The 57,671-nt window shown below is 71.0% G+C and carries 51 protein-coding genes (1 of these 51 running past the window's edge); 13 read left to right on the forward strand and 38 right to left on the reverse strand.

What is annotated here, in order from left to right; all coding sequences use genetic code 11:
- Window positions 1-139 precede the first annotated feature (139 nt).
- From DEI86_RS06185 to DEI86_RS06225, 9 genes are all read right to left on the reverse strand, one after another.
- The gene (locus tag DEI86_RS06185) at window positions 140-817 is read right to left on the reverse strand and encodes an amino acid ABC transporter ATP-binding protein (protein WP_258368615.1); all 678 of its coding nucleotides are present in this window, start codon (window positions 815-817) and stop codon (window positions 140-142) included.
- 155 nt (window positions 818-972) lie between these two features.
- A complete protein-coding gene (locus DEI86_RS06190; protein ID WP_111049206.1) occupies window positions 973-1,839 on the reverse strand; it encodes an amino acid ABC transporter permease in 867 nt (288 codons plus the stop codon).
- 14 nt (window positions 1,840-1,853) lie between these two features.
- On the reverse strand, window positions 1,854-2,687 hold the full coding sequence (locus tag DEI86_RS06195; RefSeq protein WP_111049064.1) for an ABC transporter substrate-binding protein: 834 nt from the start codon (window positions 2,685-2,687) through the stop codon (window positions 1,854-1,856).
- 100 nt (window positions 2,688-2,787) lie between these two features.
- Window positions 2,788-3,429, reverse strand: a complete 642-nt coding sequence (locus tag DEI86_RS06200; protein ID WP_111049065.1) for a hypothetical protein — start codon at window positions 3,427-3,429, stop codon at window positions 2,788-2,790.
- 145 nt (window positions 3,430-3,574) lie between these two features.
- Window positions 3,575-4,072 (reverse strand): cupin domain-containing protein, encoded by a 498-nt coding sequence (locus DEI86_RS06205; RefSeq protein WP_258368599.1) that lies wholly within the window; start codon window positions 4,070-4,072, stop codon window positions 3,575-3,577.
- Entirely contained in the window at window positions 4,069-5,427 is a 1,359-nt protein-coding gene (locus tag DEI86_RS06210) for an amidohydrolase family protein (RefSeq protein WP_309146553.1), read from the reverse strand. Before DEI86_RS06210 ends, DEI86_RS06205 begins: the two co-directional genes overlap by 4 nt.
- On the reverse strand, window positions 5,424-7,127 hold the full coding sequence (locus DEI86_RS06215; protein ID WP_111049208.1) for an adenosylhomocysteinase: 1,704 nt from the start codon (window positions 7,125-7,127) through the stop codon (window positions 5,424-5,426). The genes DEI86_RS06210 and DEI86_RS06215 overlap by 4 nt, the downstream gene beginning before the upstream one ends.
- Window positions 7,128-7,167: 40 nt before the next feature.
- On the reverse strand, window positions 7,168-8,241 hold the full coding sequence (locus DEI86_RS06220) for a PrsW family intramembrane metalloprotease (protein WP_111049066.1): 1,074 nt from the start codon (window positions 8,239-8,241) through the stop codon (window positions 7,168-7,170).
- 34 nt (window positions 8,242-8,275) lie between these two features.
- A complete protein-coding gene (locus DEI86_RS06225; protein WP_111049067.1) occupies window positions 8,276-9,808 on the reverse strand; it encodes a carboxylesterase/lipase family protein in 1,533 nt (510 codons plus the stop codon).
- A 257-nt stretch (window positions 9,809-10,065) separates the two neighbouring features.
- On the opposite strand from DEI86_RS06225, the gene DEI86_RS06230 reads away from it, so the two are divergent.
- Window positions 10,066-11,016, forward strand: coding sequence for a family 16 glycosylhydrolase (locus tag DEI86_RS06230; RefSeq protein ID WP_111049068.1), 951 nt, complete (start codon window positions 10,066-10,068; stop codon window positions 11,014-11,016).
- 31 nt (window positions 11,017-11,047) lie between these two features.
- Here the strand turns inward: DEI86_RS06230 and DEI86_RS06235 are convergent, their stop codons facing one another.
- Window positions 11,048-11,536, reverse strand: a complete 489-nt coding sequence (locus DEI86_RS06235) for a hypothetical protein (protein ID WP_111010455.1) — start codon at window positions 11,534-11,536, stop codon at window positions 11,048-11,050.
- 146 nt (window positions 11,537-11,682) lie between these two features.
- Here DEI86_RS06235 and DEI86_RS06240 point away from each other — a divergent pair, with 146 nt between their 5' ends.
- The gene (locus DEI86_RS06240; RefSeq protein ID WP_111010456.1) at window positions 11,683-13,047 is read left to right on the forward strand and encodes an MFS transporter; all 1,365 of its coding nucleotides are present in this window, start codon (window positions 11,683-11,685) and stop codon (window positions 13,045-13,047) included.
- A gap of 75 nt (window positions 13,048-13,122) precedes the next feature.
- Here DEI86_RS06240 and DEI86_RS06245 read toward each other — a convergent pair whose 3' ends face one another.
- The 4 genes from DEI86_RS06245 to DEI86_RS06260 form a co-directional block, all read right to left on the reverse strand.
- Entirely contained in the window at window positions 13,123-15,084 is a 1,962-nt protein-coding gene (locus tag DEI86_RS06245) for a prolyl oligopeptidase family serine peptidase (protein ID WP_111049069.1), read from the reverse strand.
- A 24-nt stretch (window positions 15,085-15,108) separates the two neighbouring features.
- Window positions 15,109-15,492, reverse strand: a complete 384-nt coding sequence (locus tag DEI86_RS06250; protein ID WP_111013206.1) for a DUF2267 domain-containing protein — start codon at window positions 15,490-15,492, stop codon at window positions 15,109-15,111.
- 191 nt (window positions 15,493-15,683) lie between these two features.
- A complete protein-coding gene (locus DEI86_RS06255) occupies window positions 15,684-16,358 on the reverse strand; it encodes an ABC transporter ATP-binding protein (protein WP_111036711.1) in 675 nt (224 codons plus the stop codon).
- A gap of 161 nt (window positions 16,359-16,519) precedes the next feature.
- On the reverse strand, window positions 16,520-18,067 hold the full coding sequence (locus DEI86_RS06260; protein ID WP_111049070.1) for an ABC transporter permease: 1,548 nt from the start codon (window positions 18,065-18,067) through the stop codon (window positions 16,520-16,522).
- 202 nt (window positions 18,068-18,269) lie between these two features.
- Here DEI86_RS06260 and solA point away from each other — a divergent pair, with 202 nt between their 5' ends.
- A complete protein-coding gene (gene solA, locus DEI86_RS06265) occupies window positions 18,270-19,487 on the forward strand; it encodes an N-methyl-L-tryptophan oxidase (protein WP_111013135.1) in 1,218 nt (405 codons plus the stop codon).
- Between the two features lie 72 nt (window positions 19,488-19,559).
- Here solA and DEI86_RS06270 read toward each other — a convergent pair whose 3' ends face one another.
- From DEI86_RS06270 to DEI86_RS06290, 5 genes are all read right to left on the reverse strand, one after another.
- Window positions 19,560-22,601 carry a glycoside hydrolase family 38 C-terminal domain-containing protein gene (locus tag DEI86_RS06270; RefSeq protein WP_111049071.1) on the reverse strand — a complete coding sequence of 1,014 codons (3,042 nt, stop codon included), beginning with the start codon at window positions 22,599-22,601 and terminating at the stop codon, window positions 19,560-19,562.
- Window positions 22,602-22,623: 22 nt separating this feature from the next.
- Complete coding sequence (locus DEI86_RS06275) at window positions 22,624-24,000, reverse strand: glycosyl hydrolase (protein WP_111049072.1); 1,377 nt, start codon at window positions 23,998-24,000, stop codon at window positions 22,624-22,626.
- Window positions 24,000-24,821 (reverse strand): carbohydrate ABC transporter permease, encoded by an 822-nt coding sequence (locus DEI86_RS06280; RefSeq protein ID WP_111049209.1) that lies wholly within the window; start codon window positions 24,819-24,821, stop codon window positions 24,000-24,002. The genes DEI86_RS06275 and DEI86_RS06280 overlap by 1 nt, the downstream gene beginning before the upstream one ends.
- Window positions 24,822-24,979: 158 nt before the next feature.
- On the reverse strand, window positions 24,980-25,858 hold the full coding sequence (locus DEI86_RS06285; RefSeq protein ID WP_111010462.1) for a carbohydrate ABC transporter permease: 879 nt from the start codon (window positions 25,856-25,858) through the stop codon (window positions 24,980-24,982).
- Window positions 25,859-25,886: 28 nt separating this feature from the next.
- Entirely contained in the window at window positions 25,887-27,200 is a 1,314-nt protein-coding gene (locus tag DEI86_RS06290; protein WP_111049073.1) for a sugar ABC transporter substrate-binding protein, read from the reverse strand.
- A 215-nt stretch (window positions 27,201-27,415) separates the two neighbouring features.
- Between DEI86_RS06290 and DEI86_RS06295 the strand changes: the two genes are divergently transcribed.
- Entirely contained in the window at window positions 27,416-28,489 is a 1,074-nt protein-coding gene (locus DEI86_RS06295) for a LacI family DNA-binding transcriptional regulator (protein ID WP_258376472.1), read from the forward strand.
- On the opposite strand, the gene DEI86_RS06300 is transcribed toward DEI86_RS06295, so the two are convergent.
- From DEI86_RS06300 to DEI86_RS06310, 4 genes are all read right to left on the reverse strand, one after another.
- Window positions 28,440-31,601, reverse strand: coding sequence for a GH92 family glycosyl hydrolase (locus DEI86_RS06300; protein WP_258376473.1), 3,162 nt, complete (start codon window positions 31,599-31,601; stop codon window positions 28,440-28,442). The two genes, DEI86_RS06295 and DEI86_RS06300, sit on opposite strands and share 50 nt — an antisense overlap.
- 130 nt (window positions 31,602-31,731) lie before the next feature.
- Entirely contained in the window at window positions 31,732-32,028 is a 297-nt protein-coding gene (locus DEI86_RS06305; RefSeq protein WP_111013131.1) for a DUF4190 domain-containing protein, read from the reverse strand.
- Between the two features lie 514 nt (window positions 32,029-32,542).
- On the reverse strand, window positions 32,543-32,665 hold the full coding sequence (locus DEI86_RS16810; RefSeq protein WP_258368604.1) for a hypothetical protein: 123 nt from the start codon (window positions 32,663-32,665) through the stop codon (window positions 32,543-32,545).
- The gene (locus DEI86_RS06310; RefSeq protein ID WP_111036679.1) at window positions 32,619-33,065 is read right to left on the reverse strand and encodes a hypothetical protein; all 447 of its coding nucleotides are present in this window, start codon (window positions 33,063-33,065) and stop codon (window positions 32,619-32,621) included. Before DEI86_RS06310 ends, DEI86_RS16810 begins: the two co-directional genes overlap by 47 nt.
- Window positions 33,066-33,258: 193 nt before the next feature.
- Here DEI86_RS06310 and DEI86_RS06315 point away from each other — a divergent pair, with 193 nt between their 5' ends.
- From DEI86_RS06315 to DEI86_RS06325, 3 genes are all read left to right on the forward strand, one after another.
- Window positions 33,259-34,524 (forward strand): kynureninase, encoded by a 1,266-nt coding sequence (locus DEI86_RS06315; RefSeq protein ID WP_111049074.1) that lies wholly within the window; start codon window positions 33,259-33,261, stop codon window positions 34,522-34,524.
- Window positions 34,525-34,575: 51 nt separating this feature from the next.
- On the forward strand, window positions 34,576-34,833 hold the full coding sequence (locus tag DEI86_RS06320; protein ID WP_111036677.1) for a hypothetical protein: 258 nt from the start codon (window positions 34,576-34,578) through the stop codon (window positions 34,831-34,833).
- 148 nt (window positions 34,834-34,981) lie between these two features.
- A complete protein-coding gene (locus tag DEI86_RS06325; RefSeq protein ID WP_220037261.1) occupies window positions 34,982-35,122 on the forward strand; it encodes a hypothetical protein in 141 nt (46 codons plus the stop codon).
- Window positions 35,123-35,469: 347 nt separating this feature from the next.
- Here DEI86_RS06325 and nadE read toward each other — a convergent pair whose 3' ends face one another.
- Complete coding sequence (nadE, locus tag DEI86_RS06330) at window positions 35,470-36,306, reverse strand: ammonia-dependent NAD(+) synthetase (RefSeq protein WP_111013127.1); 837 nt, start codon at window positions 36,304-36,306, stop codon at window positions 35,470-35,472.
- Window positions 36,307-36,478: 172 nt separating this feature from the next.
- On the opposite strand from nadE, the gene DEI86_RS16490 reads away from it, so the two are divergent.
- Window positions 36,479-36,628 carry a hypothetical protein gene (locus tag DEI86_RS16490; RefSeq protein WP_181439714.1) on the forward strand — a complete coding sequence of 50 codons (150 nt, stop codon included), beginning with the start codon at window positions 36,479-36,481 and terminating at the stop codon, window positions 36,626-36,628.
- Window positions 36,629-36,955: 327 nt separating this feature from the next.
- On the opposite strand, the gene DEI86_RS06335 is transcribed toward DEI86_RS16490, so the two are convergent.
- From DEI86_RS06335 to DEI86_RS06370, 8 genes are all read right to left on the reverse strand, one after another.
- On the reverse strand, window positions 36,956-38,152 hold the full coding sequence (locus tag DEI86_RS06335; RefSeq protein ID WP_181439715.1) for a glycoside hydrolase family 32 protein: 1,197 nt from the start codon (window positions 38,150-38,152) through the stop codon (window positions 36,956-36,958).
- Window positions 38,153-38,168: 16 nt separating this feature from the next.
- Window positions 38,169-39,269 (reverse strand): glycoside hydrolase family 172 protein, encoded by a 1,101-nt coding sequence (locus DEI86_RS06340; RefSeq protein WP_111049076.1) that lies wholly within the window; start codon window positions 39,267-39,269, stop codon window positions 38,169-38,171.
- 13 nt (window positions 39,270-39,282) lie between these two features.
- Window positions 39,283-40,173: a carbohydrate ABC transporter permease gene (locus DEI86_RS06345; protein ID WP_111010474.1), complete on the reverse strand. Its 891-nt coding sequence runs from the start codon at window positions 40,171-40,173 to the stop codon at window positions 39,283-39,285.
- Window positions 40,173-41,024: a carbohydrate ABC transporter permease gene (locus DEI86_RS06350; protein WP_111010549.1), complete on the reverse strand. Its 852-nt coding sequence runs from the start codon at window positions 41,022-41,024 to the stop codon at window positions 40,173-40,175. The genes DEI86_RS06345 and DEI86_RS06350 overlap by 1 nt, the downstream gene beginning before the upstream one ends.
- A 168-nt stretch (window positions 41,025-41,192) precedes the next feature.
- Window positions 41,193-42,494, reverse strand: coding sequence for an ABC transporter substrate-binding protein (locus DEI86_RS06355; RefSeq protein ID WP_111013122.1), 1,302 nt, complete (start codon window positions 42,492-42,494; stop codon window positions 41,193-41,195).
- A 117-nt stretch (window positions 42,495-42,611) separates the two neighbouring features.
- Window positions 42,612-43,658 carry a LacI family DNA-binding transcriptional regulator gene (locus tag DEI86_RS06360; RefSeq protein ID WP_258370131.1) on the reverse strand — a complete coding sequence of 349 codons (1,047 nt, stop codon included), beginning with the start codon at window positions 43,656-43,658 and terminating at the stop codon, window positions 42,612-42,614.
- A 123-nt stretch (window positions 43,659-43,781) separates the two neighbouring features.
- Window positions 43,782-45,122, reverse strand: a complete 1,341-nt coding sequence (locus tag DEI86_RS06365; RefSeq protein ID WP_111049077.1) for a right-handed parallel beta-helix repeat-containing protein — start codon at window positions 45,120-45,122, stop codon at window positions 43,782-43,784.
- Between the two features lie 67 nt (window positions 45,123-45,189).
- A complete protein-coding gene (locus DEI86_RS06370; protein WP_111049078.1) occupies window positions 45,190-46,422 on the reverse strand; it encodes a glycoside hydrolase family 32 protein in 1,233 nt (410 codons plus the stop codon).
- A gap of 153 nt (window positions 46,423-46,575) precedes the next feature.
- On the opposite strand from DEI86_RS06370, the gene DEI86_RS06375 reads away from it, so the two are divergent.
- The 5 genes from DEI86_RS06375 to DEI86_RS06395 all read left to right on the forward strand — a co-directional run bounded on the left by DEI86_RS06375 (window position 46,576) and on the right by DEI86_RS06395 (window position 51,878).
- Entirely contained in the window at window positions 46,576-47,877 is a 1,302-nt protein-coding gene (locus DEI86_RS06375; protein ID WP_258376474.1) for a sugar ABC transporter substrate-binding protein, read from the forward strand.
- Window positions 47,878-47,931: 54 nt separating this feature from the next.
- Window positions 47,932-48,816: a carbohydrate ABC transporter permease gene (locus DEI86_RS06380; protein WP_111013118.1), complete on the forward strand. Its 885-nt coding sequence runs from the start codon at window positions 47,932-47,934 to the stop codon at window positions 48,814-48,816.
- Complete coding sequence (locus DEI86_RS06385; RefSeq protein WP_111013117.1) at window positions 48,813-49,652, forward strand: carbohydrate ABC transporter permease; 840 nt, start codon at window positions 48,813-48,815, stop codon at window positions 49,650-49,652. Before DEI86_RS06380 ends, DEI86_RS06385 begins: the two co-directional genes overlap by 4 nt.
- 216 nt (window positions 49,653-49,868) lie before the next feature.
- Window positions 49,869-50,903, forward strand: coding sequence for a LacI family DNA-binding transcriptional regulator (locus DEI86_RS06390; protein ID WP_111013116.1), 1,035 nt, complete (start codon window positions 49,869-49,871; stop codon window positions 50,901-50,903).
- Window positions 50,904-50,942: 39 nt separating this feature from the next.
- The gene (locus DEI86_RS06395) at window positions 50,943-51,878 is read left to right on the forward strand and encodes a carbohydrate kinase (protein WP_111049079.1); all 936 of its coding nucleotides are present in this window, start codon (window positions 50,943-50,945) and stop codon (window positions 51,876-51,878) included.
- A gap of 117 nt (window positions 51,879-51,995) precedes the next feature.
- On the opposite strand, the gene DEI86_RS06400 is transcribed toward DEI86_RS06395, so the two are convergent.
- The 6 genes from DEI86_RS06400 to DEI86_RS06425 form a co-directional block, all read right to left on the reverse strand.
- A complete protein-coding gene (locus DEI86_RS06400) occupies window positions 51,996-53,081 on the reverse strand; it encodes a LacI family DNA-binding transcriptional regulator (protein ID WP_111049080.1) in 1,086 nt (361 codons plus the stop codon).
- 17 nt (window positions 53,082-53,098) lie between these two features.
- The gene (locus DEI86_RS06405; protein WP_111010483.1) at window positions 53,099-54,058 is read right to left on the reverse strand and encodes a ribokinase; all 960 of its coding nucleotides are present in this window, start codon (window positions 54,056-54,058) and stop codon (window positions 53,099-53,101) included.
- Window positions 54,055-54,978: a carbohydrate ABC transporter permease gene (locus DEI86_RS06410; protein ID WP_258376475.1), complete on the reverse strand. Its 924-nt coding sequence runs from the start codon at window positions 54,976-54,978 to the stop codon at window positions 54,055-54,057. Before DEI86_RS06410 ends, DEI86_RS06405 begins: the two co-directional genes overlap by 4 nt.
- Window positions 54,975-55,976 (reverse strand): carbohydrate ABC transporter permease, encoded by a 1,002-nt coding sequence (locus tag DEI86_RS06415; RefSeq protein WP_258376476.1) that lies wholly within the window; start codon window positions 55,974-55,976, stop codon window positions 54,975-54,977. Before DEI86_RS06415 ends, DEI86_RS06410 begins: the two co-directional genes overlap by 4 nt.
- A gap of 7 nt (window positions 55,977-55,983) precedes the next feature.
- The gene (locus DEI86_RS06420; RefSeq protein WP_111049081.1) at window positions 55,984-57,327 is read right to left on the reverse strand and encodes an ABC transporter substrate-binding protein; all 1,344 of its coding nucleotides are present in this window, start codon (window positions 57,325-57,327) and stop codon (window positions 55,984-55,986) included.
- 115 nt (window positions 57,328-57,442) lie between these two features.
- Window positions 57,443-57,671, reverse strand: partial view of a nucleoside hydrolase gene (locus tag DEI86_RS06425; RefSeq protein WP_111049082.1) — the end only. It continues 725 nt past the right edge of the window; 229 of the gene's 954 nt are visible here — the last part of the coding sequence; its start codon lies beyond the right edge, outside the window — the gene reads right to left on this strand; the stop codon is at window positions 57,443-57,445.

The following is a 57,671-nucleotide window of genomic DNA, read 5'->3' on the forward strand; positions in this document are numbered from 1 at the left end:
GCCCCGGCCCCGGCCGCCTGACCGCCGCCCCCCACTCCGGCGAGATCGCAGTCGTTGCCGTTTCGAACCCTTCCAGAACGGCAACGACTGCGATCTCGCGGAGGGGTGTGTGAGGGGCTCCGGCGGCTCGCGCACCGGGTCAGCGCTGCACGCGCGCCAGGAACGCCCGGAGCGCAGGGTGCTGCGGATCCCCGAGCACGGCGTCGGGCGACCCCTGCTCGGCGACGGCCCCCTCGTGCAGGAACACCACGCGGTCGGCGACCCGGCGGGCGAACGACATCTCGTGCGTCGTCATGAGGATCGTCGAGCCGCCCTGCTTCAGGTCGCGCACGAGGTCGAGCACCTCGCCGACGAGCTGCGGGTCGAGGGCGCTCGTGACCTCGTCGAGCAGGAGCAGCTCGGGGTCGGTGGCGATCGCGCGCACGATGGCGACCCGCTGCTGCTGTCCGCCCGAGAGCCGGTCCGGGTACGCCCCCGCGAACGCCCCGAGGCCGATGCGGTCGAGCAGCCGGCGCGCGGTCGTCTCGGCCTCGGCGCGCGGGATCCGGTGGACACGGCGGGCTGCGATCGTGACGTTGTCGAGCACGGTCATGTGCGGGAACAGGTTGAACTGCTGGAACACGACACCGATGCGTCCGCGGGTGGCGTCGACGTCGACACGGGGATCGGAGATGTCCTGCCCCTGCAGCAGGATCTGGCCGTCGTCGATCGGCTCGAGCAGGTTCACCGTCCGCAGCAGGGTCGACTTACCGGATCCCGAGGCGCCGATGACCACGACGACGTCGTGCCGGTCGACGGCCAGGTCGATGCCGCGCAGGACCGCCGTGTCCCCGAAGGTCTTGCGGAGGCCGCGGAGCTCGAGGACCGGCGCATCGGTGGCGGACGGGTGCCCGGCCTCCCGACCGGCCGGCGAACCGGACCGACCGGGCCGGGAGGAGCGGCTGGTGTCCGGCGCGCTCGTCGCGTCCGCGGTCACACCGCACCACCGCTCTGCTCACGCCGCTGTTGGCGCAGCGCGAGCGCGTCGGTGAGCCGGATGAGCGGCAGGCTGATGAGCACGAACAGGAGCCCCGCGACGAAGTACGGCGTGAAGTCGTACGACTCGGCCTGCGCGATGTTCGCGGCCCGCACGGCGTCCACCGCGCCGAGGATCGACACGAGCCCGACGTCCTTCTGCATCGACACGAAGTCGTTCATGAGCGCCGGGGTGACCTTCCGCAGCCCCTGCGGCAGGACGACGAGCCGGAGCGTCTGCGCATGCGACAGGCCGAGCGACCGCGCGGCCAGGCGCTGGGACGGGTGCACGGCCTCCATGCCGGCGCGGAGCACCTCGGCGACGTACGACGAGTAGGTCAGGATGATCGCGATGGTTCCCCAGACCTCGGCGGGGAACCGCGGGAAGACACCGAGCCCCGGCACGCCGTAGCCGACCAGGTACAGCACGATGATGAGCGGCAGGCCCCGGAAGAGGTCCGTGTACCCGGTGGCGAGCAGCCGGAGCGGGAAGGCCACGGGGCTCCGGAGCCCTCGGACGACGGCCAGGAGCGTCGCGAACACGGCGACGCCGATCGACGCGAAGAACAGGATCCGGACGTTGAGCCACAGCCCGAGCAGGATGTCGGGGAAGGCCGAGACCGCCGTCTCCGGGTCGAAGAACGACTGCTGCACGGCCGCCCATCCGGGGGTGTTGACGACGCCGACCCAGACGAGCGCGACCACCACGAGCGACGAGACGATGCTCACCGCCACCGAGCGGCGGCCCCGCTGGCGCCGGTACAGCCGCCGCTCGACCTCGATCTCGCTCGGCGCCGCGACGACGGTGGTCGAGGTGGTGGTCACGGACCGCGTCCCGATCAGTGCAGGACGGGCACGTCGACCGCGGTCGACAGCCACTTGGTCGTTATGTGCTGCAGCGTGCCGTCGGCCTTGAGCGCGCGGATCGCCCCGCTCACCTTCGGCGTCAGCGCCGAGCCCTTCGGCAGGACGATGCCGAACTGGTCACCCGTGCCCGACGAGGCGGGGAACTGACCGACGACCTCGCCCTTCTTCAGTTCCGCGGACGCGACGTAGAACGCGGTGGGCAGGTCCGTGACGACGGCGTCGATCTGTCCGCTCTTGAGCGCGAGGACGGCGTCGTCGTTCGAGTTGAACACCTGCGGCTGTCCGAGGGCGTCCTTCGCGACGTCGTAGCTCGTGGTGCCGGTGGCGACGCCGACCTTGAGGCCCTTGAGCGCGCTGATGCTCGTGGCGTCGGCCGCCTTCGACCCCGACGTCGTCACGACCGCCTGCGTGGTCGTGTAGTACGGCGCCGAGAAGTCGACCGCCTGCTTCCGCTTCGCCGTGATGCTGAACTGCTGGATGTTCATGTCCCAGTCCTTGGCACCGGGTGCGATGGCGCTGTCGAAGGTGCTCCGCTTCCACACCACGTCGTCCTTCGCGTAGCCCATCTCCTGCGCGACGGCGTACGCGACGGCCGCCTCGAACCCCTTGCCGGACTGTGGCTTGTTCCCCTCGACCCAGGGCGAGTACGCGGGCTGGCCGGTGGCGATCGTCAGCTTGCCGGCCGTGACGGTCCCGCTGCCGGAGCCGGAGCCGCCGGCGCTGCAGGCCGCGAGGGTGAGCGCGACGACCGCGGCGGCGACCGCCACGAGTGTGCGAGGGGTGCGGGGTCGGCGTCGAGGGGACACGGGCTGCCTCCGGGGCGGTCGCGAGCGGGGTGTGCTGCGGATCGTACGGGGCCGGGAGGCCCGGCGCGAGTTGATGACGCGCCGTTCCGTCCCGCGGTCGTCAGCCGGCGCTCGGCGGATCGGCCTCGGCGTCGTCGTCCGTGACGAACACCACCGTCATGACCTTCCGCCGCCGGTCCGTGATGACCCACGTGAAGTCCCAGGCGACGTCGTCGAACCACCCACTCCAGGCCTGGAACGAGTCGTCGACGCGGAAGTCCTCGTACCGATCCCCCACGAGGGCGTCGCTGAAGGCCCGGCCGATGCGCTTCGCCTCGGCGGCGCGACCCTTGAACGAGGCCGACGACCCGCCCCAGATGAGGGCGCTCGCGATCATGCCGTCGAGTTCCACGGCCGCACGTTCCTCGAACGTGTCGGCGTCGAACCGGACGTCCTGGTCGATGCCGGGGAGCGCGGCCGCCATCGCGGGCGACGTCAGGAGCGCCTCCACGAGGCCGTACTCGTCCACGCGGTTGCGGCAGAGGTACCAGGCGGTCGTCTCGTCGTCACCCGTCACGTCGAACGCGGCCCCGAACACGGAGCCGCGCACGATCACCGATCGGAACGCGGCGAGGACGGCCTCGATCGCGGGATCGGTCGGTTCCCGGAGCCGGAAGGTGAGCCCGGCGCGGGACCGTTCCAGGGTGGCGGCGTCGGGGCGGGCATCCTGCTGGTCGATCTCCAGCCACGAGGTCGTGCTCATCCCACCACTCCACCACGTCACGGGGCCGGCTGCACCCTCCCCGCCGCCGAGATCGCACTCGTTGCCGCTCAGGAGGGTCTCGAAGCGGCAACGAGTGCGATCTCGGCGGATGAAAGGCGGCCGGCAGGCCGACGGCCGGCCGCGGTCAGGTTGCCAGGGTGAAGTCCTCGAACGCGAATCCCGGCGACACCAGGCAGCTGACGAGCACCTCGCCCTCGCCGGGCAGGGTCCGCTGCCACACGCCCCCGCGGACGAACGCCTGCGCGTCGTTCACACGGTCGCGCCCGGCGTCCGGTCCGAGGGTGATCCGCGCGCCGGGCTCCGGGGCGTCACCGCTGCCGCCGAGTTCGAGGACGACGGCATCCGGCCCGTGCCACATCCAGATCTCGTCCGAGGTCACCCGGTGCCACGCCGACGCCTCCCCCGGTGGCAGGAGGAAGTGGATGAGCGTCGCGGCCGGTCGCTCCCCCGCGGGCGTCGTCACCACGGCGGGCGACGTCCACGTGCGGACGTACCAGCCGCCCTCGGGGTGCGGTTCCATGCCGAGGGCGCGGGCGCGGGGCGGGACGTCGAGCCACTCGACGAGGTCACCGGCGACGGTGCGGCGGGCGACCATGCCGGGGCGGGGCGGGGTGTCGTTCACGGGGTCCTCTCGGGGACGTGGGTGGCGGTGAGCACGGTCCCGTCGACGGCGCGGACCACACCGCGGATGACGGTGGCCCTCGCCCGGCCGGCGCCGTCCTCCGCGAGTTCCGCGAGGGCGTCCGCGACGGTCCGGGCGTCGACGTCGAACACCGCGAGGTCGGCCCGTGCGCCGACGGCGAGGTGGCCGATCCGGTCCGGCCCGACGTCGAGGCCCATCGCGTGCGCGCCGCCGAGGGTCGCCGCCGCGAGCAACCGCTCGTGCAGGTCGCGGGCGCCGTACCCCTGGTTCCGCGCGATGCGGTGCAGGGCCGCGACGTCCGCCATGAGGTCGAGGGAGGGCGACGACGACAGCGAGTCCGTGCCGACCGCGATCGCGCTGCCCTCGCGCAGGTAGTCGGCGACGGGCGGCGGGTCGAGTCCGATGACGGCGTTCGACCGCGGGCAGAGGGCGACGGCGGTCCCGCGCGCGCGGAGCAGCGCCCGGTCGGCGGCGGTCATGTACACGCCGTGGGCGATGTGACAGTCCGGCCCGAGCACCCCGAGCCGGTCGACGAACGTCGTGGCGCTCGCGCCGAAGCCGAGTGCGCGGAGCGCCCGGAACGACGGCACGTTCGCCTGGTGCCAGTCGGCGCCCCGGCCGAGTCCGACGACGCCGGCGAGGCCCGGCACGGGTTCGAGGGCGCGGCGTTCCGCCTCGAACGCCGACTCGCCCAGGTGCAGGTGCAACCGGAGTCCCCGCTGACGCACGATGTCGGGCAGGTCGAGCAACGGGCCCACGTCGAGCGAGTACGGCGCGTGCGGTGACAGACCGGCACCCGGGTGCTCCGGGATGTGCTCGAGTTCGCCGAGGACCTGGTCACGCCCCCGCTCCTGCCAGGCGGCGTTCTCCCAGTCTATGACTTCCCAGTACGCGATGCCCCCGAGCCCCGCGTCGGCGAGGACGGACACCGCCTCGAGGTCGGTGATGATGTCCGCGATGCTCGTGACGCCGGCCCGGATGGACTGCGCGGCCCCCTCGGCCGCGTCGGCACCCCAGTCGTGCTCGCGCCCGCCGTAGTCGGCGGTGAACGCCGCCGCCCAGTCCTCGAACCCCCGGTACCGGCCGGCGCCGACCGCGGCCATGCCGGTGTACTGGAGGTGCGAGTGCGCGTTGACGAGACCGGGCAGGAGTGCGCCGCGCCAGCGACGCTCCGTGTACGGCAGGCCACGGGCGGCGAGCTGGTCGACGACCCAGGCGCGTTCGCCGACGTGGAGGATGCGGTCGCCCCGGACGGCGACGGCACCGTCCAGGATCGGTGGCGCGGTCATCGGCACCACGACGTGCGCCGAGTGCACGGTGACCGACGCGCTCACGGTGGGGCTCCGAACCGCGTGGTGCGGACGTCGGAGGCCCGCCCCTGCGCGCCCCCGTCGGGGTCGGGTCCGCGAGGCGAGTCGACGGCGAGTCCGAGATCGGCCAGTGCCGCCGCGGCGATGCGGGCGTCCGCGGCGGGGTCGATCGGGTGCACGCCGACGGGCAGCTCCGCCCCGTGCTCGAGCAGCATCCGCACCGCGGCGAGCTGCACCGCGAAGGACAGGTCCATGATCTCGATCGGGTTGCCCTCGGCCGCCGTGACGTTGACGCACCCGCCCCCGTCGACGAGGACCACCGCGCGCTCGGTGCCCGGCACGGTCATCCGTTCGAGGCGAGGAGCGATGGTCGTGCGGACGCTGCCGGCGGCGCGAGCATCGTCGGTCGCGACCTCCTGGTCGATCCCGCCCGCCACCGCGACGACCGCGTCGGGTGCGCACGCCCGCAGCACGTCGAGCGACACCGTGTCCCGCACGCCCGTGGCCGACATCACGAGGTCGGCACCGGCAACGGCGGTCCTGACGGGCGCGACGTCGTACCCCGCGAACACGGCCTGCAGTGCCCGCACGGGATCGGTCTCGGCGACGACGACGCGCAGCCCGAGCGCCGTCAGGACCTGGGCGACCCCCTCGCCGACCGGACCGTACCCGATCACGGCTGCCGTGCCTCCCGCGGCCGGCAGCCGCGCCACGGCATCGCGCCCGGTGACGGCGTCGAGCAGGTCGAACACCGCGAAGACCGTGGACTGCCCGGTCCCGTACCGGTTGTCGAACAGCGTCTTGGCGCGCGCGTCGTTCACCGCGACGACCGGCAGCCGCAGCGCACCCTGTTCGGCCATGGTCCGGAGGGGGCGCAGGCCGCTCGTGGTCTCCTCGGCCGCGCCGACCATGCCGGGCAGGAGTTCGGGCCGTGCCTCGTGGAGGAGCCGGATGACGTGGGCGCCGTCGTCGAGCAGGATCTGCGGCTCGCGGTCGAGCATCTCGAGGGCCAGCCGCCGCTGCCCCGCGAGGTCGACCGTGCTCGACGCGAACACGACGAGGCCGGCGTCGCGGAGCGCGGCCGCCACGGCGTCGTCGGTCTCGTCCGCGTGCGCGTAGACGACGACGTCGGCCCCCGCGTCCTGCAGGAGCAACGACAGGACCGCCGTCTTCGGCTCGAGCACCATCGCGACGCCGACGCGGACCCCGGCGAGCGCGCGGTCGGCGCGGAGCTGGGCGGCGAGCACCCTGCTCACCGGCATGTGCCGGCCGGCCCACCGGATGCGCTCGGCGGCGAACGCGTCACGCTCGGGCTCGCGTCCGGTGCTCACCAGGAACACGCCGTCGGCGTGGTGCGGGACCGCGAGCACGCCGGGGCGCGCGACGACGACCGGGCCGAAGGCGTCCTCGTCGACCGCGGGGACGTGACGACCCGCGTCGATCACGACGAGCGTGCGGCCTCGGGGTGGGGCGCCGTGCGCGTCGACGGCCGCGGTGCTCTCGGCGGGGTCGCCGGTGCACCAGAGCTGGTCGACCGGCCCCTCCGGCGCGTGTCGGGCGCCCATCGCGGTGAGCACGGCGCGGAGTGTCGACGCGTCGGGGCCGGGGCCCACGACGCGGAACCGGCGTCCGGCGACGAGCAGGTTCGTGGCCGCCGCGTACCGGCGGACGGCAGCGCCGGCCCAGGCGAGCACGTCCGGGTCGGCGTCGTGCGCGGGCGGCATGCGGTCAGTGTAGGACCAGTGCCGCCGCTGGTCGGGCGCGTCAGCGGAGGACGTGCGGCGGCGGCGTGCTCCCCCACCCGTCGTCATCGCCACGCTGGTCGACGGCACCGCCGTGCTGGTGGCCGGCACCGAAGGCGGCCTCGGGACCGGACCCGGCAGCCGGTCGGTTCGGCCGCGGGTACCGCCGACGGTAGTGGACCAGCACCGCCACGAGCACGATGACGCCGACGACCGACACGATCGCGATCCCGATCAGGTAGAGCACGTTCGTCAGCGCCGACACCGCACCGGCGGAACCGGGCGGGAGCGTGCCGTACATGAGTTCCATGCGCGCGTTGCCGGTGACGAGCAGCGCGATGAGCGCCGCGATCTCGCTCGTCGAGTCCCACAACCCGTGCAGCAGGGCCACGCCGACGTACGCCACGAGCACGAGCCACGACCAGCGGATGCGCTGGCTGCCGTGGGCGAGGCCGAAGATGACCGCCCCGAGGATCGCGGTCCAGAGCACGTGGCCGACCGGCGAGAGCACGGCGCGGATGACCTCGGTCTGGAGCAGCGAGAACAGGTCGATGCCCTGCTGGGTGATCGCCGCGTTGAACGCGTACCCAGCAGACTCGAACGCGGCGAACCCGGCACCGACGGTGGCGCCGAGCAGCGCTCCCTGGCGCGCGGTCTTCGGCCGGACCCGCCATCCGACGAAGAGCAGGAGCACGCCCTTGACGAACTCCTCGACGAACCCGACGGCGATGTACAGGAACACGTTCTGGTGCAGGTTCGCCTCGAGCACGGATGCCCCGAGCACGCCGAGGATGCCGCCGACGAAGAACGCGACGATGAGCTGCATCGTGCTGACCGTCCCCGTGACCCGCTCGATGACGAACAGCACGACGGTGAACGGCACGAGGAAGCTGCCGAGCAGGATGATCGTCGGCACGAGGTTCGTGTTCCGCGTGAACACGGTCACGACGATCGTGACGAGCCACAGCGCCAGCCCGAGGAGCAGGGTCTTCCACCACCAGCCGTGGCGGTGGTGCGCGTGCGGTCGGGGGACGTCATCGTAGTCCGGGTCGATCGGTGCGTCGAACGCAGTGCGCGCCGGGTCGGTGGTGGCCATGCCCACCATCGTGCTCCGCGGGGGCGGACAGCGCTCAGAACTCGTAGTGCACGCCGCTCCAGGCTTCACGCACCGGACGGTCCGGGTCCCGCTCGACGTGGCTGACGCGGTCGATGCAGAGCGTCTCCCGGTCCTCGGCGGTGTACCGGGGCCAGGTCCAGCCTCGGTGGGACGGGACGCCGTCGCGTGCGAACGCGGTCCAGGAGCCGGCGAGGACATCGTGGATCCGCCGTCGGGTGGCGGGCCTGTCGGTGCCGGCCACGATCCTCCCGAGCGGTGTGCGGAAGGTCCCGAACAGGTAGGGCAGTTCGGTGCCGTGCGCGGCGCCGAGCCCGACGAGCCGCATGAGCGGCGACGCGTGGTCGAACCGGTACATCCAGGTGGGGTTGCCTGCCGCGGCGTGCGCCTCGGCCATGTCGATCGACGGCACGTGGAACACGCCGTCCCCGCCGGCGGCCACCCAGTCGCGGCGAGGCCGGTCCGCGTCGTCGGCGTACAGCCGCCGGATGCGCTGCCAGGCCTCCGGGTCCGTGCCGGCCACGAGTCGTTCGACGCGCTCCCGCGTGTTCGGCAGGATCGGGGTCCGCGCGTGCTTGAACAGCGACGCCTCGTCGTGGTTCGTGCCGATCACGAGTGGCACCGGCGCCGTCCGCCCGGCCCGGGCGGCGGCGAGCGGGTGTGCCGGCAGGACGTCGCCGTCGATCGTCGGCGACATGACGGCGACGAGCGGGGATTCCCGGGTCACCGCGTCGTCGACTTCCTCGGCCATGGTCTGGAGGCGCGACACCGGCATCGCTCGCATCGCCCGCCCGGCGTGGGCCGGGTCGAGTCCGAGTCGTCGCGCGAGCATGCGCGCGTGCTCCGCCTTGTTCTCGGGCGAGTGCGCGGTCATCGGATGTGCGCTCTGCGCGATCGCCCCGGCGAGCACCGGCCGGGCGGACGGCGCGGCCAACAGGGTCGTCACCGAGTTCCCGCCGGAGGACTCGCCGAACACGGTGATCCGGGCCGGGTCCCCACCGAAGCCGGCGACGTTCTCGGCGACCCACTCGAGGGCGGCGATCTGGTCGCGCAGGGTGCAGTTCGCGTCGAAGGTCACACCGTCGCCGCCGAGCACGCGGAGGTCCATGCTGCCGAACACGCCGAGCCGGTACGAGACGGTCACGAGGACGACGCCGAGCCGGGCGAGGGCGCCGCCGTCGTAGTCGGGTGTCCCGCCCGAGCCGGACCGGTAGGCGCCGCCGTGCACGAACACGAGCACGGGCAGGCCGTCCGCGTCGGTCGGACTGCTGACGGTGACGTACAGGCAGTCCTCGGACTGCGGGAACCGCCGAGCGATGCCGCCCGTGTAGGGGTGCGGGCGCTGCGGACCGGCCGGGCCGGGCGCGACGGCGGGTCGGACACCCTCCCACGGCCTGACGCGGCGCGGCGCTCGCCACCGGAGCTCCCCGACCGGCGGCTCGGCGTACGGCACGCCGAGCCAACGGCGGATCCCGTCCCGCTCGAGGCCGCGGACGGCGCCGCCCGTGGTCCGGACGGTCAGGGGCTCCGTGGACGTCGGCGTGGTCATCGTCGGTCGACGCTACGCCGCGGTCCCGGTGCGCGACGCGCCCCGGTCAGGAGGCCTCGACGACGACCTCGCTCCGGGCACTGCCGGTACCCCCCGTCCGCGGGGTGTCGGGCCGACCGGGGGCGGCGGTAGCCTCACAGGACCCGAACGGCTGGGCCGTCGCGCTGTACCCGCCGCGCAGATCCCGACCCGCCATCTGACCTGGAGTCTCCGTGGACTCGAACGACAGGGCGCCCCGAACGCCCTGGGACCACGGCGTGCCCGAGCGCGCCGACCGGACCCGAACGCACGCGTACCACCGACGCACCCGCCGGCCGGCGCTCGCCGTCGGCGTCGCACTGTCCCTCGCGCTCGTGCTCGCGGCGTGCGCGCCCGCGCGGAGTGGCGCGCAGTCCCTCCCGACGTTCGACGCCCGCTCGTCCACCGCCGCCAGCACGGCCACCGCGACGGCGACCGGGGAGCCCACGCCGTCCCAGGACGAGGCCGTCCCCACGCCCGGGTCGTTCGACGAGTTCGACGGACCGGCGGGTGCCGCTCCGGACCCGGCCCACTGGAGCGCCCAGACCGGCGCGGGCGGATGGGGCAACCACGAGCTGCAGACCTACACGGCGTCGAACGGGGTGCTCGACGGCCACGGCCACCTCGTCATCACGGCGGACATCGGCCCCGACGGCGGTCCCCCGTACACCTCCGCCCGGCTGACGACCCACGGCAAGGCGTCCTTCGGGTACGGCACGGTCTCCGCGCGGATCCAGGTCCCGCAGGGCGGGTCGCTCGTGCCGGCGTTCTGGATGCTCGGCTCCGACGTCGACACGGTCGGCTGGCCGGAGTGCGGCGAGATCGACGTCGTCGAGGCCCCGATCGACACGCACCGCACCTCGCACTTCCTGCACGGCCCGGGCGAGGACGACCCGGACCACAACGTGCAGGCCGGCGGGATCCTCATGCACACCCAGGCGATGAGCAAGGGGTTCCACACGTACTCGGTCACCCGGTCGCCGGGGCACGTCGTCATCAGCGTGGACGGTGTCGTCGGCACGGACATCACCGAGGCGACCGCGCCCAGCGCCCTGAAGTGGGTGTTCGACGGACAGTTCGACCTCATCCTCAGCCTCGCGATCGGCGGGTCGGTGCCGCACCCGACAGCGAGCACGCCGCGGACGGCCCAGATGGTCATCGATTGGGTCCGGTACGCGCCGGCACGGTGACGACCGAGCCGGCGGACGAGCCGTGGCGGGGTCAGCCCGACAGCGCGATGCGGAACACCTGGACGCCCACGGCGCCGAGCGCCGACAGTCCGAGCCGGAGGCGGAACGACCGCCCCGACCGCGGCGCCGCGGGCGACACGGCCGCACGCACCTGGTAGAGGATCTCGGCCGACAGCTGCCGCTGCAGCCGCGCGGGCGCCGAACGCGCCGCGCTGCTCGTCGACACCGCGACGACGACGGCGTCGGGCGTCAGGTGCGCCTCGACCGCGCGGAGGACGTCGATGGCGCGACGGAGCGACGAACGCCGCCCGCTGTTCCGCACGGCGAGGACGGCAACCGGGCAGCGCACGTCGTCCGGCAGCTCGTCACGGCGGTCCGGGCGGATGATCGGGAGCTCGATCCGGTGCGCGAACGCCTCGAGCGCTGCGACGACCTCTCCCGCGTCCCCGTCGAGCAGCACCGGCGAGAGGTCGTCGCGTGCGGCGGCCAACTCGGCTCGCGGTCCGCGGCGTCGGGGCATCGGCTCCTCCTCGGTCGGACGTCCAGGTGCCCCCATCCCACACCTCGGACGCCCATGGCGGAACCTGAGAGACCGTTCGCCCACCAATCCGTACGATGCGCTGGGTACCGGGCGGGAGTGCTCCGACCGGCGGACGAGGAGCGATCATGAGCACGACCACACGGACCCCCGAGCAGCGCCGGAAGGGATTCCTCGCGCGCATGACGTTCGCCTGCGCCTGGGGCGAGGGCCTGGACGGTTTCGACCTCGGCCTCATCAGCGTCGTCCTGCCGCTCATCTCGACGGCCCTCCACGTGAACGCCCTGGAGGCGGGCCTCATCGGTGCGTCGTCCCTCATCGGCATCTTCGTCGGGGCGCCACTGACGGGCCTCCTGACCGACCGGTTCGGACGGAAGACCGTGTTCACGGTCGACATCATCGCGTTCGTCGTCCTCGGCCTGCTGCAGGCCTTCGTGACCGACGCCTGGCAGCTCCTCGCCGTCCGCATCGCGCTCGGGATCGCGATCGGCGCCGAGTACTCGATCGGCGCAGCGATGCTGGCCGAGTTCGCCCCCGCGAAGAGCCGGGGACGGCGCCTGTCCGGGCTGCTCGTGTGTTGGTACGCCGGGTACCTCGCCGCGGTCGTGGTCGGGTACGCGCTCGTCGACCTCGGGCACCTCAACTGGCGGTGGGTGCTCGCGACGAGCATCCTCCCGGCGATCGTCACCGTCATCGTCCGCATCGGTTTCCCGGAGTCCCCGCGGTGGCTGCTGCACCGTGGTCGGGAGCAGGAGGCCCGCGCGGTGATCGACCAGCGCCTCGGCGGCGGCGCGTACTACGAGCAAGAGGACTACGGCTCCGAGGAGCAGAAGGCCGGCGGCTACCGCGCCCTGTTCGCGCCGGGGAACCGGAAGCGCGTGACCTTCATCGCCGTGTTCTGGGCCTGCAACGTCGCCCCCTACTTCGCGATCTTCACGTTCGCACCGACCGTGCTCAAATCGCTCGCGCTGCACAACGAGACGGCCGGCACCATCACCGTCAACGGCATGGCCGCCGTCGGGGCGCTCGTCGGGATGCTCACCATCGAGCGGATCGGCCGTCGCCCGCAGCTCATCCCGCCGTTCTGGATCATGGCGGTCGCCCTGGCCGTGGTCGGCTTCTGGGGCAGCGCGCCGGGTGCGGTCGTCGTCGTGTGCTTCGCCGTGTTCTCGTTCATGAACGCGCTGCAGGGCAACCTCACCGCCGTCTACCCCATCGAGGTGTTCCCGACCGAGGTCCGCTCGACCGGTGTGGGCTTCACCGCCGCGTGCAGCCGCGTCGGCGCCGCCGCGGGGACCTTCCTGCTCCCGGTGGGCATCACGACGCTCGGCATCGGACCGTGCATGCTCATCGCCGCGGCGATCTGCGTGGTCGGCGCGATCGTCTCGCAGGTCATGGCACCGGAGACGACGGGGCGTGGCCTGCACGACACGAGCACGGGCGAGTTCAACGCCCGCGCCCTGCAGGGGCGGCTCCCGGAGCGCGTGGGCTGACGGCCTGGAGGGACGGCGCGGGCTGGTCACACTCATCCCGACCGCGCCCGCGGGCGCCCGTCGGCGCGCCCGCGATCAGTCGAGCGGCAGCGCGGGGACGCCCGGCGTCGCGAACCCCAGGATCTGCCCGTAGAACGCGAGCTCCTTCTCCGTCGCGTCGATGATGGTCGCGGCCTTCCGGAACCCGTGCCCCTCGCCCGCGTAGGTGACGTAGGCGTGCGGGATGCCCCGCTCCCGCATGGCGTCACGGAACAGCTCGGCCTGCGACGGCGGCACGACCCGGTCGTCGAGGCCCTGGAGCAGGAGCACGGGCGTGCGGAGCTGGTCGACGGCGTGCAGGGGGGCGCGCTCGCGGTACAGCGCCGCGGCTTCCGGCAGGGGCCCGATGAGCCCGTCGAGGTAGCGCGACTCGAAGTCGTGGGTGTCCTGCGCGAACCGCTCGAGCTCCGCGACCCCGAAGTACGAGACCCCGGCGGCGAACACGTCGGACCGGGTGAGTGCGGACAGGACCGTCCAGCCGCCGGCCGAGCCGCCGCGGATCGCGAGGCGTGCCGGGTCGGCGAGCCCGGCCTCCCCGAGACCCCGCACCGCGGCGATCGTGTCCTCGACGTCGACGACGCCCCACTGGCCCCGCAGGGTCTCGCGGTAGGCGCGGCCGTACCCGGTCGACCCGCCGTAGTCGATGTCGACCACCCCGATCCCGCGGCTCGTCCAGTAGGCGATGCGCATGTCGAGCGCGGCCACCGCCTGCGAGGTCGGACCGCCGTGCACGACCGCGACGTACGGGGGCAGTTCGCCCTGCGGGGCGACGTGGTCGGGGTTCCGCGGCGGGTACACGATCGCGTGCACGGTCCGCTCGCCCGGGAACTCCCGGCGCTCGGCCACCGGCAGGTACCGGGCGTCGGGCAGGTCGTCGGCGTCGAGCCGGACGTCCTCGGCGGCTCCGGTCGCGAGGTCGAGGACCCGGGCCCCGGCACCGACCGTCGACGCACCGGAGGTCACGAGGACCCGGCCGTCCCGGGCCCCGCCCACGGCGATGCTCGTCCACGGCGTCTCGATCGGCTCCGGGTCCCGCTCGCCGGTCGGGTCGAGCACGACGAGTGAGGTGGACCCGAAGGTGCGGGTGGCGAGCAGGCGGCCGTCCGGCAGCAGCGTGTACCAGCGGGTGCCGAGCCTCCAGAGCGGTCCCCCGTACTCGGCGGCGTCCGGGTGCAGCGGTGTCCGGACGCCGCCGAGCGTGATCCGCTCGAGGTTCCACCAGCCGGTCGGGTCCGCGATCGCGACGAGCGTGTCGTCGTCGAGCCACTCGGGCTGGAGGACCGACTCCGTGGGCGACCCGGCGAGCGTCCGCCAGGTGCCCGCGACGCCGTCGTCGTCGACGGGTGCGACGCGGAGTTCGGTGCCGTCCCACGGCATCCGCGGGTGGTCCCAGGCGATCCAGGCCAGGTGTCGGCCGTCCGGCGACCACCGCGGGGCGGCGAGGAAGTCGGATCCGCCGACGACGCTGCGGACCGCCGCGGGGTCCGTGGCCGCCGAGCCGTCGAGCGGCACGGCGACGACGTCGCGGACGATGTCGGTGGTGTTCTCGCCGGTCTTGGTGGCGCTCGGGGTGTGGGTCTCGCGCACCGCGATCACCTCGTCCCCGCGCAGGCTCACGTCCCCGTACCGGTGGTGCGTGCCGCCGGTGCCGAGCGGCGTGAGGGGGCGGGGCTCCTGGGCCCCCGGAGCGAGCACGTACAGCCGCTGGTCGGCGAACTCGACGAACACCAGGACGCCCCGGTCGTCCGCCGCCCACGCGCCGCCGCCGTACTCGTGCACGCGGCTCGCGGCGTTCCACGGAGCGGGCAGGACGTCGACCACCGCGCCCGACGCGTCGCGGCGTCGGACCGCCGAGCGGCCGTCCTCCTGCGGGCGGAGCTCGAGCCACCAGACCTCGTCGCCCACCCAGCGCGGGCCGGACACGGGGTGGCCGTTCGTGGTGAGGTCCGCTGCGGAGATCGGGGAGGTCCAGGAGCCGTACGGCGTCGTTGCGGGCATACGCCCATCGTGGCAGACGGGACGTCAGACCTTCAGGCGGAAGAGCGCGACGTACTCCTTCGGCAGCTGGGTCGTCACGTGGTCCCACACGCCCTTCGACACGGCCTCGTGCAGGACGGCGAACACGACGGTCGCACCCTCGAGCGCGGTGTCGGCGTCGACGCCCGCCCGTTCGGCCACGCGTCGGCAGAACTCGTCGGCCCCGAACCGCTCGGACGCCTCACCGTCGCGGAGGAGCGGCGTGCGGAGCTCCTCGGGCAGCTCCGCGGCGAGGTCGGCGGCCTCGCCCCCGCTGAGCCGCTCGGCCAACGTCAGGAGCGTCGCGTCCGTGATGGGCCGCGCCCGGGTGCGGGTGTGGGTGATGTCGGCTCGCTGTGCCACGAGGTCCACGAACTCTCCGGCGTCCATCGGTCCCTGCCGATCTCGCTCCGACGACGCCGCCGGGGACGGCGACGTCCGGTCCACGGTGTCGTTGTGCCCTGCAGTGTCGTCGGGACGCCTGCGGTGTCGTTCAGGTCCGGGCGCCGTCCCGCGGGCCTCGCCCACGGCGTGCCGATGCCCCCGCCTCCCTACCGAGACGGGGGCACCAGCGGTCCGTGTCAGATGTCGCGCACCTGCCCCTGCTCGATGCGGAGCCGGCGCTCGGCGCGCCGGGCGACCCACGAGTCGTGGGTGACGATCACGACGGTGAGCCCGCGGTCCCGCCACTGCCGCTCGATGAGCGACATGATCTCGTCGCGCGTGGCCTCGTCGAGCGCCCCGGTGGGTTCGTCGGCGAGCAGCACGCTCGGGTCCTTCACCAGTGCCCGGGCGATCGCGACGCGCTGCTGCTGTCCGCCGGACAGCTCGGCCGGCAGGTGGGACAGCCGCTCACCCAGGCCGACCTCCTGCAGTGCCGCAGTTGCTCGTCGGTGCACTTCGTCCCTCCCGACCCGCGCCAGCGAGCCGGCGAACGCCGTCTCGACGTTCTCGAGCGCGGTGAGCGTGGGGATCAGGTTGAACGACTGGAACACGAACCCGATCTCGGTGGCGCGGATGTCGGTGAGTGCGGCACCCCCTGCGGTCGAGAGGTCGTGGCCGCCGAGCCGGACCGCGCCCGAGGTCGGTCGGTCGAGCGCGCCGAGCATCTGCAGCAGCGTCGACTTGCCGCCGCCGGTCGGACCCTGGATCGCGACGAGCTGCCCCCTCGGGATCACGAGGTCCACGCCCGCGAGGGCCGTGACCTGCTTGCCCTTCTGCGCGTAGCGCTTCGTCACCCCGGTGAGCTGGTACATCGCCGCCGTGGGGTGGGCCGACGCGGTGCCGACCGTACGGGGTGCCGTGGTGGTCGGTGCCCCTGCCTCCGTGGTGTCGCCGGTCGTGGTGGTCATCGGGGCGCCTGCTTCCGTGGTGTCATCGGTCGTGGTGCTGATGGGCAGGGTGCGGCTGTCGGTCATCAGGCCACGCTCCGCAGCGCCGCCGCCGGACGCAGCCGGGAGGCCCGCCACCCGCCGAACACCCCGGACAGCAGTCCGCCGGTGATCGCCAGCCCGATCGCGACCACGATGATCTCGACCGTCACGGGGGCGTGGAGGACCACCTCCGTCGCCGAGGACGCAGCCCGACCGGCTGCGCTCGCCGCACCGTTCGCGGCGCCGGAACCGGCCGCCGCCGTCGCCGCGCTGCCGGGTCCTGCCCCGCCGGGGTCACCCGCGCTGGTGCTGCTGGAGGCGCTGGCGGAGATGGTGGGGGCGATGACGTTGATGACGAGGATGCCGACCAGGCCCGCGACGGCTCCGACGACGCCGCCGATGATGCCCTGGACGAACGACTCCCCGGCGACCTGCCGGGTGATGCGGCCGTTGGACCAGCCGATGGCCTTCAGGGTGCCGAACTCGCGGGTGCGGCGGCTGACGCCGGAGATCGTGAACAGGATGGCGATGAGGAACGCGGCGGCGAGGACCACGATCGACAGCCAGGTGCCGAGGTTCGACACGAGGCTCGACGCGGTCGAGAGGGACCCGGACACGCTCGATGCGAGGTCGGCCTCGGTGGAGACGGTCGCCTTGGTGAGCTTCTTCTCGAGCGCGGTCTTGATGTTGCTGACGTTCGAGGACGAGGTCGCCGAGACGTAGACCGAGGTCACCTTGCCGGTCTCACCGGACAGCTCCTGTGCGGTGTCGAGCGGGATGTACATGTCCGATGCGGTGCTCGAGGACGAGCTCGTCGACGCGACGATGCCGACCACGGTGAACGTCGTGTCGCCGATGGTGATGGTGTCGCCGACGGTCTTCGACTCGGTCTTCGCGTACGTCGTGTCGAGCACGACGACGTCCTTCCCGGCGTCCGAAGCCCTGAGCGCCCGACCCTTCGTCACCTCGGCGCTCGTCAGCGGGCCGACCGTGGTGCTCGACGTCGCGATGCCCTCGACGGTGGTCTGGTCGACGCTGAAGCTGCCGCCGCCGAAGCCGCCCGCGGGACCGCCGTCGGTCGACTGGCCCGAGCCCGAGGTGCCGGACCCCGCGGTGCCCGAGGACGACGAGCCCGAGGACGACGAGCCGGAGGTGCCCGACGACGACCCGGACGAGACCGAGCCCGAGAACGAGTTCTCGGTCAGCTGCAGCACGCCCGTGGCGGCAGCGACGCCCGAGGTGTTCGCGACCTTCGTCACCGTGCTCGCGGCCATCGTCGAGGTACCCCGCTGTACGGAGAGGGTCGACTGTGACAGGTTCGTCTTCCCGCTCGAGCCCGACGACGAGCCGGACCCCGAGCCGAAGTCGAAGCTCGGTGGTTTGCTCGACGACGCGGTCGCCGTCTTCGTCACGGTGATGTCGGTGCCGACGCCGTAGACCGACTCGAGCACGCTGGACTGCGCTGCCTTCACACCGCTCGAGATCGACGACACGATGATCACGAGTGCGATGGCCAACGCCATCCCGATCGCGATGATCACGGTCTGCTTCTTGCGGTTCGTGAGCTCGCGCCTCAGGTACGTCGTGAACATGGAGTCTCCTCGCCAGGGTCGGCTCCTGGTCTCCGGCTCGTGCGGTCGCACGGCGGGGCCGACTGCGATGACGCTACGAACGGGTCCTCGCCGCCACCTCTCGGCCTCCCGGGTGACCTCGATGAGCCTCCAGTGAGGTCGGTGAGAAACGACGGGGTCGGCTGGCGGATCTGCGGCATGATGCGTCTGCGATGATCACCGCATGGACGTCGGTCATCCCTCCACCGGTCGGTCGCGCGGGGCGACCGGGGGCTCCGGCGCCACGGACGCCGAGGTCCGCGTCCCGGGCACGGTCGTCGTCGGGCTCGGAGGCATCGGCTCGGCCGCCGCGTACCACCTCGCCGCACGGGGTGCGACGGTGCTCGGACTCGACCCGCGCCTCCCGGGTCACCGCGACGGTTCGTCGCACGGCCGGTCGCGCCTGGTGCGGCAGGCGTACGCCGAGGGCCCCGAGTACGTCGCGCTCACGACCGCCGCATGGAGGCTGTGGCACGAACTCGAGCAGGTGTCCGGCACCCGTCTGCTGACCGAGAGCGGCGTGCTCGCCGTCGCTCCGATCGGAGGAGCCCTCGTGGCGGACACCCTCGCCGCGGCCCGCGCGCACGGACTCCCCGTCGAGCACCTCACGGCGACCGCGATCCGTGATCGGTTCCCGGCATTCCGCGTCGCCGACGGCTGGGAGGGCGTCCTCGAGCGGGAAGCGGGATTCGTCGACCCCGAGGCGACGGTCCGCGCCCACCACCGACTCGCCCAGGAGCACGGCGCGGAGTTCCGCGCGGAACGCGTCGTCGACATCGCGTTCGGAGCGCACCCGCTCGTCCGCACCGACGTCGCCGCCTACCGCGCGGACCGGGTCGTGGTGGCGGCCGGACCATGGGCGCCCGAGCTGCTCGCCGCGACGGGCCTCCGGATCGTGGCCCGCCGCAAGGTGGTCGCGCACTTCGCGCCGACGAACCCCCGGGGTCTCGGGGCCGACGCCATGCCGGGCTTCTCCATCCAGCACGACGGGCACCTGTACTACGGGTTCCCGGACCACGACGGGCAGGGCGTCAAGATCGGCCGGCACGACGGTGGGGAGGACACGACCCCGGACACGATCGACCGCGTGGTCCGCCCCGACGAGGTCGCCGAACTCCGCGGTGTCCTCGAGCGGTTCCTGCCCGGGGCCGCGGGCGCGGACCTCGACGCGTACTCGTGCATGTACACGATGAGCAGCGACGAGGACTTCATCCTCGGCGCGCTCCCCGGGGCGCCGGCGTGCTTCGTCGCGACCGGCTGCTCCGGGCACGCGTTCAAGTTCGTGCCGGTGCTCGGCGAGGTGCTCGCAGACCTCGCGCTCGGGGTCCGGCCGCGGTACGACATCGGGTTCCTCTCGCCCGATCGCGCTGCGGCCCGGGCGAGCGCGGCCATCGACCGTTGACCGCGCCGCCCGACGTGGCCGCCCTCGGGCGGCGCGGTCGTCAGCCCCGGACCGCGCCGCCCGACACCGGCCTCAGCCCAGCGTGAACCGCAGCGTGCGGACCTCGAAGCCGCCGAGTGCGAGGTCGACCGTCGCGGGGTCGGTCGCCGCGACGGTGCTCGACGCGCCGGTGGTCGCCGCGTCGACGATCGCCTCCTCGAGCAGGGTGACCTCGGTGACGGCCGCGACGTCGGCGGCGACGGTCACGGTCCCGCGGGCACGACGACCCGCCGGCTCGTACACCCGGACGACGAGGTCGCCCGAGCGGTCGTCCGCGAGCTTGACGCTCGACAGCACGAGGTCGTCGGACACCGTCACGAGCGGGTCGAACCCGTGGTCGCCCGTCACGGTCCGGGCGTCGAGGTTGAGGAGCACGCCCTCCTCGGTCGCACCGGCCACCGACGTCCCGACGACGAGCCCGAAGCGGTGCGTCTGCACGCCCTGGTCCGTCTCGGGGTCGGGGAACCGCGGTGCACGGAGCAGCGACAGCCGGAGCGTCGTCGTGACGTCCCCGTCGACGGCGTCCCGGGTCATGTCGTACCCGTGGATCGAGTCGTTGACGAGCGCGACGCCGAAGCCCGGCTCCTCCGCGAGCACGTACCGGTGCATGGACGTCTCGAACTTCGCGGCCTCCCACGAGGTGTTGCTGTGGGTGACGCGCTTGTTCGCGCCGAACTGGGTCTCGGCGATCGTGTGCTCCGCGCGGACGTCGAGCGGGAACGCGACCTTGAGGAACTTCTCCGTCTCGTGCCAGTCGACGACCTGGGCGACCTCGAGCGTGCGTGACCCCGGCGCCAGGGACAGCGTCTGCTCGATCGACGACTCCGAGAACGACCGGCGGACGACGATCCGGGCGACGCCGTCGGCACCGGTCGACACGGTCAGCTCGTCGACCCCGCGGATGTCCTCGACCCGGTTGCGGTAGTAGCGGTCGACGTCCCACGCGTCCCACATGTTCGGGAAGTCCTGGTGGAGCTGCAGCAGGTTCCCCGCCTGGCCGGGCGCGATCGCGTCCCGCCCGGACCCGAGGTCGACCGCGGAGGTCACGAGCCCCTCGGCGGAGACCGTGATGCGGACGAGGTCGTTCTCGAGCACGTGGGCGTCGCCGTCCTCCGTGATGGTGACGGGAGCGACCTGCGGCACGGAGGCCGCGACGACCGCCCCGAGCGCGGGCGCCCCGCCCCGGGCGAACGGCGCGGGGTTCACCAGGACGGGGGTGTCCCCCTCGCCGACGAGCGCGCGGACGGCCTGCGCGATGATCGCCACGAGGGCGTCGGCGACGCGCGCGTACTGCTCGACGGCCTCGCGGTGCACCCAGGCGATCGACGTGCCGGGCAGGATGTCGTGGAACTGCTGCAGGAGCACCTGCTGCCACAGGGCGTCGAGCTCGTCGTACGGGTAGGCGAACCCGGTGCGGGCCGCGGCGGTGGCGCACCACAGCTCGGCCTCGATGAGCAGGTGCTCCGCGCGGCGGTTCCCCTGCTTGGTCCCGTGCTGCGACGTCAGGGTCGCACGGTGCAGCTCGAGGTAGAGCTCACCGACCCACACGGGCGGGTTCGCGAGCTCGCCGCGGGCACGCTCGAAGAACGCGTCCGGGTGCTCCCACGCGACCTGCGCGCTGCCCTCGAGGTCCGCCAGGCGCGCGGCCTTGCCGGTCATCTCGCGCGTGGTCCCGCCACCGCCGTCGCCCCACCCGACGGGCGCGATCGACCCGGACGCCAGGCGGTTCTCGCGGAACTGCCGCGACGCCTTCGCGACCTCGGAGCCGGACAGCTGGGAGTTGTAGGTGTCCATGGACGGGAAGTGCGAGAACACGCGGGACCCGTCGATGCCCTCCCACAGGAACGTGTGGTGCGGGAACTTGTTCACCTGGTTCCACGAGATCTTCTGCGTGAAGAACCACTCGAACCCGGCGCGACGCATGAGCTGCGGTAGGGCCGGCGAGTACCCGAAGCTGTCCGGCAACCAGACGCCCTTCGGCCGGATCCCGAACTCGCGCTCGAAGAACCGCTGACCCTGCGAGAACTGCCGGACGATCGACTCGCCGGTCGGCATCACGGTGTCCGACTCGACCCACATGCCACCGAGGGGCAGGAACCGACCCGCTGCCACGGCCTCCTTGACGCGCGCGTACACCTCGGGGCGGTGCTCCTTGATCCAGGCGTACTGCTGGGCGCTCGACATGCCGTAGACGAAGTCGTCGGTCTGGTCGATGAGCTCCGTCATCGACGAGGTGGTCCGCGCCACCTTGCGGATCGTCTCGCGCACGGGCCAGAGCCATGCGGAGTCGATGTGGGCGTGCCCGACGGCGGAGATCCGGTGGGCCGAGGCCTCGGCCGGGGACGCGAGCACGTCGGCGAGCGCCGCTCGGGCATCGGGCGCGGTCTCGGGGATGTGCTGCAGGTCGAGGGCGTCGAGGGCGTCGTCGAGCGCCTGCAGGATCCGCATCCGTCGCGGCCCCTGGGGCAGTTCGGCCTGGAGCTCGAGCAGCACCTCGATGTCGAGGGCGAGCTCGTGCACCTCGGCCTCGAACACGGTCAGGTCCATGCGGCGCGACGTGTACAACCGCCGTGACGACGACGTCTGGATGTCCCCTTCCTGCGTCGGGAGGAAGGGGTGGTAGTCGAGCAGCACGGGGTTCGACGCGCCCTCGAGGTACAGGTCGACGAGCTCGCCGCCCTCGGCCTGCTCGGTGACGAGGACCCACTGGTTGCGCGGGTTGATCGACTTCACCGGGCTGCCGTCCGGTCGGTAGACGAGGCCCTCGCACTGGAACCCCGGCATGTTCACGTCGAACCCGAGGTCGATGAGCGCCTCGACCCGACGTCCGGCCCACTGCTCGGGCACGGTCCCGGTGACGTGGAACCAGGTGGTCCCCCACGCGGCGCCCCACGACGTCCCGACCTCGTACGGTCGGTAGGCGAGCGCGAGGCCCTCGGCGGGGGTGATCGGCTCGCCGGGGAGCTCGTTCCACTCGACCGTCAGCGGGACCGCCGTCGCGTGCACGGCCGGCAGGATCCGTTCGTCGAGGACCCGGCGCGCTCGGCCGATGGTGAGGGGGATGTCGTCGTGCATCAGTGCCTTCCGGATGAGGTGGTCAGGGCATCGTGGCGGGGTGCGCCACGGCGGTGTGGACGGCGCGGGTGTCCGCCGGGACGTCGTGCAGCGTGCGGATGCCGCGCTCGGCCAGGAGTCCGGAGTCTCCCGCGCGCGAGCGCAGGACGACCTGCGGTCCGCGGCCGAGCGACTCGGCCAGCGCGACCCAGGCGAGCGAGAACCGGCCCCCGGGGGCGGCCGTCGCGCGGACGTCCGGGGCGCGACGGCCGTCGGGCAGGACGTCGTCGAGGACGAGCGCGTCCGTCGGCGGCGCGAGCCGCTCGAGTGCCGCGCCGGCACCGTCACCGAACGCGCGGGCGAGCTCGGCGAATCGCTCGCCGGTCGGCTTGCGGCGTCCGTCGTTCGTGAAGAGTCCGAGGTCGTACTCGAGCTCGGGGAAGTCGGCGAGCGACCGCGCGACGTCGTGCGAGCACCACCAGGTGATGCCGAACAGCTGCTGCACCTCGACCGCGTGCCGGATCGTGCCCTCGAGGAACGCCGGGGCGTCGTCGACCGGGACCACGTTCGTCGGGGCGCCGACCTCCTGGAGCCAGTTCGGGCGCTCCGCGGTCCGGTTCCACGCCGCGGCGAGCTGGAGCAGGTACTCGCCGTGCCGGACGGATCCGGTGCCGAGCGGACCGTGCACGCGGGCGGCCCCGTTGAACACCCACGAGTGCGTGACGGTCATGTCGCCGTGCTCGGCCGCGTGCTCCGGACCGAACGGCTGCGCGTCGTCGTACCAGGCGGCGTCGTACTGCGCGACCGTGACGGACGGGGCGGCCGTGCGCCGGGCCTCCCGGCCGACGCCGGACGGGAGACCCGGAGCCGGGACCGCGTCCGGCACCGGTGCGCCGAGCCCGCGGCGCGCCGCCGCGACCATCGTCGCGAGCCAGTCCCCGGCCTCCCGGTCGGTGACCGCGTGCGGCGTGGGGTGCGGGGCGTGCGCGAACTGGTTCAGCTCGTTGCCGAGCGTGACGCCGAGCAGGTTCGGCCGGCCGGCGAGCGCCGCGGACAGCGCCTGCACGTAGTCGGCGGTCGACGCGACGACGTCCGGGTCGGTGAACACGTTCCGACGATGCCAGCTCTCGAGCCACGACGGCACGAAGTCGAAGCTCGACAGGTGCCCCTGCAGCGCGTCGACGTTGACGTCGAGCCCGAACGACGCGGCGATGTCGACGACCGTCGCGACGTCGTCGAGCGCCGACGCCCGGATGAGCGTCCGGTTCGGCTGCACGAGTGGCCAGAGCGGGAACACGCGGACGTGGTCGACGCCCAGGCCGGCGATCTGCTCGAGGTCACGCGCCACCGCGGACGGCGAGAAGTCGAGCCACGAGTGGAACCAACCCTCGGCGGGCGTGTAGTTGACGCCGAAGCGCATCAGCCCTTGACCCCGCCCTCTTCGACGCCCTTGAAGAAGAAGCGCTGGAGCACCGAGAAGATCACCGCGATCGGGATGAACGCGATCATCGTGCCCGCCGCGATGAGGCGCTGGTCGTTCGAGAACGTGCCCTGCAGGTACTGGAGTCCGACGGTCAGGGTCAGCTTGTCCGGCGTCTGCAGCACGATGAGCGGCCAGAGGAAGTCGTCCCACGCGCCGATGAACGAGAAGATCGCGATGACGGCGATCGTGCCCTGCACGGCGGGCAGCGCGATGAACCGGAGGCGCTGCCACGAGTTCGCGCCGTCCATCACGGCCGCCTGGTCGATCTCCTCGGGGATCTGCCGGAACGCGTTGTACATGAGCAGCACGTTGAGCGCGGCGATCATCCCCGGCAGGGCGACGCCGACGAGCGAGTCCGCGAGCCCGAGGTCCTTGATCGTGACGAACTGCGAGACGATCGTGACCTCACCGGGGAGCACGAGCGTCGCGAGGAACAGCCCGAGCACCACCTTCTTGCCCCGGAACTGCAGGCGGGCCACGGCGAACCCGGCGAGCGTGGCGAACACGACGTTGCCGACCACGTCGAGCGCGGCGACGACGAGCGAGTTCCCGATGTAGGTGAACACGGGGATCGCGTCGGCGACCTTGACGTAGTTGAGGAACGTCGGCTGGCTCGGTACGAACTCCGGCGTCTGCGTGTAGATGTCCTCGCCCGCGCCCTTGAGCGAGGTCGACAGCTGCCACAGGAACGGCCCGATGGTGATGAACAGCACCACCACGAGCAGCACGTAGCGGAACACCTTCTCCTTCGTGCTCATGGTGCCGAAGGTGCGGCTCCGGCGGCGGCGCCCGTCCGGGCCGACGCGCCGGGTCCGTCCCGTCCCTCCCGGTCGGGAGGCGCGGCTGCCGCCCGCAGCGTTCGCTGCGGTCCCGCGGTCTCCGGAGACGACCGGTTCGGACGTCGTCGTCGTGTTCGTCACTGCTCCGCCTTGTTGTTGATGCGTGCGAGGACCAGCATCGGCACGAGCGTGACGACGAAGAGCAGGATGCTCAGGGCCGACGCGTAGCCGAGGTTGCCGGTGAAGCCGCGGGCGTACTCCTGGATGAGGCTCACGAGTGACTCGTCCTGGCCGCCGGGGCCGCCCTTGCCGTTGGTGAGGACGTAGAGCTCCGAGAACACCCGCAGCGCCGAGACGCACACGAGGATCCCGACGAGCGTCATGGTGCCGCGGACGCCCGGCATGGTCACGCTCCAGAACCGGCGGACGGCGCCGGCCCCGTCGAGTGCCGCGGCCTCGTGCAGGTCCTTGCCGACGTTCCCGAGCGCCGCCAGGAAGATGATCATGTAGTAGCCGAGGCCCTTCCACACCGTCAGGCTGATCGCGCTGAAGAGCACGAGCCATCGGTCGGTGAGGAACGGGAGCGGCCCCTGGATGACGTGCAGGCTCTGGGCGACCTCGTTCACCACGCCGCGGTCGTCGAGGATCCAGGTCCAGATGAGCCCGACGACCACCGCCGACGCGATGACGGGCGTGTAGTACGCGGTCCGGAAGAACGCGATCCCGGGCAGGTTCTTCTCGACCAGGAGCGCGATGAGGAGCGGGAGGATCGTCAGCAGCGGCAGGCAGATCGCCATGTAGACGACGCTGTTGAGCAGCGCCTGCCACACCTGGGGGTCGGCGAGCAGGGTGCTGAAGTTCTTCAGCCCCACCCACGCGCTCACCCCGCCGAGCGGGCTGGCGTTCGTGAACGACAGCCGCACGGTGTTGATCGACGGCCAGAAGCTGAACACGAGCAGCCACACCAGGGCCGGCGCGATCAGGATCCACGGCGTGTACCAACGGTTCGCTCGCATGGCGATCCTCCCTCTCCTGGTAGTGGCGTCAGCCGTTCGCGAGCAGGGTGTTCATCTTGGTCTGCGCGGTCTGCAGCGCCTTCATGCTCGTGGTCTGGCCCTTCATGGCGAGCGCGATCTGCTGGTCGAGGAACGTCGTCATGGAGTCGTTCGCCTCGACCGGCGTCAGGTTCTTCGCCGTCTTCAGTGCCGTGTTCGCGAGGACGCGGGCCTTGCCGTTCTCGGTGCCGTCGTCCTTCGAGAAGAACGGGTCCGACTGCGAGGACTTCGTCGACGGGAAGATGTTGACGAGCTTGGCGAAGGCCTTCTGGTTCGCGGCGTTCGTCATGAACTGGGCGAACGCGTTCGCGGTGGCGAGGTGCTTCGACTTCTGCGACACGCTGAGGCCCTGTACGTACAGCGGCGGGGTGTCGAGCGCCGGCGAGACGACGACGTCGTTCTTGAGCGACGGGTTGTTCGTCTCGAAGTCGCTGAGCGAGGACGCGCCACCCGTCGTCCAGGCCACCTTGCCCTGCGTGAACAGGGTCGAGTTGCCGAGGTAGTCGGAGTTGAGGACCGACGACGGCATGTAGCCGTTCTGGTACGCGGTGGCGTACTGGTCGATGAGCGACGCCGCCTTTTTCGTGGCGAACGTGAACTTCGTGCCGTCGCTGTTGAGCACCTTGACGCCGGCGAGGGTGAAGTCGCTCAGCGTGGGCTTGCGGCTCATCAGGTAGTCGTTCGGGCAGTGCTCGTGCATGGTCTTGGCCTGCGCGAAGAGCTGCTGCGTGGTCGCCGGCGGCTTCGACGAGTCGAGACCGCACTGGTCGAGCATCGACTTGTTCCAGAAGTCGACGTCCGTGTTGAGGTACCAGGGGTACCCGTACACGCCACCCTTCGTCTCCTTGTAGTCGTAGGCGTCGACCGAGCCCGCCGTGTAGGTGCTCCGCAGCGAGCTGTCGGCCTTGCTGACGTCCTCGAGGATCCCGCGCTTCGCCAGGGGCAGCGCGATGTCCGGGGGCAGGTTGACGACGTCCGGCAGGGTGTTCGACGACGCCTGGCTCAGGACCTTGTCGGAGTAGCCGTCGCCGGGCTGGTCGACGAGCTTGACGGTCGTGCCGGGGTGCTTCTTCTCGAACGCCGCGATCACGCCCTTGAGGTACCCCGTGAACTTGGGCGTCAGCGCCCAGGTCTGGAGCGTGATCGTGCCGGTGACGTCGCCGCCGGCGCTGCTGCCGCCGCTGTTGCTGCCCGCGGAGCAGCCGGTCAGGACGAGCGCGGCCGCCGCGGCGGTCGCCAGGCCTGCGGCGAACGTCGCTCGCCTCCGGCCGGAGGTGGGTGCTGTGGTGGTACGACGTGACATTGCGTGGACTCCCTTGTTCGCCGCAGCAACTGAAGCGGTTCAGATCCGCCATCAGTCGCGGCATCGCTACCGCTGTTGCAGGTGAGCATGAAGGACTAAAGCGCTATAGTCAAGCCGCGGCGTGTCCCCGGTCGTTCGCCGCGGCGACACCCGGTGGTCACTCGCCGGGCGGGGTGCCATTCGCCAACGGGCGCGGGTGCCGCCATGATGAGCGCGTGGACGACGAGGGGGCCGGTGCAGCGACGATGCCGCAACCGAAACGGGTGACGATCGCCGAGATCGCAGCACGGGCCGGCGTGTCCACGGGAGCGGTCTCGTTCGCACTGAACGACCGGCCGGGTGTCTCGGCGGCCACCCGGTCGCGCATCCTCGAGGTCGCCCGCGAGCTCAACTGGCGTCCCCACTCGGCCGCGCGGGCCCTCGGCGGCGCCCGCGCCGGCACCATCGGGTTCGTGCTCAACCGGCCCGCGCGCACGCTCGGGACGGAGTCGTTCTTCGGCGACCTCATCTCCGGGATCCAGCTCGGCCTCGCCGGGACCCACGTCGGGATGAACCTCCTCGTCGCGCGTGACGTCGACGAGGAGCTCGAGACGTACCGCGAGTGGTGGAGCGGGCACCGCGTGGACGGCGTCGTGCTCATCGACCCGCGAGCCGACGACCCCCGCCTCGCGTTGCTCGCCGAACTCGGCCTGCCCGCCGTCGTCGTCGGCTCGCATCCATCGCCGCCGGGCACCTGGCCCACCGTGTGGATCGACGACTCGGACGCCGCGGACACCGTGTTCGGGTACCTGCACGCGCTCGGCCACACCCGCATCGCGCACGTCGCCGGGCCACCGCAGTTCGAGCACACGGCCATGCGCGCCGCGGCGCTGCAGCGATTCGCCCGGGAGGCCCGGCTCGAGTCCGCCGAGTCGTTCACCACCGACTACTCGTCGGACGCCGGCGCCGCGATCACCCGGACCCTGCTCGTCGGCCCGCGCCGCCCCACGGCGATCGTCTACGACAACGACGTGCTCGCCGTCGCCGGGCTCGGTGTCGCCGCCGAGATGGGGGTCCCCGTGCCCGACGACCTGTCGATCGCGTCGTTCGACGACTCCGCGATGGCGCGGCTCGTCCGGCCCGCGCTCACGACCCTGACCCGCGACACCGTCGAGCTCGGCGAGCGTGCGGCCCGACTGCTGCTCGAGCAGGTCGAGGCCGGGCCCCCGCTGACGTCGCGCCCCGGCCCCGCCCTGACGCTCAGCGTCCGGGAGTCGACCGCGAGGCCGCGACGACCTCGAGCTGGGTGAGCCCGACCGGCCGCGACGCCGTGAACCGGATCGCACCGCGCTCGACCCCGCCCGCGATCCGGAACACCCGGGTCTGCGCGGCCCAGGCGAACTCCTCGCCGACCCGCTCGTCCGCCGTGGCGACCCGGCCGTCCGCGTCGACCCACGCCACCGTCCACCCGTACGTCCCCGGCTCGGCCACCGTGACGGTGTACAGCGACGCGGCCGCGACGGACACCGGCACCTCGACGTGTTCCCCCGCGGCGAGCCGCACGACGCTCCGCCCGGTGTCGTCGGTGACCGGCGACGCGCCGACCGGCAGGACGTCCGTGGGCGTGTCCGCGAAGCCGTGGAGCTCGGACGCCGACACCGGGCGCGACCCGGCGGCCCACCCGAGCGGCTCGTCCGACAGCGTGAACACCACGTGCGCGCCGCGGGCGATCACGGCGTGCGGGATCGACACCGACTCCCACGGTTCACCGTCGACGGTGACGGACGCCACGTACGGGCCGCGGCACGGCCCCGCGACCTCGACGACCGTCGTCGCGTCGCCCAGGTGCAGCTCGGTCCGTCGGACGGTCGGCGGGACGAGCACGTAGGTCCCGGTCGCGGGCGCGAGCGGGTACAGCCCGATCGTGACGAACACGTACCAGGCGCTCATCTCGCCGTTGTCCTCGTCGCCCGGGTACCCCTGGCCGAGGTCCGATCCGACGAACAGGCGCGTGACGCACTCGCGGAGCGTCGCGTGCGCGTCGTCGTGTCGGCCGGCCCACATCGGTGCGAACGGGATGTGGTGCGCCGGCTGGTTCGACAGACCGAGCATCCCCATGCGGACGTCCCGCGCCTCGGTCATCTCGTGGATCGCGAACCCGTACGAGCCGGAACGGTCCGTCGCACCGGTCTCGCCGGCGGCGCGGAACCGGGCCATCGCGGCGAGGAGCCCCTCCGGCCCGCCGTGCAGGGCCATGACACCGGCCCCATCGTGCGGGGCGGTGACCATCGTGCCCCACGCGTTCGTCTCGGTGTAGTCCGTCCCCCACTCCGCCGGGTCGAACGCCTCGCCCTCGACCCGCCAGTCCCCGTCGGGACGACGGCCGACGAAGAACCCGAGCCCCGGGTGGAACACGTTCCGGTACTGCAGGGACCGCCGGGCGAACCACTCGGCCTCGGCGTCGAGTCGTTCCGCCTCCGACGAACCGGGCACGGCGCGGTCGGCGAGCAGCCGCGCCATGACCGCGAGCCCCCAGTCGTTGATCGCCGCGTCGAGGGTCCACGACATCCCCTCGTGCGTGTCGGTGTCGACGTACCCGCGGAACGCGCCCGGGAGGATCCCCTTGCGTCCCACACGCGGGTCCGGTGACGGCACGGTCGCGTTGCGCACCGCGCTCCGGTACGCCGTCGCGAGGTCGAACCCCGGGACGCCCTTGGCCGCGAGGTCCGCGAACACGGTGTCACTCGTCGTGCCGGTCATGACGTCCTCGGCACCGGGGGCGCTCCAGCGGGGCGTCCAGCCGCCGTCGCGGTGGTGCTGCACGAAGCCCTCGGCGAGCGCCCCGGTCCGCTCGGGTGCGAGGAGCGCGAGCAGCGGCCACGCCGTGCGGTAGGTGTCCCAGAACCCGTTCGTCGTCGTGAACGGCCCCGACCCGACCTCGGGACCGGGCTCGTCGCGGACGGGGGTGTCGAGGACCGCGCCGTAGGGCGAGCGGTAGCGGGGCTCGCCGGTCAGCGCGGTCTCCCCGGCGGTGTTCGGGTACAGGAACAGCCGGTACAGGCCCGAGTAGAGCGACACGAGCTGGTCCTCGGAGGCACCCTCGAACGACATCGTGGCGAGCGCCGCCGACCACCGCCGCTCGGCCTCGGCGCACATGGCGTCGACGTCGCCCGCAGCGCGCAGGTTCGCGGCCGCGTCCTCCGCCGACACCGTCGAGATCCCGAGGAGCACGTCGACCGGAGCCGTCCCGTCGACGACGAACCAGCCACCGAGCCGGCCCTCCTCGACGGTCGTCCGGTCCGCCACCACGCCGTGGACGCGGAGGTGCACGTGGTGCGGCGGTGTCTGCGGCCGGTCGTCGAGGAGCGCGTCGACGACCCCGACGCCGTCCTCGACCCGCACGGACGCCGAGCGGACGACGCCGTGGTGGTCGAGCACCACCGATGCACGCTCCCCCGGGAAGGTGAACCGGAACCCGAGGGCGAACTCCCCCGCCGTCATCTCCGCGGTCACCCCGCCGTCGAACGCGACCCGGTAGCGGTGCGGGCCGGCGACCTCGTCCGCGCGGTCGAACGGCAGCGCGCGGGCCGTGCGGTCAGTGTCCGGCTCGACGAGCGGGTTCGGCATGATCTGGAACACCCCGCGGTCGCCCATCCACGGCGAGGGGATGTGGGACGTGGCGAACGCCTGGAGCGCCGGCCGGCCGTCGCCGTCGACGTGCTCGTGGTACGCGTACGGCCAGCGAGGATCGGACGCGTCGGTCATGGGCAGCCCGAACACGCCGCCGTGCGGGACCGCCACGAGCGGCGCCGTGTTCCCGCGCGAGAACCGCGACGAGGCGTGCGTCCCCCGGGTCGTCACGACGTGGTCGAGCGGCCGGGAGGCCCGGGGCGGCGCCGTCACGATCCGCACGTCGTCGAGCCAGCCCCGTAGCGGTGCCGCCGCGCCGTCGGCGGCGACCCGGTCGGCGCGGCCGAGCCGCGCCTCCAGACGGTCCACCGTGCGCCCGGCGAACGGCGTCAGGTCGACGGTGCGGCGGTTCCACTGGTCCACCCAGAGCATGCGCGCGTCGTCCTGCGCCTCCGGCGTCATCGGGACCGCGTACTGGTCGCGCGCTGACGCGGAGGCACGGCTGCCGTCCGTGAACACGACGTCGAGCGCGAAGGCGGTCGCGTCCCAGAACCCGTCGAGGTCGGCCTCGGTCGGCTCGGCGCGACCGGCCGGCAGCACCCGCTCCGGGAACCACACCCAGGTGAGCCGGTCGCCCGCGGCCACCGGCCGCTCGGCCGCGAACGGGACCTCGGCGACCGCCTGGTCGGGGCCGTGTCGCTCCACCAGGTACGCCTCGGCGGAGGAGAACCCGACCCCGTTCCGCGCCGCCACCGCCGTCGTCGGACCGCTGCTCCGCACCAGTGCTCGCATCGGGCCAGCCTACGAGCCCGGGCACGGCCACCGCCGACCACCATCCCCACGAGCGACGTGACGATGCGGAACGTCTACTCGCGGAGCGGTGACCGGCGCCGTGACATGGGAGTGAGGCTCCGACGCGGGGTCAGTGGTTGACGAAGAAGAAGTAGTGCTGCAGGCCGAAGACGAGCGCGAGGATGCCCCACACGACGCCGATGACGCCGAGGACGATGCCCGCGATCGCCTGGCCGTGACCGCGCTCCCCCTTGGCCGGCGAGCGACGCAGGCCGACGACGCCGAGGACCAGGGCGACGAGGCTGAGGACGCCCCAGAAGCTGATGACGAGGCCGACGATGCCGATGACGAGTGCGGAGATGGCGACGCCGTTGCGCCGTCCGGAGTCTGCGGTGCCGTACCGCTCGGGCTGGGTGTTGGTGACCATGGGATCGGGCTCCTCGGTGTCGTGGTCGGTCAGATGACCTGAGGAAAGCACCGGTTGGAGCGCAGCGTTCCTGGTTCTCAGCGAACGGGGTACAGCGAGGGGGACTTCGCCAGCCAACGGGGGACGTTCCGACCGGCACGAGCACCACGGCGTCACCGTCACGTGCGGGGGTGGTGCGCGTGCCCGAACAGACACCGACTGACCAGGACGAGTCCGTGCTCGCGATCCGCGAGGGCCGCTTCGGCGGACCGGGGACTCCGAGCCCGTGCAGGACGCGACGGCCTCGACTCCGCAGGCGGTGACGGCCCTCGGCGCCGCCGCTCCGTGGTACACAACGGGGTCCCTCGGTGCCGGCGCGACCTCCGTGCTGTCGGTCTCGGCGATCACCCGCGCACGGCACCGGACCCGCAGCGAGTGGGGCGATCGAGATCGGGGACGGCCCCGGCAACCCCTGACGGACACGGGCCCGGGCGGTCGGCTCCTCGCCGGCCGCCGGGGCCCGTGCTCGCGCGGATCAGCGTCGCGCGATCGGCTCCTCGCCGTGGTTGATGAGGCCGAGCCACGCGCCGAACCGGCGTCCGCTCACGACCTCACGCTCGTCGGTCTGCTGCTGTGGGTCCACCACGGGTCGCTGCATCGGTGCTCCTGTCGTTCCTGACGAGGTACAACCGGACCGGGCGATGCGCATTCCCGCGCAGCGTGATCCGGCGACGCATGAGTTCGCCGTAGGGCACGGGGAGCGTCTGTCGCACCCCGCCGAGCAGCACCATCGTGCCGTCGACGCGGACCACGTCGAAGCCCGCCATCGTGAGGTCCGCGGTCGGTGTCGGCCCGAGCGCGTCGATCACGACGTCGGCGTCACCCTCGACCGTCGCGGCGATCGCCGACGCGTCCGCAGCGCGGTCGCCGACGGACCGGACCGTCCGCACGCGCGGGTCGAGTGCGGCGAGCCGCTCGAGGCTGGAGGCGTTGCGTCCAGCCAGGCCGGCGTCAAACGGGTCCGCACACGGTCGGGGCGTGTCCAGCACCTGGCGCATGCGTCGTTCCTGGTGCCCGACCAGCCCGAGCAGACGCTGACGATCTATCGGCAGATCTGAGGCTCGGGCCGCTGCGACCGCACATCGGCGTCGGCCGGACGGCCCGGGGACGGAGCGCGGCCCCCCGCGACGCCGTACGCTGGCTGTCCGGCGCTCGGGTCCTGACCGCCGACCGCATCGAGGAGTCCCTGACATGACCGACCAGACGTCCGTCGACGACGACCGGGTCGGCAGCGACGCTCCACGGGCGACCACACCCGATTCGCTCGAACTCGACCGCACCGACCCGCTCGCCGAACACGTCGCCGCGTTCGTCCCGAGCACGGAGGTCCGCGCGTACCTCGACGGCAACTCCCTCGGGCGGCCGCTCCTCGCCACCGCCGACCGGCTGCAGCGATTCGTGACGCACGACTGGGGCAGTCGCCTCATCCGCTCGTGGGACGAGCAGTGGATGACGCTCCCGCTCGAGCTCGGCGACCGGATCGGTGCCGTGTGCCTCGGCGCCGCGGCGGGGCAGACCGTCGTCGCGGACTCCACGACGGTGCTCCTGTACAAGACGATCCGCGCCGCCGTGGCCGCGCGGCCCGACCGCACCGAGATCGTCATCGACGACGACGACTTCCCGACCGACCGCTTCGTCGTCGAGGGCATCGCCGCCGAGTGCGGGCTCTCGGTGCAGTGGATCGCGGCCGACCCGGTCACCGGTGTGACGGTCGAGCAGGTCGAGGATGCTGTGTCCACGTCGACCGCGGTGGTCGTGCTGAGCCACGTCGCCTACCGCTCGGGCGTCATCGCCGACGTGCCCGGCATCACCGCGGCGGCACACGCGGTGGGCGCGCTCGTCCTCTGGGACTTGTGCCACTCGGCCGGCGTCGTGCCGACGTCGCTCGACGCGTGGGACGTCGACCTCGCCGTCGGCTGCACCTACAAGTTCCTCAACGGCGGCCCGGGCTCCCCCGCGTTCGCCTATGCCGCCGAGCGGCTGCAGGCCGACCTGCGGCAGCCGATCCAGGGGTGGATGGGCGCCGCCGACGTGTTCAGCATGGCTGACGGTTACACGCCCTCGCCGGGGGTGCGCCGGCTCGTCAGCGGGACGCCGCCCGTCGTCGGCATGCTCGCGATGCAGGACATGCTCGACCTCCTCGAGCGGGTCGGCATCGACGCGGTCCGCGCGAAGTCCGTCGCGCTCACCGAACACGCGATCGCGCTCGTCGACGACCTGCTCGCCCCGTTCGGCGTCGTCGTCTCCAGCCCCCGCGACGCCGACGTCCGCGGCAGCCACGTGACGATCACGCACCCGGCGTTCCGCGAGGTGACCGCGGCGCTCTGGGCGCAGGACGTCATCCCCGACCACCGGAACCCGAACGGCATCCGGCTCGGCCTCTCACCCCTGTCGACCACGTTCGCGGAGGTCCGACTGGCCGTCGAGGCGATCCGCGCCGAGCTCGCCGGGCGGTAGGAGCGCGCACGCCGCGTCGTTCCCGGTACGGTCAGCCCCGGGGGTGGTGCCGTGCCGGGACAGACCGCGGACGACGGCCGGTCGACACCGGCCGCGCGCATGGACTCGTCCGCACACATCGACTCGTCGCTCGCGATCCACGACGGCCGTTTCTGCGGACCGCCCGTCGACCACCGCCGGGCGATCGCTCGATCGGTCCTCTGGTTCCTCGGTGCCGCGGGCACCGTGCTCCTCGTGTGTCTGCTCGTCGAGCATCATCGGCTTCGTCGCTCGTTCGCCCTCGCGCGCCGGGCGGTCCCGGCCTCCTGACCGGCGCCGCTCGGACGACCGCGTCCCGCTCCACGCCGTCGAGTTCTGCGGCGTCCCAGTACCCTGCCGACGTGATCCCTGCCGGCTGGACGATCAACCACTTCTCCCTGAGCAATCCCGAGGGGAAGGGGCAGGGCACGTCCCGGAGTTGCTTCGTCGGCTCGCCGACGCCATCGACAGCCTCGGTGACGTCGACGTGCAGGGCGTCACCTTCAGCAGCAAGGTGACCGACGGCGAGGATGACCTCACCATGACGGTCTACTACCACCGGGAGCCGCGGCGACGGTAGGGCACCGTTCATCGAAGGACGACGGACGGACATCGCGACACAGCCGGGCCGGAGCGTCGATCCGAACTGCGTGTCCCTTGCTCGAAGACCCCGGTCTCTCACAGAGGGCCGAAGTCGGATCGGCGGCGCAGCGCTATCGCCCGCGCGAGCGGACGAAGAGCACGGCGGCGATGGCCAACACCACGATGATCCCCGCGACGAACAGCCATGGAGGAACGCCCGCGCCGTGCTGAGGGCTCACCGGCGCAGCCGCGAGGCTCACTGCTCTCACTCGATCGACCACCGGCATGTCCCCTCCTGTTCCCGACACGGTTCGTCGTGCGCGGCCTGACCAGCTCTGACGCGCCCTACGGTCGCGGGCTCGCCCCGCCCCACCACGTGTCGAACGGCGTCGCGGGCACGCGGCGCTTGTGCTCGGTGGCCCGGTAGCGGGTCTCGATCGCCTCGGCGACCTCCTCGGGCACGTCGTGCCCCTGCAGGTAGGCGTCGATCTCGGCGTAGCTGAGGCCGAGGTTCGCCTCGTCGGTCTGACCGGGCAGGTCGTCGAGCAGGTCGGCCGTGGGCGCCTTCTCGTAGAGCCGCGCCGGCGCGCCGAGGTGTTCGAGGAGCTGACGGCCCTGGCTCTTCGTCAGGCCGGTCAGCGGGGTGATGTCGACGCCGCCGTCCCCGTACTTCGTGAAGAAGCCGGTCACGGCCTCCGCGGCGTGGTCGGTGCCGACGACGAGCAGACCGCGCTGCCCGGCGACCGCGTACTGCGCGACCATCCGCATGCGGGCCTTGACGTTGCCCTTGACGAAGTCGCTCAGGGCGGTGCCCGACTCGGCGACGTCCTGGACGACGCCGTCGACCCCGTGCTCGATGTTCACGGTGATGCCCGGGTCGGCGGCGATGAAGCGGAGCGCGAGCTGCGCGTCGTCCTCGTCGGCCTGCACGCGGTACGGCATGCGCACCGTGGTGAACTCGGCCGGATGCCCCTCGGCCCGGAGCGACTCGACGGCGAGCTGGCACAGACGCCCGGCGAGCGAGGAGTCCTGACCGCCGCTGATCGCGAGCACGAAGCCCTTGGCGCCGGTGGCGAGCAGGTAGTCCCGGAGGAAGGCGACACGGCGCGCCACCTCCTGCTCCGGGTCGATGACCGGCTGGACGTCGAGGTCGGCGGCGATGGCCGCTTGGAGTTCACGCACGGAACCAGTATCCCGCCGTCGGCGCCGCGGCACCCAGGGTCCTGCGCTCCCGGGTGCGTCGTGGGCGACGGCCCGTCGACCGTGCTCGCGCATGACGCTTGCGCCCCCCGGCCCCTTCGGGCACGCTCAGTTCGGAGCCCCGAGGACAGGGCGGGCTGGCGAAGGGCGCGGCGTGGAATACCGACTCATGAACGAGTACACGGTGGACTGGCCGATCTGGCGCGACGACGGCGGAGCGCCGGAGGGCGAGCCCGAGCTGTCACAGCGGCTGGCAGCCCAGGTCCGGGACTGGGCGGCGACGTTCAACGAGCTGTACTCGTAGAAGACCGGGTGGCCGGACGCGCGGACCTGTCAGGCACAACGCGCCGAGGGCGAGCACCTGGCCGCGGCCATCGCTCGGGAACTCGGCCCGGACGACTCGATCGAGCTCGACTTCTGGGAGACCGCCCACGCCGGCCGGAACGAACGGGGAACGCGGCGTCGCTGACGCTGCCAGGCGAGTGGCGGCGCCGGGCCCGTGAGCTCGATGGAGTGACGGCTCACCGGCGCACGTCGGCGGTGGACCGCGGTCCGGGCCGCTGCACCACAGCCGGGAGCGGTCCCCACGAGCACCGCCATGATGCACGGGTTCGGCGAGGACCGGCGGCACTCATCCGCCTTGGGCGGTCGAGGACCTGTCGGTCGGGATCGCACCGCCGAGGATCGAACCAGCGTGAGCCAGCTCGAGGATCGGGCCGTCGACCACGACCAGTGCGCCACCCTGCCGGCGCGGCATGGCCGAACGCTGACCGTCGACGAGGAACTCGAGCTCGGTCGGTGTCGCTCGGAGCGACCAGGATCCGTCGTCCGCCGCACGTTCCAGATCACCGTCGACGGCCGGATCCCAATGGATCAGGGTGCGTCCGTTGGTCGATCCAGCCAACCCGCGGCCCAGGAGACGTTCGACGCTGCCGTGCATGTCCAGCCGGAGATCGCCGTCGATCACCGAGAGCCCCCAGGGGAGACTGTGCGCCCCGACCCAGGCCCCGTCGGGGTCCGCCACGTGCCGCATCCAGAAGGTGATGCAGGGCAGGCCGTCCGCATCGTGATAGACGGTCGGGGCGTAGTAGCTCGATCCGTAGGCGAGCGTTCCCCACCGCTCGACGTCGAACTTGCCGCCGTGCCAGCGGCCGATCCCGTACGCGGTGCCGTACCCGGTGTCCGCAGCCCAGACGCTGAACATCAGCACGTCATGCCCGTCGACGGTGATCAGTTGTGGACACTCCCACAGTTCCCCCGTCCAGATCGGAGTCTGAGCGAGGGTCGATCGAGAGGCAGCGACACCGTCGAACTGCCAGTCCGTGAGGTCCACCGACGAGAACGAGAGCAGGCCGGCGACCCCGTCGGCCATGGCGCCACCGACCAGCATCCGCCAGCACCCGTCGTCCTCGAAGACGAACGGATCACGGAACGCGGTCAGTCCCAGCCCCTCGGGAGGCTCGACGACGACCGGCCCCTTGCTCCATCTGTCGAGGGAGCGGTCCTGCGTCGTCGCGACCCGGACGGTCCCCATCGCGGTGTCGGCCCCGGCCACCGACGTGTAGAACGCCAGGTGCGTGTCTCTGCCCCCGTCGACGATGCTGCCGGTCCAGATCCCGTCGTCTCCGTCGCCCGGCGCGATCGCGATCGCCCTGGGTCGCAGCGACATGAGATCAGGGCCCGCCGCGTGCCCCCAGTGGATACCGGTCTCCCACTCGGTGCTGCCCGGGACGTACTGGTAGAACGCGTGGTACTCGCCGTTGGCGTGGACGAACCCGTGGGGGTCGTTGATCCACCCGCCCGCGGTGAAGTGCAGCTGCGGTCGCATGGCGTGCAGCTCCTCGTCAACGCGGCCGACGCGCGGAGGCGTCGGGGAACGTCGGGTAGGCCGCGTGCGGTTCGACTTGGTACCAGTACGCGGTCGTGCTGATGTCATCCGCACGCTCGAACAGTCCGTGCTCGGCGGCGCCGATCTGTTGCAGCGTGACCCGGAGCCGCTCTCGGAACGCGATCGGGTCCGGCAGATGCCACCGGTACAGGGCGTGTGACGGCGGCATCGCCTGCCAGAAGGGCGACCCCTTCGACTCGTCCACCCGAGACACGTGCGGGTAGCCGAAGTACGGTGCGCTGAACGGCATCGGGTTCGGGTCCGGATGCTCGCGGAGCTCGTCCTGGAACGCCCAGGCACCGCCTGCGTAGTCCTCGAGTCCAGTACTGCAGAGCGTGGGGAACTCGTCGTCGCCGTCGAGGTAGAACTTGACCTCGCCCTCGCCCCACCAGTAGCGCTCGAGTTGCGACAGGGCGACGTAGGTGCCGACGTAGTGGCCGCGTCCGGCGACGCCGTCCAGGATCACGTGGTCCTCCCCGAGGGCGGTCGTCGCGTTGCTCCGGCGCCACTGCGCGTGGAAGCGGGCGAGGTCGTCGGGGTGCTCGTCGCCGACCGTGTAGTCGATCTGGAAGAACACCGCGCCGATCTCGTCGGGGTGTTCGCTCTCGAGGGTGATGCGCGCGGACTCGCGGAACGGCATCGGGAAGTAGGAGTTCATGCCGCCGGTGGGCGCGACGACGATCGGGATCGAGGTGACCAGAGCCCTGGCACCGAACCCGTTGCAGAAGAAGTCACCGAGGGGGACCTCGACGGAGGGGGCGCTCTCGCCGTCCCAGTACGCGCGGAGTACGAGGTTCCGGAGCACGAAGGCACCGCCGTCGGTACGGTCCGGCACCGTGATCCAGATGTGCCGGATCGTTCCTGGCCCGACGATGTCGGCCAGCGTGATGGTCTCGCCGGCGGCGATCGGAACGAATGCGGTGCCCTTCCGGCCGGTCCCGAGGGCGGACGGGGTCCGTGCGCCTGCTCCTCGTTCGCCGGTCGGGTTCTCGGCGTTGATGGACCGGCTCTCGATCCGCTTGGGGGCGGAGAGGACGGTGTCCCAGGAGAACGACATGTGTGTGGGTTCCTTACTTGACGGCGCCTGCGGTGATGCCGCGGGTGAGGGAGCGCTGGAAGATGATGAAGAAGATCAGCGTCGGCAGGAGCGACAGCAGCGAGCCGGCGTTCTGCTCGGTGATGTCGGTCGAGAGCTGACCCTGCAGTGTCGACAACGCGATCGGGATGGTCTGCGCCGACGGGTCGGTGAGCATGATCACGGGGATGTAGAACTCGTTCCACGTCCAGATGAAGAAGAAGATCACCAGGACCGAGAGCGTCGGTCGCATGACCGGGAACACGACGCGCCACAGGATCTGCCACCGGTTGGCCCCGTCGAGGGCTGCGGCCTCGAGCAACGACGGCTCGAACGTGCCCATGATCGACCCGAGCAAGTAGGTGCCGAAGGCGGCCTGCAGGACCGAGAAGATGATGATGACCGACCAGATCGACCCCTGGAGGCCGACCGCCTGCGCACCGTAGAACAGCGGGTAGATGATCGACTCCTGCGGGAGCATCGTCGAGAACAGCAGGACGGCGGTGATGACGGTGCCACCACGGATCCGGCCGATACCGATCGCGTACGCGGCCAGCAGGGCGATGACCACGCCGAGGATCGCGACGATCCCCGAGATGAGGATCGAGTTGACCAGCGCGACCGGGAAGTCGACGTCGGCGAGGTACTTCGCGAAGGCTGCGGTGGTGAACTGCTCTGGCCAGGCGAACGGGCCGTTGGCGGAGTAGTCGGCGCGCGTCTTGAAGGCGTTGAGGATGAGGACCAGGAAGGGCGCGGCGAGGACCACCCCGACGAGCACCGCGACCGCGAGGAGGAGCCATCGCACGGGACTCCTCCGTGTTCGCCGCGCGGAGGGTGGTGCCGGTGCTGTCGCTGGGGTCGTGGAGGTACCGATCGTTGCGGTCATCAGCGTTCCGCCCTTTCGATGCTGACGCGCTGCCACCAGAGGATGAGCGAGGCGATGATGAGGATCAGGATGGTCAGGACGGTCGCGATCGAGGAGCCGTATCCGACGCGGGAGAGCTGGAAGAAGTTGAGGTACGAGTAGTACGACGGCACGTAGGTCGAACTCTCGGGACCGCCCCCGGTGAGGATGAGGACCGGGGCGAACACCTTCAGGGCGCCGACCGTCGCCGTGAGGATCACGATGAAGACCTCGGGTCGGATCTGCGGGATGGTGATCGCTCGGAACCGGCGCCACCAGCCGGCGCCGTCGACCTCCGCGGCTTCGAGCAGCTCCGGGTCGACCCGCTGCAGCCCGGACATGAAGATCACGACCGGGTACCCGATCTGCCCCCAGATCAGCACGATCATGATCGAGTACAGGGCGAGGTGCGGGTTGCCCAGCCAGTCGGGACCGTTGATGCCGACGGTGCTGAGGAGCGTGTTGATCGCACCGCTCTGCGCCCCGAGGACCCAGCTCCAGATGACTCCGGCCACGGCCACGGGAACGATCTGCGGCAGGTAGTACGTAGCACGGAGGAAACTCGCCACCCGTGGGCCGAACTTCCGGCCGAGGTAGTCGAACAGCAGCGCGGCGAGCACGAGGCCGATCGCCGTCGGGATGACGACGATCGCGACGATCATGTAGATCGAGTTCTTGAACGACGACCAGAAGAGCTCGTCGTGGAGCAGGGCCTCGTAGTTGCCGAGCCCGACGAAGTGGAACGGCGCCAGACCGCCCTTCCACTCGAACAGGCTGAAGAACAGGTTGCAGGCGAAGGGCACCAGGACGATGGCCGCGAAGCCGACGCCGATCGGGAGCAGGTACCAGTAGTAGGAGGCCGACCGTGGCCGCCGCGGTGTTGCCCGCCTGGTCGCGGGCTGCGCCAGGTCGGTGATGAGAGTGGCCACGAGTGCCCTTTCCGTGGAGGGGTGGTCCCGTGGGCCGCTGGACGGTACAGCGGCCCACGGGAAGGAGCGGGGCTACTGCAACTGCGCCTTGCCCTTGGTGTAGAACTGCTGGAACGACTTGCTGAACGCAGCGGCCGTGGTCGACTTGTTGGTCAGCGACTGCATGCCGCTCTGCTGGAAGTCGAGCAGGCCCGGCAGCGGGTAGTCGGGGAAGTACGACAGCTTGTCGCCGTCGACCAGCGTCTGGAACTGCTGGTTCAGCGCCTTGATCTGCGGGTCGGTGATCACGCTCGGATCCCCGGCCAACGGCAGGCCGGCGTTCTTGGCCATCACGTTCTGCACCTGGGGGCTCAGCGTGGTGCTGATCCAGTCGTACGCGAGCTCCTTGTTGCCGGACTTCGTGGGGACTGCCCAGAGGTGTCCGGACGACCCGACGTTGAGCTTGGCGTCCGGCAGCGCGAAGGTGCCCCAGTTGAACTTCGCCGAGGCCTTGACGTTCGAGAACGCGTTCGAGTCCTCCAGCAGCAGCGGGTTCTTCTGGCTGAGCCAGGCCTGGTCCATCTGGTCGCCGGTCACCGAGGCCAGTCGCGTGCCGAGGTACCCCTTGTCGATCCAGTCCTGGAATTGCTTGGTGCCGGTCGACCACGGGGCGGCGTCGACGTTCGGCGACCCCTTGAGGAACATGAAGTCGTCGATCTGGTCGCGCGTGGCGCCGGCGGACACGAGCGAGTACCAGGTCCAGAGCGCACCGAACCCGTTCGCGCTGCTGGCGAGCGGTGTGGTGCCCTGGTCGACGAACTTCTGCATGTCGCTCTCCAGCTCGGCACGCGTGGTCGGCGGGTTGGTGATCCCGGCCTTGGCGAACATGTCCTTGTTGTAGAACCAGACGATGAACTCGCCGATGTTCGGGATGCCGTACCAGTTGCCGCTTCCGGCGTTGCCGTCGGAGTCGTACTTCGCCAGGCTCGCGACCGAGCCCTTGATCTTCTCGTCCCAGCCGCGCTTCTCGACCTGGTCGTTGAGGTTCTCCAGCAGCCCCTGGGAAGCGAGCTGACCAGCGTCGGCGCCGCCCTTGTTGACCTCGAGGACGTCGGGGACCTTGTTCCCGGAGAGGAGGAGCTTCCCGTTCTTCTGGATGTTGCCGAAGCTCGTCGTGACGAACTTGACGTTCACGTCCGGGTGCTTCTTCTCGAAGATCGAGACGGCCTCCTTCCATCCCTTGTACTGCGCGCTGCTGCTGGCCTCGTACTGCCAGATCGTGAACGTCTTGGAACTGCTGCCGGCGTTGGAGCATCCAGTCAGGACACTGGTGGTGAGGCCGATTGCGATCAGGCCGGCGACCAGACGCCAGAGCCTGCGGGTGGTGCGTTTCATGTGAGACACCTCGTTGTGATGGGGATTTTCGGGCGCACTGAAGGAACCGTCGGTGGACGAGCGCTGCAGTGGTGGTGGGACGTCAGCCTGCCGAGGGTGATGGCGGGCGTTCTGCGATCAGGTCATGGTGGCGACGGTCCGAGGGGCGGCCACTGAACAGCGGCGCACGATCGGACAGGGGACGATGTGTTCGCTGGGGACACGCGGTGCGTGGAGGTCCTCGAGCGCGCGCTGGATGGTGACCTGCGCGGCGAGTTCTCCCATCGCCCGGTGGGGCAACTGCACGGTGGTGAGGCCGGGTACGAGTCCGTCGGCGATGTCGAGCTGGTTGTCGAACCCGACGACCGAGAGATCACCAGGGATGGCGAGACCCAACTCGTTCGCCACGTGGTAGACCGCGTTGGCCATCCGGTCACCGAAGCAGAACACCGCTGTCGGGCGGTCGTCACGGCTGAGGAGCGCACGCGCGGGCTCGAGCGTGTGCACGGTGCCTGCCTCGACGGCCTCGACGACGAGGGCAGGGTCGAAGACGATCCCTGCGGCCTCGAGCGCATCCCGATAGCCCTGGAGCCGCAGGCTGCGAGCCGGGATGTCGCGCGACACCGTGCAGAAACCGATCCGCCGGTGACCGACCGCCGTGAGTTCGGCCACCGCTGCGAACGCTCCCCCGCGCTCGTCGGGGACGATCCAGTCGACCGGCGAGGAGGGGTCCTCCGGTCGCCCGTCCAGGATCACCAGCGGGACCCGGTCGGGGACCGCGGGGGGCACGATGACCTGGTGGTACTCGCACGCGTAGATGAGGGCGTCGACGTTGCGTTGCAGCAGCATGGTGAGCGCGTTGCGCACCACCCGCTGATCACCGTCCGTGTCCACGAGCAGGATGAGGTACTGCTCGTCGATCGCGACGCGCTGGGCGCCACCGATCATCTGGCCCGCGAAGGGGATGCTCGCGACACGGTCGGAGATCAGCCCGATCGTGTGCGTCTGACGGGTCCGGAGCCCACGAGCCATGAGGTCGGGGACGTAGCCCAACATGTCCGCGACGTCGCGGACGTGCTCGACGACGGCATCGCGGACGCGCCCCTTGTGTCGTCCGCTCAGGACCAGGGAGACGGTCGACGTGGACACGCCCGCACGTGTCGCCACGTCCTTCATCGTCAGCATGATCAACCTCCTCGTCAATCGGTTGATGCGAAGCTAGACAGTCAACAGAGTTGACGCAAAGCCCAGCACCGAGATCCTCGTACCGCACGTCCGGCGACCGTGCATGTCCGATTCGACGCGCTGCTACGAACCGATGGCGGGCGTGGCCCGGAAGGCATTGGCCGTCCGGTCGAGGACGGACTCGTCCTCGGTCCCCGAGTCGAGGACCGTGTTCCCAGCGGAGCCGGGGTCGACCATGACCGTCGTCACGTTCAGTCGACCCGCGGCGTCCGTCGTGAGGAGCGCGTCGACCTGCGCGGAGAAGGCCGAGTCGTTCGACTGGATGTGCACGTCCTTCGCGACCACGTGGTTGGTGGAGACGGAGTTCCCGGTCCCGGACACCAGCCGGATGATGACGGGCTTCTGGTCCGCCGGCCGCACCCGCTGGGAGTCGACCACCTCCGAGAAGTGATTGCTGACGATGGTGTTGTCGCTTCCGTCGACCCGGAGGAGTCCGTACGAGTCGGGTCGGCCGTTGTCGATCGCGAGGAACGGCGTCCACGGCTCATGGTCACGCAGGAAGTGGTTGGACGCGACCAGGTTCTCCGAACTGCCCTCGGTCAGGATCACCATCCCCGGGTAGAACGAGTGCAGTCGGTTGTTCGTGACGCTCGACCGGGTGACGCCGGCGAGGTGGATGCTGCTCGCACCTCGCGGGAACACGTTGTTGGCGGTGATCAGGAGCCCGCCGTGGTTCTCGGCGTAGATCGAGTGGCCCCGGGGACCGGCACCGATGAGGTTGTCGGTGACCTTCGACGCCTGACCCCATCCGCGGAGCTCGATGCAGCTGCCGCATTCCGCGATGAAGTTGTCGTGGATCGACAGGGCGTCGGTGTTGTGGATGGTGAGCGCGTGCTCGAGGTACACGAACCCCATGCCGTTGACACGGAACGAGTCGTTCGGAGTGGCGACGTGGATGCCGGTCTTGCCGTTGACGTACGTGTTCTCGGGGTGGAGATCCGCTCCGTCCGCGACGAAGTGCATGCCGTCGATGCAGAAGTTCTCGAACTCGACCGAGCTGAGGCGAGGGCTGCCCTGGCGTTCGACGACGAACGCAGCGCCGTCGCGAGCGCTCTCGCCGCCGGTGAGCGGGAGGTCGACGAGGATGCGGCTGCCGCCGGGCCAGAGCTCGTGCAGGCTGGGCCACTCGTCCTCCGGGACGTTGAACCGGATGCTCGACGACGTGAAGCCGTGCCCGGACCCCTGGATCTTGAGGAAGCTGACGTCGATGACCACCTGTGTGCGGAGGTGATAGTCGCCCGGTGGGATGGAGATCACCGCACCGGGCCTCCCACCGTCGCCGTCGTCCGTTGCGGTCTGCCGACTCTTGATGTCGGCGATGATGCTGTTGATCACCGCGCCGATGTCCGTGGTCGGGTCGCCGACCGGCCACGCGGTCACGTCGTAGTGATTGCTGTTCTGCATGGGTGGGAATCCTTCCGTTCGTGGTCATGGCCGGGCCCGCGCTGTCCGCTGGGCCAGACCTGATCGACTACTGCGAGGTGGCTGCCGTGGAGCGCAGCGGAGCGGCGAAGAGTCCAGCTCCCGTGCTCAGTTCGAGGATCGGGCCGTCGATCAGGATCTGCACCGTGCTGTCGTCGGCCACCACCGTGGCGCTCCACCCGCTGACCGGAGCGGACACGACCACCTTCCCGGCCGTTCGCTCGAGCGTGAGGACCGGCGCGCCGTCCCGGGTGACCTGGAGCTCGCCGAACTCCGGGTCCCAGCTGATGATGTCGGCGCGTCCGTCACCGACGAGCTCCACGCGGTCGGACGCGGTGTGCGCGGTGACGCCGTCGTTCCGGACGACATCGGGGTGCGGGCGGGCGACGAGGACGTCGCCGTCGAGGGAGAGCAGGTGGGGAACGCTCATCGCGCCGGTCCAGACGTCGCCGTCGCGGTCGCGGATCTCCCGCAGCCAGAAGACGAGCCCGGGGCGACCCTCCGCGTCTCGGTAGAACGAGGGCGCGTAGTAGCTGTCGCCCCAGGTGAGCCGGCCCCAGTGGTCGACGGTGAACACACCGTCGTTCCAGGCCCCCAGCCCGTACGCGACGTAGTGGAGCTCGTCATCGCTCCACACGGAGGTGATCAGGACGTCGACTCCGTCGAGCGTGAAGATCTGCGGGCACTCCCAGAGCTTCCCGGTCCACACCGGGTCGGTGGCCGCTGCGTCGCGTTGCGCCGCGATCCCGTCGTACCTCCAGTCCCGCAAGTCGGGAGACGAGTACGACAGGGCGGCCGCCGTGGTGCCGAGGAGGTTCGCGCCGACGAGCATCCGCCACTGGTCTCCGTCCCGGAAGACGAACGGGTCGCGGTACACCTGCACGTCGAGGTCCGCTGGCGGGACAGCGACGACATCGCCCTTCTGCCATCGGTTCCACTCCGCGTCCATGGGAGTCGCGGTTCGGATCCGGCCGATGCTGAAGTCCGCTGCGTCGATCGACGTGTAGAAGATCGTCGTCCTGTCTCCGTCGACGGCCAGCGACCCGGACCAGATGCCGTCGTCGCCCTCCCCCGGCGCGAGGGCGACGGGCTGCTCGGTCCATGTCCGCAGGTCGGCGGAGGTGGCGTGTCCCCAGTGGCAGGAGGGAGCCCAGCTGGTCTGACCCGGGACGTGCTGGAAGAACACGTGGTAGGTGCCGTCATGCCAGGTCAGGGACAGCGGGTCGTTGATCCAGCCGGCGCGGGCGGTCAGGTGGATGGTCGGGCGATCGTCGTCGATCATGCGCAGGAGTTCCCCTCGAGACGGGCGGTGTCGTCCGCTTGACGACCTCTCCGTGCTTGTATATCTTGGGCCAAGTCGTTTTGGCAAAACGCTTTGTCAGAGCCAACCGTACCCGATCGCAGCATCGCTGCTGCAGACCAAGGAGACGAAGTGATGATGCTTCGTAGGAAGCCCGGCGTTCGAGCCGGCAAGAAGGCCCGCATCGCCGCCGGTGCCGCCGTCGCGGTGGTCTCGGCACTGGTCCTCAGTGCCTGCGGCGCCGGTGGTGGTGGCAGCGCCAAGGCCACGAGCAGCCTGACGGTGCTCGTGGAGGCCGGTGGTCACGGCGAGCTGCAGCCCATCGCCGACCTGTACAAGAAGCAGACCGGGACCAAGGTCCAGTTCGTGGAGCTGCCGTACGACGGGCTCTACAACCGCGTGAACAGCGAACTCAACTCCGGTTCGGTGTCCTTCGACGTCGCTGCACTCGACGCGATCTGGCTCCCCACCTTCAAGGACGGCCTGACGCCGCTGAACTCGATGTTCACCGGCGACGTGAAGAAGGACCTGTTCCCGGCCGAGCTGCAGGAAGGCAAGATCGGCAGCGACTACGTCGGCATGCCCGCCTGGACGAACTCGGAGATCCTCTACTACCGCAAGGACCTCCTGGACGACCCGGCGAACAAGACGGCCTTCAAGCAGAAGTACGGCTACGACCTCACTCCGCCGACCACCTGGCAGCAATACCAGGACGAAGCCGCGTTCTTCACCAAGGACGGCACGTACGGCACCGCGACCAAGGGCGCCGTGGAGACCGAGTACCTCGCCGCGCTCTCGCAGGCCGGCGAGAAGAACATGGTCATCGACGCCAAGGGCAACGTCACCCTCGGAGACACCGCGAGCTTGAAGGCGCTCGACTTCTACACCAGCATGCTGAAGTCGTCGGCACCCGGCGCAGCGCAGACCGACTGGGCGGCGTCGCAGAACCTCTTCTACCAGGGCAAGACCGCGCTCATGCTGTTCTGGGGGCACGCCTACCGCCAGATCCCGAAGGACTCGAAGGTCTACGGCAAGGTCGGCGTCGCACCGATGATCGCCGGTCCCGCTGGGGTCGCCGGTGTCCCCGGCCCCTACTACCTCAGCGTCCCCAAGGCGTCACCGAACCAGGCCGCGGCGAAGAAGTTCATCCAGTTCGCCTACAAGCACAACGACCTGAGCGCGACCACCGACCTCGGCCTGGCCGCACGGGTGTCCGCATTCCAGAAGTACGAGGGCAAGCCCGGGTACGAAGCCTTCGCCCCCATGGTGAAGACCCTGCAGGCGAAGGGCACGATCCCGCGTCCGTCGAACCCGAAGTGGCAGCAGATCGTGGACAACGCGCTCGTTCCGATGCTGCAGAAGGCGGTTCAGCCGGGCGCCGACAACCAGCAGCTCCTGGATCAGGCCAAGACCAAGATCGAGGGCATCCTCAAGTAATGGGTGGTGGCCCTTCGGGGCCACCAATCCCCCTCCCCGACCGGAAAGTCGCTCGTGCGTACAACCGACCGACGCTTCGCCGCGCTCATGATCCTGCCGGCAGCGCTGTTCCTCCTCATCTTCATCGGCTGGCCGCTGATCCAGTTCGTCAGCAACAGCTTCTTCGACATCAACCAGCTCGCGGGCACCCGTCGGTTCGTCGGCTTCGGCAACTACCTCACCGCGTTCACCGACCCCGACTTCGGCAACTCGGCGTGGCGCACGGCGGTCTACACGGCCATCGTCGTCTTCTTCGAGTTCGCGATCGGGCTGCTCGTCGCACTCCTGTTCGCGACGATCGGGGATCGCTCGCGCGTCTTCCGCACGATCTTCCTGTACCCCCTGATGATCGCCCCGATCGTGGCCGGCCTGCTCTGGAAGTTCCTGCTCAGCGACAACTTCGGGATCGTCGGTCAGCTGCTGTACGACGCACACCTGCTGCCGCAGCCCAACGCGATCCAATGGTTGAGCGATCCCAAGATCGCGCTGGTGTCGGTGTCGATCCCCGACGTGTGGCTCACGACGTCGTTCATCACCCTGGTGCTCTTCGCCGGGTTGCAGAACATCCCGGGAGACGTGCTCGAGGCGGCGAGGCTCGACGGCGCGCGATATCCGACGCTGCTGTTCCGCATCGTGATCCCGCTGCTCCGTCCGGTCATCGCGGTCGCGCTGATCGTCCGCGGCGTCGACGCCGCGCGCGCGTTCGACGTGATCGTCCTGCAGACGAACGGCGGGCCCCAGAACGCCACCGAGACGATGTCGCTGCTGGTGTACCAGACACAGATCCGGTACGGCGACCCCGGGCTCGCGAGCGCGATGGGCACCATCTACCTCATCGCGATGCTGGCCGTGGCCATCTTCGCGATCTTCAAGATCTGGCGACCCGGGAGTGAGCAGTGAACGGCCTCGAATCACAACGCACCGGCACGAGGACGATCCTCTGGATCGCCCTGATCCTCCTGGTGGTGCTGTACGCGTTCCCATTCGTCTACATGCTGCTCACCTCGCTCAAGGTGCCCGTGGAGACCATCGCCGTGCCGCCGCGGATCCTGCCACAGAACTGGACACTGCAGAACTACGCATCGGCGCTCGGCACCAGCGGCGTGCCGGCGTCCTTCGTCAACAGCATCGTCACCGCTGTGATCAGCACCGCGATGTCGCTCGTCCTCGCGGTCCCAGCTGCCTACGCGGTGACCCGCTACCGGACCCGCTTCGGACAGGTGTTCATCCTCGTCGCACTCGTGACCCGGATGGTCCCGGCGATCGTGGTCGGCGCTCCGCTGATCACGATGTTCCGCACGATCGGTATCCAGGACACCTCGTTCGGGCTCGCGATCGCGCACACCACGATCTCCCTGCCGCTGTCGATCTGGCTGCTGTCGAGCTTCTTCCAGGCCGTGCCCGAAGAACTCGAAGAAGCAGCACGAGTCGACGGCGCGTCACGCATCGGTGCGCTGGTCCGAGTCATCCTCCCGGTCACCGCCGGGGGCCTCGCCGTGACCGCGATCTTCGCGTTCCTCGCGTCCTGGAACGACTACATCTTCGCGCTCTTGCTGACCTCGGTGCGGGCGCAGACGACACCGCTGATGATCGCCGACTTCCAGACCCAGTTCGGGCTCGACTGGGGAACGATGACCGCCCTCGGCATCGTCTACTCGGTCCCCGTCATCCTCCTGACGTTCGTGCTGCAACGGCACATCGTCGCAGGACTCACGCTCGGGGCGGTGAAGGGCTGACGACGGTCTCAGGCGGGTGGTCGAACCGGTTGGATCTAAGGTGAACCAGGCAGCCGAGCGCATGACGGAGCGATCGTCCGGTCGAGCGCCGACCGCACCGCCGTCGTGCGAGTGGGGCAGCGCGGTGACGGGGAACAGAGGACCCAGTCAGATGCTGACGATGAGCGCCGGGAGGCGGCCGAGCGATCGGCCGGTGGTCAGCGGGAAGGAGCCACGGTGAATCGCAGACGTGTCGGCATCAAGGACGTCGCCGCCGAGGCCGGCGTGTCGGTGACCACCGTCTCGCACATCCTCAACGACGTCGACTTCCTCCGCGCGAGCGATGAGACCCGCGAACGGGTCAAGGACGCCGCGAAGCGGCTCGGCTACGGCCCGAATCGCATGGCGCGGGGCTTGCGCATGCAGCGGTCCGAGATGATCGGGCTCCTCAGCGAGGAGATCGCGACCACCCCGCACGCCGGACGCATCATCCTCGGTGCGCAGAACGCCGCGCGCCGACACGGCCTGACACTCGTGATCATCAACACCGAGCGCGACGACGTCGCTGCGAACGCGACTGCGCTCATCCGGCAGCAGGTCGACGGCGTCCTCTACGCCACGATGTTCCACCGCGAGATCACGCCGCCGGCCGAACTCGACGGCATCCCCACCGTCGTCATCGACTCCACGGACCGGACGGGGACCCATCCCGCCGTCGCCCCCGACGAGCGCGGCGGCGCACGGGCCGCGATGCAGGAGCTCCTGACGCACGGCCATCGCCGGATCGGTTTCATGAACAACGTCGATGACGTCCCGGCCACGCGGGAACGCCTCGCGGGATACCGGGAGAGCCTGCAGCAGGCGGGCATCGCGATCGATGAGGCGCTCGTCCACGCGGCACCGTCCGAGAGCCCCGGAGGGTACGACGCCGCGCGCGCGCTCCTCGGACTTCCGGATCGCCCGACCGCTCTGTTCTGCTACAACGACCGGATGGCGATGGGCGCCTACCGTGCCGCTGCGGAGATGGGCCTGCGCATCCCCCAGGACGTCTCGATCGTCGGGTTCGACAACCAGGAGATCATCGCGGAAGGGCTCTTCCCGGCACTGACGACGGTGGCCCTCCCGCACTACGAGATGGGCGAGTGGGCCCTCGAGCGACTCGTCCAGCTGCAGGGCGGGAGCCCAGCGGACGACCACACGGCGGACACCGAGCCGGTGTTCCTGCCCTGCCCGATCGTCCGACGTGAATCGATAGCCGCTCCCCCGAGATGACGATGCGACGGTGATCCCACCGCGCAGCGAAGGATTGTGATGAACCCCTCCTCCCCACCTGCCCTGGTCCTCGGTGAGGCCCTCATCGACGCGGTCGTCGACGCGGCCGGGAGCCGGCTGACCCCAGGCGGAAGCCCGATGAACGTGGCCGTGGGGCTCGCCCGACTCGGTGTTCCCGTCACGCTCGCCACGCAGTTCGGTGATGACGAGTACGGCCGCCTGATCGCTGCGCACCTCGAGAAGGACCACGTCACCGTCGACCGTGCAGACGGTCGGACATCCGTGGCCCGTGCCGAGCTCAACGCAGACGGTTCCGCGCGATACGACTTCGACATCGAGTGGGATCGGGATGCGCCGGTCACTGCCACCGTGCCCGCGGTCGCGCACACGGGGTCCATCGGCGCGTTCCTGCAGCCCGGAAACCGGGCAGCAGCCGATCTGTTCCGCCAGCTTCCCCCGTCGACGATCCGCAGCTTCGACCCGAACATACGGCCAGCCCTGCTCGATCGGGAGGTAGCGCTCGAGCAGTTCCACCTCCTCGTCGGTCGCGCGCACGTCGTCAAGCTCAGTGACGAGGACGCCGAGTGGATCCATCCCGGCGTCGACCCGGACGGCGTCCTCGATCGCCTCCTCGACGCCGGAGTCCGACTCGCTGCGATCACGAGGGGCGCGGCCGGGTCGGTCATCGCCAGTGCCGCCGGCCGGGTGGAGGTGCCGGCACCATCCGTGGATGTGGCCGACACCATCGGAGCGGGAGACGCGTTCATGTCGGGCCTGCTCTTCGCGCTGCTGCGGGGCGACGGTCTCCGCCGGGTACGGGACGCAACAGTGGATGCGACCACGCTGGCCCGGGTGGGCGCGGTCGCTGCCGCGTCGGCGGCGGTGGCCGTGAGCCGGCCGGGGGCGAACCCTCCGTCACCTGGTGAGCTCCTCGCCGCCACCGAGGAACCGGCATCGGATCCGCGCATCGCCTGACGTCCGTGATGACGAACACCGGCCAGGCGCTTGTGCGTCCCGGCTCGTCGGGGCAGCTCCGTGGGGACCGTCCGCCTGCCCCACTCGGAGCGTCGTCGCGCCCCGAGTTGAACCGCGTCACCTGCTCGTCGGTCTCCCAGTCGTCGTCGTCCCGTGGTCCACGGCCGACGGGGCGAGGAGCTCGCACCCGCAGCTCCGGCCGACGACGAGGTTCCCACGGAGCCGACTGCGCGCTGCCGGAGCCGTCGGGTCCGCGATGCCTGCGATGAGCTGCCGGGCGGCGAGTTCCGCGATCAGCTCGACGTCCTGCCGCACCGTCGACAGCGGCGGCACGGTGTACGGGGCGATCCGCGTGCCTCCCACTGCGACGACGGCGACGTCCTCGGGGACGCGGAGCCCGAGTTCGGCGCAGGCGGAGATGACGCCGACCGCCTGGGCGTCGTTCGTGGCGAAGACGGCGGTGGGGCCGCGGCCGTGGACGACCCAGGGACGACCGTGACTGCTCAGGAGCTGCATGGCGGCCGAGTACCCACCCTCCTCCGAGATCTCCCCGTAGGCGAGCAGTTCCGGTCCGGAGGGCAGTCCCTCGCTCCCGGTCGCGGTGCGCCACCCGGCGATGCGCTCCGCCTCGCTGGTGAGCCGCGGCGTCCCGGCGATGCAGGCGACCAGCATGTGCCCGTGCTGCAGGACCAGGTGCCCGACGGCGGTCGCGGCGTCCAACGCGTCCTGGGCGCTCACGGTCGACCAGCCCGGATGGGTCCCCGCTCCGTCGAGACTCACCACGGGGCGATCGGCCTGCCACGTCGGGGTGCTGGCGAGCGAGACACCGGGGGCGAACACGAGGCCGTCGACGTTGCGGTCGATGAACGACTGCAGGTACCGCTCCTCACGTGCCCGGTCGAAGTACGTGTTGCCGGTGAGCACGAGGTAGCCCCGAGCGCTGAACTGCCGCTCCACCGACTCCCCGAGTTCCGCCATGAACGGATCGCGGGGGTTCGGCGTGAGGTACCCGATCGACCGGGTGCTGCCGTTGCGGAGCGACGACGCGATGGCGTTCGGTCGGTACCCGAGGTCGGCGATCGCCGCCTCGACCCGCTCGCGGGTGGTGGCGGAGACGGGGCGCGGCCCGTTGTTGATGACGTAGCTCACGACGGCGGGCGAGACCCCCGCAGCCCGAGCGACGTCCGACCGTGTCACTGGCATGGGTCGATCTTCCCGCGTCAGCTGATCGGTCCGGTGACGGCCCTCTCCGTCGTGAGGTCGGCGAGCGTCGGGTACGAGGACTGCGCCCCCGGCGTGCGGACCGCGAACGTCCCGGCGGCCACACCGATCGCGGTCGCCTCGCCGAGCCCGCCGCCGCGCGCGAGCGTCGCCGCGAGTGCACCGACGAACGCGTCGCCGGCGCCGGTCGTGTCGACGACCCGGTCCGGTGGCGTGGCAGGGAGGTGCCCCTCGCCTCCCGAGTCGGCCCAGCAGGCGCCCTGCGCGCCGAGGGTGATGACCACCGAACGGGCGGTACCGAGCAGGGTGCGGACCGCCGCAGCGGCCTGCTCCGGATCCGCGATGGGCCGCCCGACGAGCGCGGTCGCCTCGGACTCGTTGAGCACCAGTGGGTCGCAGACCGCGAGCAGGTCGTCCGGGAGGCGCTGGTACGGAGCGAGGTTCAGCACGCACCGCGCTCCCGCCTCCACCCCCGCCCGGAGCGCCGTCGCGATGATCTGCGGTCGGAGCTCCGCCTGCACGACGACGATCGCCCGCTCGGCCTCCGCCGCGAGGCGTCGCACCGTCCGGTCGACGCGGCTCGCGGTGAGCGCGAAGTTCGTGCCGGGCACCACCGTGATCGCGTTCTCGCCGGAGTCGTACACCGACACGAGCGCGAGTCCCGTCCGACCGCGGTCGATGATCTCGACCTCCGAGGTGTCGACGCCCTCGCTCCGCAGGCCGCGGAGGAGGTCGGTGCCGTCCGGGTCGTCGCCGACGCTGGCGACGAAGCTCACGTCGCCGTTGAGCCGTGCTGCGGCGACGGCCTGGTTCGCTCCCTTGCCACCGGGCTGTCGCAGGAGGTCCTGGGCGAGGACCGTCTCCCCCGGCGCAGGCGGAGCGGTCACCCGCACGATGTAGTCCTGGTTGGCCGAGCCGACGACGATGATGTGCGCGGATCCCGGCGCTTCCGTGCTCACTTCTCACCACTTCCGATCGACAGCCGGCCGAAGAACCGCTGCAGGATGAAGAGACTGATCGCCGGCACGAGCGACAGCAGGACGGCACCCGCGAAGTTCTCGCCGTAGTTCGCGCTGTGCTCCCCGAACGTCGACGCGAGCGCCACCGGCGCGAGCTGCTTCGAGTCGTCGGTGACGACCAGCAGCGGCCACAGGTACGAGGTCCACTGCGCGAGGAAGATGAGCAGGGCGGAGTTCGTCAGCGCCGGACCGGACATGCGGAGGTACAACGAGAAGAGGATCTTCGGCTCGCTCGCGCCGTCGAGCATGGCGGCTTCTCGATAGGAAACCGGGATGCCGAGGAACGCCTGCCGGAGGTTGAAGATGGCCAGGCCGTTCCCGATCCCGGGCAGGACCAGACCGATGAGGCTGTTGCCGAGCCCCCAGTCCGTGAACTGCTGCGCCAGCGGGATGGCGATCGCCTCGAAGGGGACCATGAAGCTGATCACGATGACGGCGAAGACGACGTTCCGTCCGCGGAACCGGTACACGGCGAGCGGGTACGCCGCGGCCGCGGACACGAGGATCCCGACGACGACGGACGCGATGCACACGATCGCCGAGTTGAGGAGCGCCGTACCGAAGCCGTCGTGGACGAGCAGCCCGACGTAGTTCTGCAGCGTGACCCGCGACGGGACGAACAACCGCCAGGTCAGCGGCGACATCGTCGTCAGCACGTCCATGTTCGGCCGGAAGGACCCGATGAGGATCCACAGCGCCGGGAGCATGAACAGGGCGCTGACGACGATCGCGACGACCGTCAGCACGAAGCGGGTCGTCGACCACCGCCGGCGGCGGGGCGCTCCGGGTGACGCGACGTCGTCGCTCACGGTCGTCGCGACCGCGGCCGGGAGGCCCACCATGCCGCCGTCGGCCGTCATGCGTCCTCTCCGTCCTCGCGGAGCAGCCGGAACTGCAGGACGACGAACACCAGCATGATCACGGTCAGCACGATCACCTCGGCCGAGCCGAGGTTCTGGCTGCCGTACCCGTAGGTGGTGCGGTAGGCGTCGAACATGAGCAGTGTGGTGCTGTCCTGTGGTCCACCGTTCGTCAGCAGCTGCACGGGGACGAACAGCACGAAGTTCGCGACCGTGTCGGCGACGAGCACGAACAGCAGCTGACGACGGAGCATCGGCATGGTGATGCGCAGGAACGTCCGGACGGGGCCGGCGCGGTCGAGCTTCGCCGCTTCGTAGAGCTCGTCCGGGATCGCCTGGATGCCGGAGACCAGGAACATCATCCAGTAGCCGATGCCGATCCAGGACGCGACGATGATGATGCAGGCCAGTGCCTGTCGTGGCGAGGTGAGGAACGGCTGCGCGCCACCACCGATCGCGGTGATCGCGGCGTTGATCGGTCCCTGCGGGTTGAACGCCGCGCCCCATGCGATGCACGATCCGACGATCGGGATCGTCACCGGCACGATGAGGAGCGTCCGCCAGAGTCCGACGAGCGGGATCCGCTGGGTCAGGAGCACGGCGACGAGGAGCGCGACCGCGATCTGCAGCGGGTTGATGACGACGTTGAACAGGAGCGTGCGGCCGACCGTCGCCAGGAAGGCCGGATCGCCGAACAGTGACTGGTAGTTGCCGAGTCCGGTGAAGGTCGGGGGGATGAGTCCGCCCGGGAACGCCTTGAGCAGGCTGGACCCGACGGCGTCGATCGTCGGGGCGACCCGGAGGACTGCGAGGGCGATGACCGCGGGGGCGAGGAACACGATGCCCCAGACGAGTTCGCGTCGTGCGCCCGCGCGGCCGGTGCGGCGGCGGACCGGGACGGGCGTGCCGAACCGGTTGCGGACCTCCCGGGGTGCGGTCCGGGGACCGGGGCGGCGCGTGCGGGCCGCCCCGGTCGTGGTGTCGGTGGTCGAGATCACGGCCGGCCTACTTGTACTTCGCCCAGGCGGTCGTCAGCTTCGCCTTCGCGGCGTCGAGTGCCTGCTTCGGGTCGGCTCCGTTCCGGATGTCCGAGTACGCCTGGTTGATGATCGACTCGAACTCGATGTAGCCGATCGTCTTGACGCGCGACACCGCGGTCTGCGAGGTCTCGTGGTTGATGATCTTCGCCGCGTCCGTTCCCTCTGTCGACTGGAACACGGGCTTGTCGAAGTAGAGCTGCTTGCCCTTGACGTTCGCGGCGAGCTCCGGGTTGCTCCGGTAGCGGATGTAGCCCGAGCCGTTGTCGATCGCGAGCCACTTCATGAACACCGCGGTGGCGTCCTTCTGCTTGCTGAAGGGGTTCATCGCGACGGACCACGAACCGGTCGGCGTCGCGACCTGCTTGCTGTCCGCGAAGGCGGGCATCGGTGCCACGCCCCAGTGCACCTTCGACGTCTGCAGTTCGGGCAGGAGCCACGGCCCCTCGACCGAGTAGGCCACCTGACCGGCGAGGAACGCGGGGTCGGTCTGGTCGGCGGTCATGCCCTTGGGCGCCGCGCCGGAGGCGAAGATCGAGCGGTACCACGTCATCGCCTTCACCCACGCGCTGTTGGTGAAGTCCGGCGTCAGGTTGTCCTTGCCGTCCGCCCCGACCGAACCTCCGAGCTGGACCGAGAGCGGCTCGAGCTGGTAGTAGCGGTCGAACTGGCCGAACGTCATGCCGTACTGCGCGCCGGCCTGCTTGGCCTTCAGCGCGTCGGACGCGAGGTCCTGCCAGGTCATCCGGCTGCTCGTCGACGCGGAGGGTGTGGGGAGCCCGGCCTTGGCCAACAGGTCCTTGTTGTAGTACAGGAGCTGCGTGGAGTTCGCGATCGGGAGGGCGTACAGCTTGCCCTTCTGGACGCCCGTCTCGTACGACACTTTGTCGAACGACGACGAGTACCCGCCGAACTGGGACGTCAGGTCCTCGGCCTCACCGCGGCTGGCGAGCGCGGCGATGCGCGGCTGGTCCGCCCAGTAGAGGTCCGGGTCGCCGCCCTTGTTCGACACGTGCGAGTCGACGGTCGAATTGAGCGAGTCGAACGGCACGGTCTGCCACTTGATCGTGATGTTCGGGTGTGCCTTCTCGAAGGCGTCGACGACCGGCTGCATGTTGTCCGGGGACTTGAGGCTGAGGATGCTGAGCACCTTGACGGTGGTCTTCGGGTCCTTCGACGGGATGGACCAGCTTCCCGAGGAGGATGCGGCACCCCCGCCGCTCGAGCATCCGGTCAGGGCGAGTGCGCCGGCGATGACGCCGGCGGCGGTGACGAGCAGCCGACGACGGCCGGGGTGGACGTGTGATCGCATTGGTCCCTCCATTGGGTGTGCGGATCGTGGGTACGGTGAACGGCCCGGCGCCCGGGGCGGGCGACGGTTGTGCGGGCGGCGGTCGGAGCGGGTGCCGGGCGGGCGCTCCGACGGCTCAGAGGTCGGCGATGCGCCCCAGGAAGTGGTCGGTGAACGCGGCGACGTCGACCTCGGTCGCGATCCTGCAGTTCGGCGCGGGTGCGTCCGGCCCGTGCCCGAGGTCGGTGACGAGCACGCCGCGCGCGAGTCCGTCGCCGGTGACGACGTCGACCGCGGCGTCGACCCAGGTGAGGAACTCGGGGTGCGTCAGCGCCGCGACGGCGAGCGGGTCGTGCATCGCGCAC

Source organism: Curtobacterium sp. MCBD17_028 (assembly GCF_003234875.1).
In the GTDB taxonomy this organism is placed as follows: Bacteria; Actinomycetota; Actinomycetes; order Actinomycetales; family Microbacteriaceae; genus Curtobacterium.

Bases quoted from the DNA above. Each gene is read 5' to 3' on its own strand.
- DEI86_RS06335 (WP_181439715.1), bottom strand. From the start codon at position 38,152: ATGCGACCGCAGCTGCACTTCACCGCGGGCGGGTGGATCAACGACCCC.
- DEI86_RS06355 (WP_111013122.1), bottom strand. From the start codon at position 42,494: ATGAAACGCACCACCCGCAGGCTCTGGCGTCTGGTCGCCGGCCTGATC.
- DEI86_RS06215 (WP_111049208.1), bottom strand. From the start codon at position 7,127: ATGCCGCCCGCGCACGACGCCGACCCGGACGTGCTCGCCTGGGCCGGC.
- DEI86_RS06300 (WP_258376473.1), bottom strand. From the start codon at position 31,601: ATGCGAGCACTGGTGCGGAGCAGCGGTCCGACGACGGCGGTGGCGGCG.
- DEI86_RS06220 (WP_111049066.1), bottom strand. From the start codon at position 8,241: ATGGCCACCACCGACCCGGCGCGCACTGCGTTCGACGCACCGATCGAC.
- DEI86_RS06260 (WP_111049070.1), bottom strand. From the start codon at position 18,067: ATGTTCACGACGTACCTGAGGCGCGAGCTCACGAACCGCAAGAAGCAG.
- DEI86_RS06360 (WP_258370131.1), bottom strand. From the start codon at position 43,658: ATGCTGACGATGAAGGACGTGGCGACACGTGCGGGCGTGTCCACGTCG.
- DEI86_RS06305 (WP_111013131.1), bottom strand. From the start codon at position 32,028: ATGGTCACCAACACCCAGCCCGAGCGGTACGGCACCGCAGACTCCGGA.
- DEI86_RS06420 (WP_111049081.1), bottom strand. From the start codon at position 57,327: ATGCGATCACACGTCCACCCCGGCCGTCGTCGGCTGCTCGTCACCGCC.
- DEI86_RS06275 (WP_111049072.1), bottom strand. From the start codon at position 24,000: ATGCGCTTCGGCGTCAACTACACGCCCGCCGAGGGTTGGTTCCACTCG.
- DEI86_RS06290 (WP_111049073.1), bottom strand. From the start codon at position 27,200: ATGTCACGTCGTACCACCACAGCACCCACCTCCGGCCGGAGGCGAGCG.
- DEI86_RS06225 (WP_111049067.1), bottom strand. From the start codon at position 9,808: ATGACCACGCCGACGTCCACGGAGCCCCTGACCGTCCGGACCACGGGC.
- DEI86_RS06315 (WP_111049074.1), top strand. From the start codon at position 33,259: ATGACCGACCAGACGTCCGTCGACGACGACCGGGTCGGCAGCGACGCT.
- DEI86_RS16810 (WP_258368604.1), bottom strand. From the start codon at position 32,665: ATGCAGCGACCCGTGGTGGACCCACAGCAGCAGACCGACGAGCGTGAG.
- DEI86_RS06285 (WP_111010462.1), bottom strand. From the start codon at position 25,858: ATGCGAGCGAACCGTTGGTACACGCCGTGGATCCTGATCGCGCCGGCC.
- DEI86_RS06345 (WP_111010474.1), bottom strand. From the start codon at position 40,173: ATGACCGCAACGATCGGTACCTCCACGACCCCAGCGACAGCACCGGCA.
- DEI86_RS06235 (WP_111010455.1), bottom strand. From the start codon at position 11,536: ATGCCCCGACGCCGCGGACCGCGAGCCGAGTTGGCCGCCGCACGCGAC.
- DEI86_RS06400 (WP_111049080.1), bottom strand. From the start codon at position 53,081: ATGCCAGTGACACGGTCGGACGTCGCTCGGGCTGCGGGGGTCTCGCCC.
- DEI86_RS06370 (WP_111049078.1), bottom strand. From the start codon at position 46,422: ATGATCGACGACGATCGCCCGACCATCCACCTGACCGCCCGCGCCGGC.
- DEI86_RS06365 (WP_111049077.1), bottom strand. From the start codon at position 45,122: ATGCAGAACAGCAATCACTACGACGTGACCGCGTGGCCGGTCGGCGAC.
- DEI86_RS06395 (WP_111049079.1), top strand. From the start codon at position 50,943: ATGAACCCCTCCTCCCCACCTGCCCTGGTCCTCGGTGAGGCCCTCATC.
- DEI86_RS06410 (WP_258376475.1), bottom strand. From the start codon at position 54,978: ATGACGGCCGACGGCGGCATGGTGGGCCTCCCGGCCGCGGTCGCGACG.
- DEI86_RS06375 (WP_258376474.1), top strand. From the start codon at position 46,576: ATGATGCTTCGTAGGAAGCCCGGCGTTCGAGCCGGCAAGAAGGCCCGC.
- DEI86_RS06245 (WP_111049069.1), bottom strand. From the start codon at position 15,084: ATGCCCGCAACGACGCCGTACGGCTCCTGGACCTCCCCGATCTCCGCA.
- DEI86_RS06250 (WP_111013206.1), bottom strand. From the start codon at position 15,492: ATGGACGCCGGAGAGTTCGTGGACCTCGTGGCACAGCGAGCCGACATC.
- DEI86_RS06270 (WP_111049071.1), bottom strand. From the start codon at position 22,601: ATGCACGACGACATCCCCCTCACCATCGGCCGAGCGCGCCGGGTCCTC.
- DEI86_RS06240 (WP_111010456.1), top strand. From the start codon at position 11,683: ATGAGCACGACCACACGGACCCCCGAGCAGCGCCGGAAGGGATTCCTC.
- DEI86_RS06310 (WP_111036679.1), bottom strand. From the start codon at position 33,065: ATGCGCCAGGTGCTGGACACGCCCCGACCGTGTGCGGACCCGTTTGAC.
- DEI86_RS06200 (WP_111049065.1), bottom strand. From the start codon at position 3,429: ATGAGCACGACCTCGTGGCTGGAGATCGACCAGCAGGATGCCCGCCCC.
- DEI86_RS06280 (WP_111049209.1), bottom strand. From the start codon at position 24,821: ATGAGCACGAAGGAGAAGGTGTTCCGCTACGTGCTGCTCGTGGTGGTG.
- solA (WP_111013135.1), top strand. From the start codon at position 18,270: ATGGACGTCGGTCATCCCTCCACCGGTCGGTCGCGCGGGGCGACCGGG.
- DEI86_RS06255 (WP_111036711.1), bottom strand. From the start codon at position 16,358: ATGTACCAGCTCACCGGGGTGACGAAGCGCTACGCGCAGAAGGGCAAG.
- DEI86_RS06340 (WP_111049076.1), bottom strand. From the start codon at position 39,269: ATGTCGTTCTCCTGGGACACCGTCCTCTCCGCCCCCAAGCGGATCGAG.